Here is a 57,007-nt window from a genome sequence, read left to right as displayed (position 1 = left end):
CCTGGGCCTTGAACTGGCGCAGGGTCATGGCGTCCAGCAGGGCCTGGGTGGGGTGGGCGTGGGTGCCGTCACCGGCGTTGAGCACGGGCACGTCAATCCAGCCGGCTTCAGCCAGACGCTGGGGGGCGCCCGATGCGCTGTGGCGAATCACCACGGCATCGGCGTTGATAGCTGCCAGGGTCTGGGCGGTGTCTTTGAGCGACTCCCCCTTAGACACAGATGAGCCCTTGGCCGAGAAGTTGATGATGTCGGCAGACAGGCGCTTTTCGGCAGCCTCGAAGGACAGGCGGGTGCGGGTCGAGTCTTCAAAGAAGAGGTTGACCACGGTGCGCCCCTGGAGCACGGGGAGTTTCTTGACTTCGCGCTGGCCGACCTCGCCCATGTAGTCGGCGGTATCGAGAATGTTGAGGGCATCGTCAAGGGAGAGATCCTTGGTATCGAGCAGGTGACGCACGGCTACTCCCCTCCTTCCTGGGCTGAGGTAGTGGAGTGGGCGGGCTGAGAAATAATCACTTTGTCGTCCTCACCGTCGATGGACGAAAGTAGCACCTTAACCGATTCATGGGTGCTGGTGGGCAGGTTCTTTCCTACGTGATCTGCACGGATGGGGAGCTGGCGGTGGCCGCGGTCAACCAGCACAGCGAGGCGGACGGCTTCGGGGCGGCCGTAGTCCTTGAGGGCATCGAGGGCGGCGCGGATAGTGCGCCCTGAAAAAAGTACATCGTCAACAAGGACGACGGTGCGCCCCTCAATCCCTGCTGCGGGCAGGCGGGTGGGCTCAGGCGTCCGCCCCGGTTTCGAAAGCAGGTCATCACGGTACATGGTGATGTCGAGCTGCCCCAGAGAAAAAGTGGGATTAAAGCCGGAATCGGTCTGGGCAATTTTATCGGCCAGACGCTGGGCTAAGGGGAAGCCTCGGCGCGGAATACCCAGGAGAACCAGGTTCTCGCTACCCTTGTTGGCTTCAAGAATTTCGTGGGCGATGCGAGTCAGAGCTCGCTCAATGTCGGCTGACTCCAGGATGACCCGGTGGGCTCCTGCAGATACGTCGGTGGGTACACCGGTGGTATCGGTCATGTGCCGGCCTCCTTCCCCGCCTCACAGGACGGACTTAAAGGTTGCTGTCACACCTCAATGTATCACGTCCGCCCTCACGGCGGCTAAATTTGAGACAGATTTCAGTAGGTACCGTTTAAATCAGAAAAACCCACCAATGAGGTGGGTTTTTCTGATTTAAATGGTACCTATAGGCCTAGGCCAGCAGGGTGGGCTTCACCTGGCGCAGGCGGTCGAGCAGGCCATTCACAAACTTGGGTGAATCGTCAGTCGACAGCAGGCGAACCAGGCCGGTAGCCTCCGAGATAGCTACGGCATCGGGAATCTCATCGTTGAAGAGGAGCTCCCAAGCGCCGAGCCGCAGGGCCACGCGATCCACGCTGGGCATGCGGTCCATAGTCCAGTCCTGGGCGTAGGTTTCGATGTACTCGCGAATCTCTTCGTCATGGTCGCGTACGCCACGAACAATCTGCTCGGAGTAGAGCGAAATCTGCGCTGAGGTGTAGGTGCGGCGGCGAATCAGGACGTCAATGACGTCATCGCCGCGCTGATCGGCCTCAAACAGGACTTCGAGGGCGCGAAGTCTAGCTTTGGTTCTTGAATTCACGGTACTTAGTCGTTGACGCGGCCGAGGTAGTCACCGGTGCGGGTGTCGACCTTGACCTTGGTGCCGGTTTCGAGGAAGAGGGGCACCTGAATCTCGGCGCCGGTCTCAACGGTTGCGGGCTTGGTGCCGCCGGTGGAGCGGTCACCCTGCAGGCCGGGCTCGGTGTAGGTGATTTCGAGGACGACTGAGGCGGGAAGCTCGATGTAGAGGGGTGAACCTTCGTGCATGGCGATGGTTGCGGTCTGGTTTTCGAGCATGAACTTGGCGGCGTCGCCAACGGTGACCTCTGATACGTTGATCTGGTCGTAGGTCTTCATATCCATGAAGACGTAGTCGGTGCCGTCCTGGTAGAGGTACTGGTAGTCGGAGCGGTCGACGGTTGCGGTCTCAACCTTGGCGCCGGCGTTGAAGGTCTTATCAACTACCTTGCCTGAGGTGACGTTGCGCAGCTTGGTACGGACGAAAGCGCCACCCTTGCCGGGCTTGACGTGCTGGAATTCGATGACGGACCAGAGGTTGCCGTCAATCTTGAGAACGACACCGTTCTTGATATCTGCGGTAGTAGCCAACAGACTCTCCTCTAAACTGAAATTTTCAATAAGCGTTGCGGGGTAAACCGTAGACCAGTCTACCGTGTGCTCTGCGGGTTTGAGGAGTTTCTTGGTGAGACTCACACGAGATATTAGGGACCAGCTTTATACAGAGGGACCAGATTACTCTCAATGGTATGTCACGGGGTGAAGTACTTTGGGAGGAATCTGGTCCCTACTGGTTAGGCGGCGATTTCCTGGTAGGTCATAAACAGGATCGAGTCGTCGGGTACCTCGTAAATACGGGGCTTGCCCAGGCTTTCCAGAACGACGAAGCGCAGCATGTTGCCGCGGGCCTTCTTGTCGCGGCGCATGGTTTCAAGCAGCTTGGGCCAGCGGTCTGCCGGGTAGGTGGTGGGTAGGTCGAGGGCGGTGCAGATGGCACGGGTTCGCTCGACGGTTGCCTCATCAAGGTAGCCAGCGGCGAGGGACAGTTCTGCAGCGAAGACCATGCCCACAGCTACGGCAGCCCCGTGGCGCCACTGGTAGCGTTCTGCGTGCTCGATGGCATGGCCCAGGGTGTGCCCGTAGTTCAGGAATTCGCGGCGGCCCGACTCCTTCAGGTCTTCAGACACCACCTCAGCCTTAACCCGGATAGAGCGCTCGATGAGCTCTCGCACTACCTCAGACTGGGAGTCCCGAATCTTGCCGGGGTTCGCTTCAATAAGGTCGAGAATCACCGGGTCTGCGATGAAGCCGCACTTAATCACTTCGGCCATACCGGTGAGCAGCTCGTGCTGCGGCAGGGTGCGCAGCACACCCAGTTCACAGAGGACGGCTGCGGGCGGGTGGAAGGCCCCCACCAGGTTCTTGCCCTCTGCGGTGTTGATGCCGGTCTTGCCGCCGACTGCGGCGTCCACCATACCCAGCAGGGTGGTGGGGATGTGGATGACGCGGACGCCGCGCAGCCAGGTCGCTGCCACAAAGCCAGCAAGATCGGTGACGGCGCCGCCACCTACGGAAATAATTGCGTCGGTGCGAGTGAAGTCGTTTTGGCCCAGTACCTGCCAGCAGAAAGCGGCGACCTGGATGTGCTTGCCTTCTTCGGCGTCCGGAATTTCAGCCGAGTAGGCCTCAAAACCCGCTGTGCGCATCTGCTCCATCACCAGCTCACCGGTGGAGCGCAGGGCTCGGGGGTGGATGACGAGAATGCGCTGAGTGCGGTTGCCCAGGATCTCGGGGATGGTACCGAGCAGGTTGTGGCCTACGTAAACGTCGTAGTTTTCTGAAGGCTGGGTGCCGGTGACGGGTATGACGGTGGTGGCCTGGTCGCTCACGCTTGACCCTTTCGGTTCTTAATGATGAAGTTCTGAATTTCTGCTGCCATGTCGGCTATTCCCCGGCCTCCGCAGGCGTCCAGGGTGTAGCTGGCGAGCTCTTCGTAGCGGTCCCGCCGGGCCTCAAATATTTCGGTCCATTTTTGCACCGGGTTGGGCTGGAGCAGGGGCCGGGTTTTGCTGTTTTGGATGCGCGGGGCTACGGTTTCGGCGTCAACCTTGATGTAGATAACGGTTTCGTCTTTGAGGACGTCAGCTACCTCCGGCGTCATCGGTGCTCCCCCGCCCAGGGAGAAGATGGTGTTGCGCCGGGCAGGTGAAGTGAGCACCTCACGGATTACTTCAGCCTCGATACGGCGGAACTCAGCTTCGCCATAGTCGGCAAAGATTTGTGACACCTCACCGTATTTTTCGACGATGAGGTGGTCAGAGTCGAGGAACTCGTAGCCGTAGAAGCGCGCGAGGTGCGTGCCTATATAGGACTTGCCCGCCGCCATGGGGCCGATGATCACGACCGGGCGGGATTTTTCGATATAGGTTTCTTGCACCTCGCGCACCTGGTTGGGTGCGAGCACCTCGGTCATGTCGATCGCGTGGTCACGTGATCGGGGGGTCATGGTTAGGCGTCCCACCCTGCTACATTGGATTCCCAGGCAAGGGATTCGGGTATGGCTGCCAGGTAGGAGTCCATGTTGCGGCGGGTTTCGGTGATGGAGTCGCCGCCGAACTTTTCGAGGGCTGCCTCTGCCAGCACTAGGGCGACCATGGCTTCTGCTACGACGCCGGCTGCGGGCACAGCACAGACGTCTGAGCGCTGGTGGTGGGCGCGGGCAACTTCACCGGTGGAGGTGTCGATGGTGGCCAGGGCCTTGGGCACGGTGGCGATGGGCTTCATGGCGGCGCGTACGCGTAGCAGGTCACCGATGGTCATGCCACCTTCGATACCGCCTGCGCGGTTTGAGACGCGCTGGACGCCGTGCTCACCGGGTACGATTTCGTCGTGGGCGCGGGTGCCGGGGCGCTTTGCGGTTTCGAAGCCGTCGCCTACTTCTACGCCCTTAATGGCCTGAATGCCCATGAGGGCTGCAGCCAGGCGGGCATCGAGGCGGCGATCCCAGTGCACGTAGGAGCCGAGTCCCGGGGGAAGACCGTAGGCCAGAACTTCTACCACGCCGCCCAGGGTCTCGCCGTCCTTGTGGGCCTTATCGACGGTAGCGACCATGGCTTCGGAGGTTGCGGCGTCGAAGCAGCGCAGGGGGTCGGCGTCGAGGGCAGCAACATCGCGAGGGGTAGGACGCGGGGCGTCGGCGGGGGCTGCTACCTCGGCGATAGCGGTGGTGTGGCTGACCAGCTCTACGCCGAGAGTCTTAAGAATCTGAGCTGCAACGACGCCCAGGGCTACGCGGGTTGCGGTTTCGCGGGCGCTGGCACGTTCAAGGACGGGGCGGGACTCGTCGAAGCCGTACTTCTGCATGCCGGCGAAGTCTGCGTGGCCGGGGCGGGGTCGGGTGAGGGCCGCGTTGCGGGCGCGCCCCTCGATCAGGGCGGGGTCAACGGGGTCTGATGACATTACATCAGCCCACTTGGGCCATTCAGTGTTGGCGATTTCAATGGCTACGGGGCCGCCCTGGGTTTTACCGTGGCGCACACCGCCAAGGATGCGCACGCGATCCTCTTCAAACTTCATACGGGCACCACGGCCGTAGCCGAGGCGGCGGCGGGCTAGAGCGTCGCGCACCATCTCGCTGGTGAGTTCAACACCTGCCGGTACGCCTTCAATAATTCCTACCAGGGCTTCGCCGTGGGATTCACCGGCTGTGAGCCAACGCAGCATCTCTAACCTTCTTTACGTTTGCCTGTGGGTCTTGTGTTCTAAGATTTCCAAAAATAGCGGTCGATAGCAAACCGCTACTTCACGATTCGGTACGAATAGTCTCAGCGAGTGAGCCAAGCTGACTCGTTTACCGATTCGGGATCAAAGCCTGTAATGGGTAGCCCTACCGCCTGACGCATGGCGGTGAGCACTTCTTCCTGCCGGGGTAGGGGGCGGCTCCTATCGTGGCCGGTAAAGAGCTTGACCTGGTCTACCGCCTGGTACATCAGCATCTCAAGGCCGCTGGTCACGGCACCCCCGCGAGATTCCCACTCCCCCGCTAGAACCGAGGGCCAGGGGTCATAGGAGACATCCAGCAGGTAACCCGCAGATTCACCCTGTTCTGCGGTAGCCAGCAGTCCGTCGGCTGCTCCTGCAGGAAGGGTACAGACGGTCACATCGAATTCCGCGTAGCTCTTAGCGAAGCTATCGATGGGCAGGAAGTCAAGGTGCAGGCCCAGACGGGTGGCGGCGTCCGCAACCCCCTGAGCCCGGCTAGCGTCGCGCACAAAGACGCGGACGCCCTCCGCCCCCATGGCGCGCAGGGCAGCGAGGGCTGCGGTAGCGGTACCACCGCCACCAATAATCGCAGCACGAGCAGGCTTGCCGACGAAACCGGCCTGGCGCAGGGCATTGACGATACCCGACACATCGGTGTTATCGCCCCAGGAGACCAGCCGGCCATCAGTTTCGTGCTTCCAGTAGGCGGTATTGACCACACCGACCGCTTGGGCAAACGGGGTCAGATAGTCCAGCTGCTCTTTGACCGCTGATTTCAGCGGCATGGTGACAGAAAAGCCGCGGGTGCCCCGCTCAGGAGTGTAGCGGGCAAAAACGTCGGCCAGCTGGTCCTCGCGAGTATCTAGCCGGTCGTAGCCCATCTCAAGCCCCATAGCCCGGTAAGCGGCCAGGTGCAGCAGGGGTGATTTACTGTGCTTAATGGGGTGCCCCAAGACATAAGCCTTGGGGCACTCGGTAACCTGCTTACTCATTAGGAGCAGACACCCTCGTGAGCTTTACAGAATTCATCGTATACTTCAACATTCTTCAGGTGCTCTTCGTAGGTCTTAGCGAAGAGGGTCTCACCGGTGAAGAGATCAACGGTGACCCAGAAGTAGTAATCGTTCTTCTCAGGGTTGGCAGCTGCCTTAATAGCCGCTAGACCGGGTGAACCGATAGGACCTTCGGGTAGGCCCTTGTAGTAGAAAGTGTTGTACTTGTTGCTGGCGTCCTGCTTCTGTTCATTAGAGATATGGTAGCTCTGAATGCCCAGACCGTAGGCTACGGTTGCGTCTGACTGTAGGTAGCCGCTGGTTTCGCCATCTGGGTTATTCAGGCGGTTCTCGATAGCACCGGCAATTGGGTAGTAGTCAGCCTCGCGACCTTCGAACTCCAGGATTGAGGCAACGGTAATCACGTGGAAGATTCGGTCATCGCCAGAAACACCGGCCTCTTCTAGAGCGTTGAAGGTGTTATCAACCATCATCTGCAGGATTTCTTCAGCACCGGCGTCCTTGGGGAAGCGGTATTCGCCCGGGAAGAGGAAGCCCTCAATCGTGGGGAACTGTGAAGGAATACCGAAGCGGGTGGGGTCGGTTGATAATGCCTTGAACTCTTGGGCGCTAATACCGGTGCCCGTAGCAAGAGCTTCAAAGGTCTTATCCATACGCCAGGTACGGGCAACCGCCACGTAGTTGGTGTTGGCTTCGTCAAAACGCAGGAGCTCACCCAGAGCAGCAGCGCTGCTCATTTCTTCCTGCATTGTGTACTCACCGGGTTGGAAGAACTGGTCCTGGCCTTTATCTGAGTACTCCTGCAAGAAACGGTCGGCGTTTGCAATGATGCCCTGCTCTTCCAGAGAGTTAGCGATGCTAATAGCCGATGCGCCCTCGGGAATAGTGAAGGTGACTTCGGTGCCGTTGCCCTCGCCCGCGTAATCCTTACGTTCGAACCAGCCGTACTGGGGGGCCAGAATCGATACGACCAGCACCAGGGCTACCGCAAATACCAGGCCAGCTGATATCACGAAGTTGCGGGAGCGGCGGCGGGTGCGGTCCCGGTCGTCACGCGAATATTCGTCTTCTTCAACGGCGGTGAAGAACCCACCGTTAGCCCCGTCTTCGGTTGAGCCCAGCAGACCATCAAGGTCGGTCTGCTGGTTCTTGGTAGGGCGATGCGGCGGGCGGCTAGAACTCGAGTTCTCAGACATTCGGGTTCTCCGTTTCGTCGTTGGAGGTTCTGGGGGCAGGCTCATCGTGAGGGGGCGTAAGCTCAACGCGGTAGCCAGCCAGGTGTTGGCCGGCTTTGAGGGTGTCAACGGCATGCTGCAGGATGTTGACGGCAGCAACCTGGTCGACCATGGTCTTGAATTCTCTGCTCGATACTCCGGCCTCGTGGAGCGAGCGGTGGGCGCTCACCGTGGTGAGTCGCTCATCGACCAGCCACACGGGCACGGAGGCATCGTCAGCAGCAAGTTCCTGCACCAGAGCCTCGGCATACTCGCGGGCCATGAGGGTTGAGGGGCTCTCTCCCCCGCGCATGGTCTTGGGCAGCCCCACAAAGACTTCGGTAACTTCGTTAACCTCGATGAGTTTACGAAGCACCCGCCGGTCAGAGTTCTTTTTCAGATCGCGGCGGAGGGTTTTAAGGGGAGTTGCGAGTATGCCGTCGGGGTCGCACAGGGCTAGGCCGACGCGGGCGTTGCCCACATCGACTCCCATGCGGCGGCCTCTGGTGAAGGTCACTGGGTTAGGCTCCCAGCTCTGAAATGGTGGATCGGATAGCGGTGAAAGCTTCGTCGATCTTGGTGGCGTCCTGGCCACCGCCCTGGGCGACGTCGTCCTTACCGCCACCGCCACCGCCGAGTACACCGGCAGCGACGCGGACGAGGGCACCCGCCTTGACACCAGCATCGCGGGCAGCCTGGTTGGTAGCAACCAGAACAACGGGACGACCATTGTTTACACCGGCAACAGCTACGGTAGCGGCCTCTTCACCCAGGCGAGAGCGCAGGTCAAGGGCCAGTTCGCGCACGGCGTTGGCGTCAAGCTCCCCTGCGTTGTGCAGAATGGTGCGGATGGAGCCCACCATCTGGGCGGTTTCGGTCAGCTTACCGGCCTCAGCCTGCAGCTTTTCCTTGCGAAGCTTAGCCAGTTCCTTCTCGGTTTCCTTGAGCTTGGTCAGGGTCTGGTTGATCTTCTCGGGCAGTTCGGTGGAGGACTGTACCTTCATCAGACCGGTCAGCTGGTTGACCAGGGTACGCTCGGCAGCCAGGTGGTTGAAGGAGTCTAGGCCGACTAGAGCTTCAACGCGACGGTTACCTGAACCGACAGACTGCTCGGTGAGCAGGGTCAGCGAACCGATCTGAGCGGTTGAACCGACGTGGGTACCACCGCAGAGTTCGCGGGAGAAGTCGCCGCCCATTTCGACCACGCGCACGATGTCGCCGTACTTTTCGCCGAAGAGGCTCATGGCGCCGAGCTTCTTGGCTTCGTCCAGCGGCATTTCGCGGGTAATGGTCTGGAAGTTGTCGCGGATAGCGGTGTTAGCGACCTCTTCAACTTCCTGCTTGGCGGCGTCGGAGAGACCCTCGCTCCAGGCGAAGTCGAAGCGCAGGTAGCCTTCCTTGTTGAAGGAGCCGCGCTGGGTTGCCTCGTTACCGAGTACCTGGTGCAGGGCTGCGTGGATGATGTGGGTACCGGAGTGGGCCTTTTCGCCGTCCCGGCGACGCTGTACGTCAACCTGGGCAACAACGGGGGTACCTGCGACAACTTCACCCTCGCGCACAACCGCGCGGTGCACAGAGAGACCCTTGACGGGCTGCTGGACGTCTGACACGTCAATGGTGAAGCCGTTGCCGGTGATGACACCGGTATCTGCTGCCTGGCCACCGGCCTCAGCGTAGAAGGGGGTTTCGTCGAGCACTACTTCAATCTTCTGGCCAGCGGACGCCGCGGGGACGGAAACACCGTCGACCAGGATAGCGCGCAGGGTGGTTTCGGTGCGCAGCTCGTCGTAGCCGGTGAAGATGGAGCCTCGTTCGTCGGCCAGTTCGCGGAAGACTGAGAGGTCGGCCATGCCGCCCTTCTTGGCCTTAGCGTCGGCCTGGGCGCGGTGGCGCTGTTCTTCCATGAGGGCACGGAACTGGGCTTCGTCCACCTTCACGCCGGCTTCTTCGGCCATTTCGAGGGTCAGGTCGATGGGGAAACCGTAGGTGTCGTGCAGGGCGAAGGCGTCTGCACCTGAGACTTCGCCCTTACCAGAGGCCTTGGCTGAGGCAACAGCCTCTTCCAGGCGGGTGGTGCCTGATTCGATGGTCTTGAGGAAGGCCTTCTCTTCGGCGTAGGCGATGCGGGAGATGCGCTCGAAGTCTTCGGCTACGTAGGGGTAGGCACCAGCCATGGCGTCCTTAGAAGCGGGGAAAAGGACGGGCAGGCAGGGCTCGGTGACGCCCAGCAGGCGCATGGCGCGGATAGCGCGGCGCATCAGGCGGCGCAGGATGTACCCGCGGCCCTCGTTGGAGGGGGTTACACCGTCTGCAATGAGCATGAGAGAAGAGCGGATGTGGTCGGCTACTACGCGCATGCGCACGTCGTCTTCGTAGCCTTCGTCGTTGGCGTTTTCGGAGCCGTGGTACTTCTTGCCGGAGAGCTTGGCTGCGGCATCGAGGACGGGGCGCACCTGGTCGGTTTCGTAGAAGTTCTCTACGCCCTGTAGCAGCATGGCCAGGCGCTCTACGCCCAGGCCGGTGTCGATGTTCTTCTTGGGCAGGTCACCCAGAATCTCGAAGCTGTCCTTGCCGGTACCTTCACCGCGCTGGTACTGCATGAAGACCAGGTTCCAGATTTCGATGTAGCGGTCGTCATCTGCTGCGGGGCCGCCTTCTTTACCGTACTCGGGGCCGCGGTCGTAGAAGATTTCGGAGTCGGGGCCAGCGGGGCCGGGCTGGCCGGTGGACCAGTAGTTCTCTGCCATGCCCATCTTCTGGATGCGCTCAGCGGGGAACTTTACGTCGTTGACCCAGATATCGTAGGCTTCGTCGTCGCCCTCGTAGACGGTAACCCAGAGGCGCTCGGGGTCAAGGCCGTAACCGCCGTCTTCGATGGATGAGGTCAGCAGCTCGTAGGCCCAGGGGATGACTTCTTTCTTGAAGTAGTCACCGAAGGAGAAGTTACCGGCCATCTGGAAGAAGGTACCGTGACGGGCGGTCTTACCCACCTCTTCAATGTCGAGGGTGCGGATGCACTTCTGCACGCTCACTGCACGGGAGAACTTGGGGGTTTCACGGCCCAGGAAGTAGGGAATGAAGGGCACCATGCCCGCGATGGTGAACATTGCACCGGGTTCGTGTGAGACCAGTGACGCAGAGGGTACTACGGTGTGCCCGCGCTTTTCGAAGAATTCGATCCAGCGCTTTGAGATTTCCTGTGAGAGCATCGAGGCTTTCTTCCTTCGGTTGGTAGTAAATCTTGGGGTGGTTCGCTTAGGCGAAGAAGTCTTTGCCGAGTTCGGCATCGCGCTCTAGGCGGCGCCTGATATCGGCTTCTTGTTCTGCCAGGTTTCCGGCCGGGGGCAGGGCAACAGATTCGATGAGCTGGTCGCCCTCTAGATGCTGGGGCTCGCTGTCCTGCTGCCAGGTGTCGAGGGAGCCAGGGCGGTCGTCCTTGGTCTGGGCGTCGAAGCGGTCTTTGAGTTCTGCTTCTTTTTCGTCCATGCCCGCTTTGACGGTCGCGGCGAAGCCGATGGCCTTGAGGGCTGCACCCTTGAAGGGGGCGCCGTATTTTGAGTCAAAGAATTGAGCCATGGTGCTACCTTCTGCTGTGAAGCGCTGCAGGGGATGATTCGCTGAGACTTCAAGGTCGGTGGACGCCGGTGCTGAGGTGCGGGAGCGTGAGGCAAGGTAGCCTGCGGCGGCTCCGCCCGCTATGAGGAGTACGTTTTTGAGCAGTCCCATTTAGTGGCCTTCGGGTGAGGTTCCGGGGCGCTCCTGCCCTGCGGTGGTTGAGGGTGCCGGGCGTGAACCGGTTGCAGCTGCGCCGTCCCCCTTTACAGCCTTGCGGATACCGTGAGAGAAGGCTGCAACCTTAATCAGGGGCTGACCTACTGTGGAAGTAACCAGAGAAGAGAGGGCAGATACGTTAGCTGAGGCATCCGAAACGTTGCTGGTGATGCTATCGACTTTTTCAATCTGGGCGTTAGTGCTGGCCACAGTCTTGGTGACTTCACCAATCAGCGGGGTGGTCTCATTGTTGAGGGACCGAATGGTTGCGGTGAGCTCGTCGAAGACCTTGCCGAGTTTGATGATAGGTAGGGCTAGCAGGGCTACCAGGATGGCGAATACGCCTGCGGCTATGAGGCCCGCGATATCTGCTCCGCTCACGGCTTTCCTGCTTTCTGCCGAGTTACCCGGCTGTTAAAGGACACGATTTGATAACAATCTTACTTTACACGGCATTAAGGAGCCAGCCCGCTCCCCTGTTCCCGTGTGGGTGCAGGTGGGCGGGCTGGTTAAGCTTGGCGTGATTAGGCCAGGCGTGAGTAGTATTCAACCACGAGCTGCTCTTCGCAGGTCACGGGGATTTCTTCACGCTTGGGTGCGCGCTCGAGCTTTGCGTGGAGCTTCTCGATCTCGACGTTCAGGTAGGCAGGGGTGTCGGGCAGGACGTCCTGGTGTGCGCCGGTGGCTGCAACCTGGAAGGGTGCCATCTTCTCTGACTTGGGGTGAACGTGGATGAGCTGGCCGGGCTTGACGCGGAAGGAGGGGCGGTCAACGCGGATGCCGTCTACCATGATGTGGCGGTGGACGACGAGCTGACGTGCCTGTGCGATGGTGCGAGCGAAACCTGAGCGCAGGACGAGGGCGTCCAGGCGGGTTTCGAGGATCTCGACCAGGTTCTTACCGGTCTGGCCTTCGATGCGCTTAGCTTCGAGGTAGGCGCGGCGCATCTGTGCTTCACGGATGTTGTACTGTGCGCGCAGACGCTGCTTCTCGCGCAGCTGTACCGCGTAGTTTGAGTCAGCCTTCTTGCGGCTGCGGCCGTGCTGGCCGGGGCCGTAAGGACGACGCTCGAGGTACTTTTCTGCCTTGGGGGTCAGTGCGATGCCGAGGGCACGTGACTGACGCACGGTACGGCGGGTACGGTTGTGGTTTGCCACAGTTCGTATTCCTTTTCTTTAGCGGTTGGCACGACTCGTAACGCATATACGGTGGTGTGCTGAGCGTTTCCCACGGGTGTGGGTGTGCCATTGTTCTGGTGGTCTGGCCTCCGGTGGGCCGCCCACGGTTTGGGCGGTGGAGAGTAGAGAGCAGCCGCACTCTCGGTACTACGAGCTACCCGGTGATCAGTTTCTGCTCCCTTGCCGGGGCGGACGTTGCGTTTTGGGTAGTCTGCCAGCCAAGTTTTAAGCATACAGGCCTGCCCGCCACTTGTCAGCGGCGGGCAGGCGAGAATGATATGTGCGGTTATGCACATCTCCAGTAACTGACAGGCTTAAAAGATACCGTCCCGGTATTCAAGCTGCTTACCAATAGCGGTATCCCCACCCTGCCACAGGCCACCGGCTCTTGAACGAATAAAGTTAACCATGCTGGTGCCCCCGCCGGCCAGGGCCTTTGCATCACCCTCGATAATAGGGACTGAGGCTGTATTACCAACAATATGGGACCATGCAAAACCGTCTGGTGAGCCCCAGGCAGCGCTACCGCAGGAATAAGGTGTATTCTGCAGAGTGCCAGTTAGACCCCAGTTGGTGAGTGAAATCTGCAGACCAGCTAGACCTCGGCAACCAGTTATCCACAGGTTGTACTGTTCTGCATATGCCTCCTGGAAACATTTTTCATCGATAGCTATTTTCTGGTCTGTTAGAGCTTTCCGAACCTCTTCGATTGACAAGGGCGCATATCCAACAGGCCTAACACCCCATGAGATATATATCCTGCCAGTTCCGCTTGCTCCGCCACGAGCCCCTAGGCGAATTAAATCCTGAATACCGTTGCTTTCAAATTGCCTACGGTAGAAATCATTAGCAGGATCATATGCCGCAAAAACAGAAGCGTAGTAACCCTTTGCTGTAGCTAAGTTTTCACCTGCGACAGTGCCTTCGTTTTTCCAGAGTCCGTCTGCTGAGCGGATATTCATGAAGGACGATGCAATATCTAGATCTCGCCTCTCAGTAGGCATCTGGTCAACATATTTTGCTCCAGAGTCGCCCGGGACCCCAGTGCGACTATCCCATGTACCATTAGCTGCCCAGCGGGTAGGTAGGTAAAAGTTCCCGCCAGCAAAGGAAGCTGCTTTTTCAGTCCAGTTTTGCCCGGCAAAGTTATTATTAACAGCTATCGAGGTATCTACATTTCGGAAACCGACCTCGAAGACGAATTCACGGGTTGAGGGTTTCTTAGCACCCAACCATTCCCCACGAATTCTAGCTTCGTTCGGGGTACCATTCTCAGTCCCATCTGCTGAAAACCAAATTCGCAGGGTTGAACCTGTTAGATCTGGCAGGGTCTTTGCATAATCATCAAACGCTTTTTTAACAGCCTCTTTTACCGGATCGCATTTTGTGCTTGCCGAAGCAGCATAGGCAGGAATAGCGGTAGTTGCAACAACTGCAGGTGCCGCCCAGGCAGCACCCTTAGTCAAGGTACGGCGAGAAACATTGTGAGTCATGGTGTTCTATATCCTCATAGAGAGTGTGAAAAAGACACGACCTCATAGAGCACAAGCACACCCTAGTGCCAGCGACTTGCCCGCTATGAAAGGTCTGAATACCATCATAGAGGCTTATCACGGAAAATTCATCAACAGATTCCATCAAAAGTTAAAGAGCCACGCAATCCTGTGTGTACCCATAACTACCCTCACATCAGCGATAACCCCTAGCATGACTTATCAAATTCATTGATATACCTAATAGCATCACACTTGATCCATTAAAAACATCAGGATGCAACGAGCTAACTTTCCGACCATCATCCAACCATGTGCTTTTTAACACATGTTGCATGTCGCCCTTTCGCCCTACAGCCCATGTGCAGCCTTGGAATCAAATTTCAATCCCAAGGCTGCAATCTATGGATGAGTACGAGGATTTTAGAAGATACCGTTATTGCTGATGCCGGTAGCATTGTTGATGACACCCGGGGGGTAAGTATCGCTGCGGTAGTTACCCGAAACATTAGACCAAACAGAGCTTCCGACAGACCAGGCGGTCGCACCACCGAACAGGGTGTGGGTGGTGCCACCGTTGCCCCAAATCGCAGTCCCTTCGGTAAAGAGGGGCCCAGCAAACGAGATAGTTACAGGAACCACGGTGCTGAGCTTGGACTGGTAGTAGGCGTCACAAGCAGCGAGGTCTAGTCCTGATTTTGCGGCAATGCTTGACAGGGTGGGGTAAATAACGGGGGCCTGAATTAGGGTTGCCCTCACTTTAATCCCGTCGATATTGGTTCCGGTCGAGAAATTAGTATCTGAAACGTTGTCATTACCACGAGCGTTGCCCACCAGATTTTCTCCGGTAGCAGTCCATGTCCAGGTACGAGCAGCCTGGCCATCAACCACAGCTTCAGTCACCCTTGAAGTCTCGCCCCAGGAGGTTGCTGCAGTAAGCGGGCCATTAGGTAAACGCGTATTACCATTGGCGCGCACAGCAGCAAATTCAACGACAAGCCCCTGGCTTCCCGAGAGTTCAACATCGTAGCTGGAGTTGTTAATGATGTTAAACGAGGGCACCTTAGAAAAGCCGTCTGCCAAGCCGACCGACGGCTCTGTCCAGTAGGCGGTAAAAGTGGAGGTCTCCATCTCCTTAAAGGCGGCGTCAATAGAAGCAATCGCAGTAGTTGAGCATGAGGTTGAAGAAGCTGCATAAGCAGGAATAGCGGTTGTGGCTATAACAGCAGGAGCGGCCCAGGCGGCACCCTTGGTTAGGGAACGACGACTAATAGAGGCTTATTCAAAAGTCCCACCCGCAGCCAAAAACACCAACCCCCGCACCACCGCAAACACCCGCCCATACAACCCCAACGGCCGCCTAAACCCCGTATGAAGAATCCGCCAAGTCTTGATGTGAGCGATAACCCGCTCCACCACCGACCGCAGCCGATTCAGCACCCGATTATTCCGCCTCTGCTCCCGACTCAGCCGCTGACCCGGCTTGCGCCTGGCCGGGGTAGCCAACCCCAACCCGATATAGCCCTTATCAGCCACAGTGCTCTCATCAAGATATCTTTCCAAGCCATGATGTTTGAAGGCGTAAGCATCATGCCTGGCCCCGGGCACCGGGTCTGTGATAGCCAGCAACTTTCCATCCAAGGTGCAAATGACTTGGTGGTTGAATCCGGCTCGTTTGTGCTTTCCAGAGAAATTTGTTTTACCAAGTGAACGCCAATTCCACGTGGGTATCAGAGTCCCGTCAACTACTAAGGACCCGGGTGCTTTGAGGCTTTCTTTCAAAGGCTGAGTCAGCGGAGTGAGAATCTTCTCCAGGGCCTTTTCGATGGTGTTGATAGCTCGTGAGACTGTCGATTGAGAGACAGCAAAAAGTTCTGCGAGGAGTTCTTCGGTGAGGTTGTGGCGGTGGTAGAGCAGGGTGATTTTGAGGGCTTGGGTGAGGGTTAGCGCTGGTGGTCTTCCGCCTGGTTTTGACCAGGTGAGGTGATGGGTGAGGGCTGTGTGTAGTGTGGCGAATTGCGTGGCTGTGAGGCCGGTTGTACGCTGGTGTAGCAACGGTCTTGTCCGGTATGGCTTGAGGTTATTTGTAGAGATTTAACGCTCATATTTTTGCCGCGGGTGGGGCCGTTGTCTAGTTGGTGGGTGTGGGGTGCGTGTCTACTTTTGAATAAGCCTCATAGTGTGAGTCATGTGTATACCTTCAGTGCGAGTTATCAAGACGTGTTGTTCAATCTAAAGAAGTACACTTGAACTTCTTTAAGTAACACAACCATAATACACAAAATTACATACGTATTTGCAAGAAGATAGAAAATTGGGTGGAAGTCATACACAATCCCATTAAACTGGGTGTCTAGTCAGGCAACCTGTACTACCTAATGACAGCTGTTGAACCAACTGCGCCTGTACGCTCTAGCTTTTACGTAGCGCACCAATGCGCTTAAGCCTTTCCCCCAGCTCCTTTTCCGCCCCAAAGACTGTTGGTCTGTAATAGGCCTTCCCTACAAGTGCATCGGGGGCATACTGCTGGCGGGCAACCCCGTTCTTTTCATCGTGGGGGTAGATATAGCCCCTGCCGTGCCCCAGGGCAGCAGCTCCCGGGTAATGCCCATCGCGCAGGTGCAGGGGTACCGGCCCTGCCAAGCCGGCGCGGACGTCCGCCAAGGCTCCGTCGATTGCCCGATAGACAGCATTGGATTTAGGGGCAGATGCTAGGTGAATTGTTGCCTGGGCCAGATTCAGTCGAGCCTCGGGCAGCCCCACCAGCTGAACAGCCTGGGCAGCGTTCACCGCTGCAGTCAGGGCTGTAGGGTCGGCCATCCCGATATCCTCACTGGCATGAACGATGAGCCGCCGGGCAATGAAACGGGGATCCTCCCCCGCCTCAATCATGCGAGCTAGATAGTGTAGGGCGGCATCAACATCTGAGCCCCGAATCGACTTAATAAAGGCACTGGTGACGTCGTAGTGCTGATCCCCCTGCTTGTCGTAGCGCACAACCGACCTGTTAACAGCTAAAGCTGCGTGCTCAGCCGTCACCGGCAATGGCTGGTTCACCGAATACTCAACCCCGGCGTCCTCAGCCTCGCCAAAAGCCACAGCAGCAGCCGCCTCTAAAGAGGTTAGAGCCTTACGGGCATCCCCGTTTGCCATCTTGACCAGATGCTCGGATGCCTCATCATCGAGGTCAATCACACCGGCGAAACCACGTGGGTCCGTGACCGCACGCTGGAGCAACTCAGCTATATCGGTATCGGTCAGCCCCTGCAGGGTCAACAGAATAGAGCGCGAAAGCAGGGGCGAAATGACCGAAAAGGAGGGGTTCTCGGTGGTTGCTGCCACCAGAACCACCCAGCGGTTCTCTACCCCCGGCAGCAGGGCGTCCTGCTGGGCCTTCGTAAAACGGTGAATCTCATCCAGAAAAAGCACGGTGGTAAGCCCGCGAAAATCGCGGTCCTCAAGGGCCTGGTCCATGACGGCGCGCACGTCCTTCACCCCGGCAGTAATAGCAGAGAGCTCCACAAACTTGCGCCCGGCTCCCCCGGCAATCACATTTGCCAGGGTAGTCTTACCAGTGCCAGGCGGTCCCCACAGAATCACCGAACTAGGACCTGCCGGCCCACCGCCCTCACCTGCCAGCACTCGCAGGGGTGAACCCGGCCCCAGAAGATGCTTCTGCCCCACCACCTCATCGAGATTTCGGGGGCGCATACGCACCGCCAGCGGAGCCCGCTCCCGGCTGCGCGTCATTTTCTCGCTATCGGTGTCGGGCTGAGAATCGTCAAAAAAGAAGAGGGAGGGTTCCACGGTGGGCTTACCTTAGAGAGAATCGGTGTCGAGAATCAGGGTAACGGGGCCGTCGTTGGTCAGGCTCACCTGCATATCGGCGCCAAACCTGCCGGTCTCAACGGTTACCCCCAGGTTGCGCAGGGCCTGAACGTAGTCATTAAAGAGGGGCTCGCTCGCGGGGCCGGGCGCTGCCGCAGACCAGGACGGACGCCGCCCCTTCTTCGCATCCCCGTAGAGGGTAAACTGGCTTACTGCCAGCACCGGGGCACCCTCATCAAGCACAGACCGCTCCCCCGCTAAAAGCCGCAGGTTGGCGGTCTTTTCTGCGAGCTTGGCAACCTGGGCGGGGCCATCCGTATGTGTTATACCCACTAGAACCAGCAGGCCGGGCCGGTCGATTGCGCCCACCGTTTCGCCATCAACGGTGACGGCCGCTGAGGTAACCCGTTGAAGAACTGCGCGCATGGGGGCTCCTTTGTGTGGAGGGTGGCTGACGGTTCTAGCCTATCAACTGCCCTCGAAAAGACCAGAAAAACCAGAAATACCCACCTAGTTCGTGGGTATTTCTGGTTTAAATGGTACCTACCGGGAAAGGGCGGTTACTTCTCGTCGTCCTTCTTGGGCTTGAAGTCAACGCCGGCTTCCTTACGCTGCTGGGCAGTGATAGGAGCAGGTGCTGCGGTCAGCGGGTCGTAGCCGCCACCGGTCTTGGGGAAGGCAATGACGTCGCGGATAGAGTCGGTGCCACCGATCAGCTGCAGCACGCGGTCCCAACCGAAGGCGATACCGCCCATGGGGGGCGCACCGAAGCTAAAGGCCTCCAGCAGGAAGCCGAACTTCTCAGCAGCCTCTTCCTCGGTAATACCCATAACCTTGAAAACACGCTCCTGCACGTCACGCTGGTGGATACGGATTGAACCGCCACCGATTTCGTTACCGTTGCAGACGATGTCGTAAGCGTAGGCCAGGGCCTCGCCGGGGTTCTCGTCGAAGGAGTCCAGGTACTCGGGCTTGGGTGAGGTGAAGGCGTGGTGCACGGCGGTCCAGGCTGAGTGGCCCAGGGCAACGTCGCCGGACGCGGTTGCATCAGCTGCTGACTCGAACATGGGGGCATCCACCACCCAGACGAAGGACCAGTCGCCGTCCTTAATCAGGCCGGTGCGGTGACCAATCTCAACGCGGGCTGCACCCAGCAGGGCACGAGAGGCCTTGGCCTCACCGGCTGCGAAGAAGATGCAGTCGCCGGGCTTGGCGCCGGTAGCCTCAGCCAGGCCCTCGCGCTCAGCGTCGGTGATGTTCTTAGCAACGGGGCCGGTCAGCTCGCCGTCCTCCTGGATCAGCACGTAGGCAAGACCCTTAGCACCGCGCTGCTTGGCCCATTCCTGCCAGGCGTCCAGGGTGCGGCGGGCCTGGGAGGCGCCACCGGGCATCACAACGGCACCGACGTAGGGTGCCTTGAAGACGCGGAAGGTGGTGTCCTTGAAGTAGTCGGTCAACTCGGTGAGTTCCAGGCCGAAGCGCAGGTCGGGCTTATCCGAACCGTACTTCTCCATGGCGTCCTTGTAGGTAATGCGCTCGATGGGGCGGGGCACCTTGACGTCAATCAGGTTCCAGACGGCCTCAACGATACGCTCGCCCAGATCGATGATGTCTTCCTGGTCGACGAAGGAAGCTTCGATATCCAGCTGGGTGAATTCGGGCTGACGGTCGGCACGGAAGTCCTCGTCACGGTAGCAGCGGGCGATCTGGTAGTACTTCTCGATACCGCCCACCTGCAGCAGCTGCTTGAAGAGCTGGGGTGACTGGGGCAGGGCGTACCAGGAGCCGGGTGCCAGGCGTGCGGGCACCAGGAAGTCGCGGGCACCTTCGGGGGTGGAGCGGGTCAGGGTGGGGGTCTCGACCTCGGTGAAGTTCTGGCCGTGCAGCACCTCGCGGGCGGCGCGGTTTGCTTCTGAGCGCAGGCGCATCAGGCGGGCAGGCTCGGGGCGGCGCAGGTCGAGGTAGCGGTACTTGAGGCGGGCTTCTTCGCCCACTTCAACGTGCTCATCAATCTGGAAGGGCAGGGGGGCTGAGGTGTTGAGCACCTCGGTCTCCTTGACCATAACCTCGATTTCACCGGTGGTGAGGTTGGGGTTTTCGTTGCCCTCGGGGCGGCGGGTTACTTCACCCACGACCTTGAGGACGTACTCGTTGCGCAGGTGCTCGAAGTCGGCTTCGTTGTGGAAGACAACCTGGGTGACGCCTTCGCGGTCACGCAGGTCAACGAAGGCCACGCCACCGTGGTCGCGGCGGCGGGCTACCCAGCCAGAGAGGGTAACGGTTTCTCCGATGTTCTCGGCGGTTAGCTCGCCGAGGGTGTGAGTGCGTAGCACTGAGTTCCTTTCGATGGGGCACGGTACCGGGTGGCACTGTCTTAAGTTCAGTTTGCTCCCGATTTTACCGTGTTGTGGTGCGCCTGGCACCGGTTGGACGGGTGTGAATTAGGCGGTAGGGAGCACGCGCACGTGCAGGTCGTCGGCGGGCGGGGCCCAGGTGCCGGGGTCTGCAGCTACCTGCTCGCCAGTGCGGATGTCTTTCACCTCGTGGGTGAGTTCGCCGTTCTCCCCCGCTGAGGTGAACCAGACGAATGGGATGCCGCGCTTCTCGGCGTACTTAATCTGCTTACCGAACTTTGCGGCGGTGGCTGAGACCTCGCAGGCGATACCGCGGGTGCGCAGGGCGTCGGCGACGTCCTGGGCACCTGACCACATGTCGTCGTTGGTGAGGGCGATGAGGACGGCGGTGGGCACCTTGCGGGTTGCTTCGGCAAAGCCCTGGGACAGGATGCGGGCCACCAGACGGGTGACGCCGATGGACAGGCCCACACCGGGGTAGGTCTTCTTGCCGTTTGAGGCCAGGGACTCGTAGCGGCCACCGGAGCAGATAGAGCCCAGCTGTTCGTGGCCTACCAGCACGGTTTCATAGACGGTGCCGGTGTAGTAGTCCAGACCGCGGGCGATGGAAAGGTCAGCTACTACCTTGCCGGGGGCGCGCTTAGCTGCCTCACCGATAACCTCGGTCAGTTCAGCTAGGCCCTCTTCGAGCAGGTCGTGGGTGACGCCCAGGGCGCGCACCTGATCAGCAAAGGAAGTATCTTCAGCACGGATGCTGGCAAGCTTCAGGGCGGCAGCGGCCTGCTCGTCGGTAGCGCCGACCTCGTCCTTAAGAAGCTGGGCGACGGCGTCCGCACCGATCTTTTCAAGCTTATCGATATTGCGCAGTACCCCGGCGGTGTCGGTCAGGCCCAGACCCAGGTAGAAGCCCTCGGAGAGCTTGCGGTTGTTGACGCGCAGCTTAAAGTCGGGAATCGGCAGCTTGGAGAGCGCATCGACGATGACCAGGGCCAGTTCCACGTCGTAGCGGAAGGGCAGGACACCGTCACCAACGACGTCCACGTCGGCCTGGGTGAACTCGCGGGCACGACCCTCCTGGGGGCGCTCACCGCGCCAGACCTTCTGAATCTGGTAGCGCATGAAGGGGAAGGAAAGGTAACCGGCGTTCTCTACCACGTAGCGGGCAAAGGGCACGGTCAGGTCAAAGTGCAGGGCCAGCTTTTCCTTCTTGCCGCCCCGGGCTTCGTCCGCATCGTCAAGCAGGCGGGAGACCGCGTAGACCTCTTTATCAATATCGCCCTTGCGCAGAAGCTGCTCAATGGTCTCTACCGAACGGGTCTCAATCGACGAAAAACCGTGAAGCTCAAAGGTCTCTCGCAAAGTATCGAGAACAAAATTCTCTACCAGGCGTTCCTCGGGCAGGTGCTCCGGAAAACCAGAAAGCGATTGTTTGCGAGCCATGTGCTCCCCTTTTATCGGTTGAAAACGGTCGAAGTAGGTAACGTGCCCCCGGGAAACAAGCGGTCTCACAGCAGAGCACAGTCCCTTTAATACTAGACCGAAGGCGCACCTGCCGGGTAATTGCACCCGCTTTCGCCCTAAACACGCTATGCTGGTAACTGCGCCACCTGCGCCCGATAGATTATTGCCGCCTCTTCGCGAATCGGCAACCAGCCCTATCGATACGGCCCGGTCTGGTGCACTTTTCATTACTTAAACGGGGGTTCGCCCCCACTACTGATGCGAAAAGAGTTATAGCGGTGACTACCCAATCCGACGACACCACCCTCAACGTAGACCTCGACAAGGCCCGTAAGTTCGGCCGCGTGGACGAGGACGGTCACGTTTTCGTTATCGTTGACGGTGAAGAATACGCAGTAGGCCAGGTACCCGGCGCATCTGCCGACGAAGCCCTTGGCTACTTTGCCCGCAAGTTTGAGAACTTTGAAGCCCAGGTTGCCCTGCTCGAAGAGCGCGTAGAGCGCAAGGCCAAGGCCGCTGACCTGCAGAAGGCAGCTGCCCACCTGGGTCAGCAGGTTGCTGTGCGCAACATGGTGGGCGACTACGCCGCCCTGCAGGAACGCCTGGTTGCCCTGGTTGGCAAAATCAATGAGCGTGAGGAAGCAGAGAAGACCGAGAGCGCCGAAGCTCGCCAGGCAGCCCTTGAAGCCCGTGAAGCTATCGTTTCTGAGGCTGAGGCTATCGTGGCTAAGGACGACTCCGCTATTCACTGGAAGAACTCCCACGCCCGCATGAACGAGCTCTTCGAAGAGTGGAAGAAGACCCAGAAGGAACACCACCTGGCCAAGAGCATCGAGGACGAGCTGTGGAAGCGTTTCCGCGCTGCCCGCACCAGCTTTGACCGCCGCCGCCGTGCCCACTTCTCCCAGCTCGATGAGGCTAATGCCAAGGCTAAGCGCGTGAAGGAAGCCCTCATCGCTGAGGCTGAGGCTCTGCAGAACTCCACCGACTGGGCAGCAACCGCCGCTAAGTACCGCGATCTGATGGACCAGTGGAAGGCAGCCCCCCGCGGCACCCGCAAGGAAGATGACGCCCTGTGGGCCCGCTTCCGTGCAGCCCAGGACGTCTTCTTCGATGCCCGCACCGCGGTGAACGCTGAGCTGGATAAGGAATTTGAGGCGAACCTGAAGGCTAAGGAAGCCCTGCTGGAAGAGGCCCGCGGCATTCTGCCAGTTACCGATATCGCTGCGGCTAAGAAGGCCCTTGAGGGCATTCTGGATCGCTGGGAAGCCATCGGACGCGTGCCCCGCAACTCGGTGCGCCGCGTTGAGCAGGAGCTGCGTAAGGTTCAGGACGAAATCCACCGCGCCGAGAACGCCAAGTGGCAGAAGACCGACCCGGCTAAGCAGGCTCGCGCTAACTCCATGCTGACCCAGCTGGAGGACGCCATCGCCGGTCTTGAAGCAGACCTGGCCAAGGCCGAGGCCAGCGGCAACGCCCAGAAGATCAAGAAGGCCCAGGAAGCCCTGGACGCCCGCAAGCAGTGGCTTGAGACCCTCAAGGCTTCTTCTGCTGAGTTTGGCGCCTAACCCCCAGACTTGTCTGTGACGTCTTTGTGACGCAGAATCCCCCGTCTACCGGCCGGTAGACGGGGGATTTTTGTGGATAAGCCTACCTGGCTAGCCTACTTATCCACAGCCTGACAGATTTTTCTCTTGCACCCGGCGCTGATGTGCTAGAACGTAGTCATGGAACAAATCAACGTAGTCACGGCCCTCTCAGAGCTTCCCTTCCCCTTAGCGCCGGTGCCGCACAAGCCAGCAAGCTCCCTGCACCTCATCGCCCGCGACAACCATTCCTACCTGCCACGAGGGGCAGAAGAGGCGCCGCAGCAGCAGGAGCCACTTGCGCTCGTCCGCCTCTATAGCCAAGAAACCACGCAACTTTCCGCAGATCAGTGGCGAGCCTTCATCAAGGAACGTCAGCTTGTCCACCTCCATCACGGCATCTACCGGGAGCCAGAGGACGAACCCACCCCGCTCATGCGGGCAGCCAGCTTGGGGCTGTTCACCCCGGCAGGCTACCACCATCGCATCCGCTACTCTCGGGCCACCGCAGCCTGGGTTCTGGGCTACCTGCCCGAGCTACCGGAGGGGCGCCTGCACGTTGATTACGACCGGGATAACCGCTTCAATCTGCCCCGCCCCTGCCGAGCGAACTTTGCAAGCCATCAGGCCCAGTTACGCCCCTACGACACCATGACTATCGGGCCCATTCGCCTCACCACGCCCCTCAAGACAGCCCTGGATATCATCACCCATTCTCTCGATGAGAGCGACCTGGCCATCGTCAGGGCCATCCTGCTCGATAGCCACAACAGCGTCACGCCTGAGCTTCTGCTCCAGAGCGCCCGAGAACACATCAACCTGAAAGCTACAGCCCTACTCAGGGCTCAGCATCTGGCCCACCAGCTCATGGCGGGGCCCTTGCGACTGGGACCTAGCCCTGTTGGTTCATGAGCGGACGGGAACCGGTCAGACGGTAGGCGTTATAGATGCCGGGGACGTTGCGAATCTGGTTCAGCAAGTGCTCCAGCATAAAGCGGTCAGAGAGCTCTACGGTGTAACGGTTGACTACAAAACGTTCGTCGCTGGTATGAACCTTGGCGTCCACGATGTTGCAGCCGGCCTCGGAAATGACTCGGATAGTGTCGGAGAGCAAGGACTTACGGTCAATACCCTCCACCTGAATCGATACCCGATAGACGGAGTTACCGTGGGAAGCCCATTCCACCGCGGTCTGGCGGGGGTCGTCAGCCTGGCTTAGTACGTTGGGGCAGTCGGTACGGTGCACCGAGATACCCTGCAAGCGGGTGACGATGCCGACAATGTCGTCGGGCGGTACGGGGGTGCAGCAACGGGCAATCTTAGTCAGAATACCCTCGGCACCGGGTACCACCACACCGTTGTCATCGCCCACCGAGCGGCGGTTAGATACCAGGGAGGCGTCGAAGCTATCGAGTTCAACGGTCTGGTCGACGTCGTCCTCACCGTAGTAGAGGTTGACCAGGGAGGTAATGACGGCCTGGGTCTCCACTTCGTTCTCGCCCACAGCGTGGTAGAGGGTGGCAACATCGTGCTTGTGAAGATCCTGGGCGACCTGCAGCATGAGCTCGGGTGTCATCATCTTGGTCAGGGGCAGCTCGTGCTGACGCATAGCCTTGACCACGCGTTCTTTGCCACGGTTCATGGCCTCGATGCGGCGGCCCTTGGCGTAGTGCTGGCGAATCTTGGTGCGGGCCTTGCTGGTGCGCACGAACTTGAGCCAGTCCTCGCTCGGGGCGTGGTTCTCGTCCTTGGTTGTCTGAATCTCAACCGTTGAGGCGGTCTCGAGCTCGGTGTGCAGGGGAACCAGCTTGCCGTTGACCTTAGCCCCAATGGTGCGGTCCCCCACCTCGGTGTGGATAGCGTAGGCAAAGTCAACCGGGGTTGAGCCCACTGGCAGGCTAATGGGCTTACCCTGCGGAGTCAGCACCACAATCTCATCGGTCTCAAGCCGCTCAGACAGCTGCTGGTAGAACTGCTCAGACTCGGGGTTGGAGTTCGAAATCTCAGAAATCGACTGCAAAATACCGATGTTGAAGGCAGCGGTCTGGGTGCTAGGTTCCTTGGGTGAAAGGTCTACCTTTTCACCGCGGGAGGCAGCCTTATAGCGCCAGTGGGCAGCCACACCGTACTCAGCCTCTTCGTGCATCTTGTAGGTGCGGATCTGGATTTCCAGGGGCAGACCGCCGGGCCCGTGCACCGTCATGTGCAGTGACTGGTAGTGGTTGTGCTTGGGCTGCTTGATGTAGTCCTTGAAGCGCCCAGGAACCGCCATCCACAGGGACATCACGTGCCCCAGGGCGGTGTAGCAATCGTTCTCGTCCTCGACCATGATGCGCACGGCCAGAATATCGTTGATATCGTCGAAGCTCTTACCCTTGGTCTTCATCTTCTGATGAATAGAGTAATAGTGCTTGGGGCGGCCCGTTACAGTGGCCTCAATACCTACCTGGGCCAGGCGATCCTCAATCGTCACGCGGGCCTCGGCCAGGTACTTTTCGAGCTTGGGGGTACGCTCGCCCACCATCCGCACAATCTCGGCGTAGATATCGGGGCTCATAGCGGCAAAGGAGAGGTCTTCCAGCTCCCACTTGATGGTGTTCAAGCCCAGGCGGTGGGCCAGCGGGGCATAAATCTGCAGGGTCTCTTCGGCCTTACGCGCAGCAGAGGCACCGGAGACAAACCGCCAGGTACGGGCATTGTGCAGACGGTCAGCCAGCTTGATGAGCAGCACGCGCACATCCTGCGACATCGAGATAACCAGCTTGCGAATTGTCTCAATGGGGGCGTTATCGCCGTAGCTGACCTTATCAAGCTTGGTCACACCGTCTACCAGGTAGGCGACCTCAGAGCCGAAATCAGCAGTGAGCTGCTCCTGGGTGTACTCGGTATCTTCGACCGTATCGTGCAGCAGACCAGCGACCAGCACGGGGCCGGTAGCACCTATCTCAGCCAGAATGGTCGTCACGGCTACCGGGTGGGTGATGTAGGGGTCCCCGCTCTTGCGCTTCTGCCCCCGGTGGTAGTGGTTCGCGACCTGGAAGGCCCGCTGCAGCACCTCAAGGTCTTCATCGGGGTGGTACTTCTTGACGGTGCGAATCACCGGTGCCAGCACCGGAGAAAAACGAGGGGCGGGGCCCTCTTGCTGCTCACGCCCAAATACCAGGCGGGTTGGCACACGCCCCGAAGCAGACATGACCCGGTGCGACCCGCGAACCGGCCGCTTACCCTCTGCGCGAGAATCCTTCTGGCTGCTCTCTTCTGACCGGCTCATGCCCAATTCCCCCTCAAACTGAAATACTCGTGTGGGACTATCTTAGATTAATTCCACACTGCGCGTAACAAAAACGGGAGCGGACAGTCATCCGCTCCCGTTTCTAGGGCAAAAGGCCTAGCTGTAAGCCCCTCTAGCTTTCAAGGTTAACCGGATGAACTGTCACGCTCACCGGCGCTGACGGCTGAGCGGCGGCGTCCGCATGCTCTTCATCCTCTGTTACCTGACCCTGGCGGGTGCGGCGGACCATATCAGTATGCTCACGCACGCCCTTCTCACCCAGGCGCAGGGCAGCGTAGGCGGGAGCCGCCACAAAGAGCGTTCCCAGGGTGCCGATGATGATACCGACAAAGAGGGCTAGGGAGAGGTCCTTGAGGGTACCGGCCCCCAGGAGCAAGGCGCCGATAAAGAGAATCGAGCCCACCGGCAAAATACCCACAATCGAGGTATTAATAGAGCGCACCAGGGTCTGATTGACCGCCAGATTCACCTGCTCAGCAAAGGTAGTATCGCGACGTTTTTCAAGCCCCTCGGTGTTCTCGCGAATCTTATCGAAGACCACCACCGTGTCATAGAGCGAGTAGCTCAACACGGTCAGGAAGCCGATAATCGCACTGGGGGTAATCTCAAAACCAATGAGAGCGTATAGACCTACCGTGGTCACGATGGTGAAAACCAGACCAGCAATGGCTGAGACCGACATCTTCCAGGTGCGGAAGTAGAGGGCCATACCAATCATCACCAGCAGGATAAACCACACCAGACCCACCAGGGCCTGCTGGGTCACCCCTGCGCCCCAGGTGGGGCCCACGAAGGACGACGTCACCTGATCAGCGCCCACACCGTAGGCGGTCTGCAGGGCCTGGCCCACTGCCAGAGTCTCATCGTCCGTCAGCTCACTCATTTGAGCGCGCACGGTACCCGCAGCGATATTGGTGACGCGCACGTCCGTCGCCTCGGGGGCGGCGTCAGCAATTGCCTGCTGGCCAATCGTAATGTCGGTGTTGGTCACCTGCGACACGGTGAACTCAGAACCACCTCGGAACTCAATGCCCAGATTGAAGCCTCCACGCACCACCGGCACCAGGGCCGCCAACACCACAAGGACCAGGGCAACCGTCAGCCACAGGCGACGCTTAGGCACAAACCCAAACGACCGCTGACCAGAATGCAGTTCATTACCGAACTGAGCGAGTTTATTAGCCACGGCGGGCCTCCTCTGTAGTGGTGGGATCTGCGGCAGGCAGGGGCTCCACATCAGCACTCCCCTGTGCCGCTTCAGCTTCAGCCGCCTCAGCGGCCAGGCGCTCGCGGCGCTTCCGCTCAGCTAGGGATAGGGTGCCTTCAGCTTCTTCGGGAGTGCGGACGCGCCCCGCACCCCGGTAGAGCGGGGTGGAGCCGAGGGCTACCGGGTCCATGCCCGAGAAGCGTCCGCCGTTGCGGAAGTAGTCCTTGCGGCCCAGCAGAACCATGAGCGGGTGGATGAAGAGGAAGGTGATAATCAGGTCTGAAACGGCGGTGAGACCCAGGGTGAAGGCAAAGCCGCGTACGTTACCAACAGAGGCGAAGTAGAGCACTACAGCGGCCAGCAGGTTCACGGCCTTGGAGGCCATGATGGTGCGCTTGGCGCGCAGCCAACCGTGGTCGATAGCGGCAGGAATGGTGCGGCCGGCACGAATCTCATCGCGAATACGTTCAAAGTAGACGATAAAGGAGTCTGCCATCAGACCAATGGACACAATCAGACCGGCCACGCCCGCCAGAGACAGGCGGTAGTTCATCAAGTGGCCCAGCAGCACAATCACCCCGTAGGAGAGCAGACCAGCCACAATAATCGAGGTGATATTGACCAGGCCCACCAGACGGTACTGGAAGAGGGAGTAGACAAACACCAGTAGCAGACCGATTAGACCGGCAATCAGACCCATCTTTAGCTGGTCAGCACCCAGGGTTGCAGAAATCTGCTGTTCTGACTGGATAGTGAAACTAATGGGCAGGGCACCGTACTTGAGCTGCTCAGCCAGGTTTGCGGCGTCCTGCTCGGTGAAGTTACCGGTAATTTGGGGCTGGCCGTTGGTAATGACCGCCTGGGTGACAGGGGATGAGAGCACCTGGCCATCCAGCATGATGGCGAAACGGGCGCGGGGGTCGGACGCGTTAGTGCCGCGAATAGCGTTCAGGCGGGTGGTGACGTCCTTAAAGGTCTGGGTAGCAGCCTCGTTGAAAACGATATTCACACCCCACTGGCCGGTCGCGTAACCGGTTGAGCTAGCCACCTGGGAGTAGGAGGCTGTATCGATATCGGTACCCTCAATTTCGATGGGGCCCAGGATGTACTTTTCACTTCCGTCTGAGGCACAGGCGACAATGGCGGAGTTGGGGTCCTGGTTAGAGGTATCGACGTTGGCTGGCACGGTGCAGTCCAGCTGCTCGTACTGGCGCCAGAGGTCGCCTGTCACCCAGTTGTAGTCGGATCCGTCGGTGGGTTCAGCCGTCGGCGAGGGTAGGGCGTCCTCGGCAGCGGCAGCGTCCGCCGCAACCGCCTGCGGGGTGCCAGCGTTAATAACCGCGCGGAAGCTCATTTGCGCCGAGGTCTGAATCAGATCGCGGGTTTCTGAGCTCAAGGTACCGGGCACAGAAACAACGACGTTCTGGCCCGACTGGGTGGTCACTTCAGCTTCTGCCACGCCCGCGCCGTCGACGCGCTGGCGGATAATTTCAACAGCCTGGTCGAGCTGTTCAGCAGTAATGGCCTCGCCCGAGGAGTCGTTGACCTCGGGTGACAGGATGAGCTGGGTACCGCCAGAGAGGTCTAGGGCCAGCTTGGGCAGCCAGCTGCCCCCGGAAAAGGTGGTGCCGAAGATTCCTCCGGCGAGTAAGAGCAGCACCAGGGCCATTGAGGCGAGTGCCCCTCTGGCTTTGGTAACGTTGGATGGTTGAGCCATCGGTGCCCCTTCAGGTGAGTGGGTTCGTGAAACGTGAAAAAGCGCGCCACCTCTGAATCTAGAGGTAGCGCACCCTAAGCTGTGGTTTAGTTTTTAGGATCGTCTGCGACTTCACCCTGGATGACAGGACGCTCGGCGTCGGCTACCGTCGCGGCAGCGGTGTCTTCCTCGATGCTGGTGACGGTCATGAGGTGAACCTTAGCCACGGTGCCCGGAGCAATTTCCAGGTGGGCGGTATTGGCTTCCTTGTCGATAGAGACAACAGAGCCGTAGAGACCAAAGTTAGTCATGACCTGGGTGCCGGGCACCATGGCGTCCTGACGTTCCTTAATCTGCTGCTGGGCCTTCTTGGCGCGGCGTGCCGGTAGCACGATGAGCACCAGCATCATGATGCCCAGAAGTAGGAGCATAAACAGGGGTGAGCCTGACTGCACGAGAATCCCTCTTAACGTAGTTGGTGGGGGTGAACAAACTAAGTCCCCATTCTATGCCAAGTTCCTTGCAGTTGGCTGGTTACCCCCTGATATTACAGGGGCGGACGGCTAGGGCAGCTCGGGTGCCTCTAGCCCCAGGTGCTCCCAGGCAGCCGGCAGGGCAACTCGCCCGCGGGGGGTTCGCCCGATCAGGCCCTCGCGTACCAGGTAGGGCTCGGCAACGGTCTCAACGGTTTCGGTCTCTTCGCCCACCGCAATAGCTAGGGTGGAGAGGCCCACCGGTCCCCCGCCGAACTTGGTAATCAGAGCTTCAAGCACCGCACGGTCTAGGCGGTCCAGGCCGCGCTCATCGACCTCGTACATGTTGAGGGCTGTTGCTGCCGCTGAGGCCTCGATACGGTCGATGCCGTTGACCAGAGCCCAGTCGCGCACGCGACGCAACAGGCGGTTGGCGATACGGGGTGTGCCCCGGGACCGACCCGCAATCTCTGCAAAACCCTCGGGGCTAATGTTGAGTTCCATCAGGCCAGCAGACCGGCGGATCACGCTCTCTAGCTCGGTGACCGAGTAGAACTCCAGATGGCCAGTAAAGCCGAAGCGGTCACGCAGGGGCCCGGGCAGCAGACCCGCACGGGTGGTTGCCCCCACCAGGGTAAAGGGCGGCAGCTCCAGGGGAATAGAGGTTGCCCCCGCCCCCTTGCCCACCACGATATCCACACGGAAATCTTCCATGGCCATGTAGAGCATCTCTTCAGCCGGGCGGCTCATACGGTGAATTTCATCAAGAAAGAGCACCTCACCAGGAGTAAGAGAGGAAAGAATCGCAGCCAGGTCACCCGAATGCTGAATAGCCGGCCCGGAGGTAATACGCAGGGGCGCATCCATCTCAGCAGCAATAATCATAGCCAGGGTGGTCTTACCCAGGCCGGGAGGGCCCGACAGGAGCACATGGTCGGCCGAGCGTCCGCGCATCTTCGACGCCTCAAGCACCAGCGACAGCTGCTGACGCACGCGCTGCTGCCCCACAAAGTCATCAAGAGACTTGGGGCGCAGAGCCGCCTCAATCATTTTTTCTTCTGGCTCTTCATCCATCGAAACCAGGCGCTGGCCGGGAATCTGGCCATCGGCGTGAGGGAACTGACTCATACTCTACCTATCGCCCCACCGTATTCTGGTTGCCCAGCGAAGCCAGCACCGCCCGTAGCGCTTCGGCAACACCCATGGTTTCAGCCTTCGGGTTGTGCTCGATGAAAGACTCAATGGCGCTCACGGCGTCCCGCTCGTTCCAGCCCAGGCTGGTCAGGGCATCCTGTACCTGGGGCTTCCAGCTCACACCCTGGCCGATAGGCAGCTGGTCGGTAGCGCCGTCCGCCAAAATCAGCTTGCCAGCAAGCTCAAGGACGATGCGGCGCGCCCCCTTAGGGCCAATGCCGGGAACCTTAGTGAAAGCCTTATCGTCACCGGTTGCTACAGCACGCTCAACCTCAGCCGGGGTATGCACGCCCAACACGGCCAGGGCAATGCGCGGGCCGATACCCGACACCGACAGCATCATGTCAAAGACCTCACGCTCAGCAGGCTCAGCAAAGCCGTAGAGGGTCATGGAGTCCTCACGCACAATCATGGTGGTCAGAACCGTAGCCTTCTCCCCCAGGCGCAGCTGCGAAGCTGTACGGGCATTGAGATGCACCAGCATGCCAAAACCGTTAACGTCGATAACAGCGGTCTCCAACCCCAGATGGGTCACGGTACCGGTCAGTGAGCTAATCATGAAACCAATTCTATTCGAATATATGTACTAATACAAGAAGCGTGCGTCTTGTATGTTACGGGCAAGCGGCGGACTCACGCTCGCTGCCGACCCTCTCACGCGACTCGCTGCGCTCGTTCCGCGATTCACGCCAGCCCCGAGCCAGCAGCTTCGCTGTGAGTCCGCCGCTTACCCAACAGCCCTGCCCTATCTTCGTGCCCTTGCCTCCGCCTCTATCCAAGCCCGCTGGGCGGGGGTGAGCTGGGCGCTGCGGCGCGCTGCCGCCGGGTTGGAGCCCTGGTGGGTCTGGGTGGTGGCTGCCATGTTGATGCCGGAGCCAATGCCCCCGCCGCGCCAGCCGTGGCAGATAGCAAGGGCGAGGGCGTCCGCTGCGTCCGCCGGTTTGGGCATGGCGTCAAGCCCCAAAATGCGGGTAACCATGCGCCCCACCGATGCTTTATCGGCGCGTCCGGAGCCCGTCACCGCGGCCTTCACCTCTGAGGGGGTGTGGAAGTGTACCGGCACGCCGCGTGCAGCGGCAGCCGCAATTACCACGCCGGAGGCATGGGCAGTACCAATCACGGTATTGACCTGTTCCTGGGCAAAAACTCGCTCAATTGCCAGGGCGTCGGGCTGGTAGGTGTCGAGCCAGGCCTCGGCAGCGCGCAGAATCTTGAGGATGCGGGCGTCCAGACTCTCCGAAGCGGCGGTACCTGCTACTCCCACGTTGACGAAGTGGGCCTTGCGGTTGGCCGTCATATCGACCAAACCGAAACCGCACCTGGTGAGGCCCGGGTCAACCCCCAGAATGCGGGCAGCGCCCGGAACTCGCGGGGCGGGTTCCGGGCGCTGGTGTGAGGTGCCGTGAGCCGGGGCCACGCGCTCCTCCTTTCCCTGCTGGTTACTCAGCTTCGAGCTCGGCCATGACGGCTTCGCTGATGTCTGCGTTGGAGTAGACGTTCTGTACGTCGTCCAGTTCTTCGATGGCGTCAGCGAGCTTAAGGAACTTCTTAGCACCTTCGGCGTCGAGGTCTACCTGCATGGTGGGGCGGAAGACCGGGTCGTCGTTGTTGTACTCGAGCTCAGCCTCTTCCAGAGCCTTACGGATAGCGGGCAGGTCGGTTGCCTCGGAGACAACGGTGAAGATCTCGCCTTCGTCGATGACTTCCTCTGCGCCGGCGTCGAGCACTGCCATGAGGACGTCGTCCTCGGTCAGACCCTCGGTCTTAGCAACTTCGGCAACGCCCTTGCGCTCGAAAAGGAAGGCTACAGAGCCGGAGTCTGCCATGGTGCCGCCGTTGCGGGTGACGGCGGTGCGAACCTCGGCAGCTGCACGGTTGCGGTTGTCGGTCAGACACTCGATGTAGAGGGCGGTACCCTGGGGGCCACGGGCCTCGTACATGATTTCGGTGTAGTCAACGGCTTCACCAGTCAGGCCGGCGCCGCGCTTGATTGCGCGCTCAACGTTGTCGTTGGGAACCGAGTTCTTCTTGGCCTTTGAGACTGCAAGGTCGAGGGCGGGGTTACCTGCCGGGTCGGGGCCACCCATACGAGCTGCAACTTCAATTGCCTTGATGTACTTAGCGAAGGCCTTGGCGCGCTTGGCGTCAATTGCTGCCTTCTTGTGCTTGGTTGTGGCCCATTTGGAGTGACCTGACATGATTCTCCTTATTCGTCTGGTGCGCCTGCACGCGGGCAGGCGCGATGTACCTCGTACTATTCTAGCGCGGACGGGCGGACGCTGAGGCCCGTGCCTTTTCCACAAGGGTGTCGTCGATGACGACGGGGGTGAATTCGCCGTACTTCTTGATTGCTGCCTGCTTGATGAGGAAGTCCGAGATGGCGGGGTTCTTGGGCAGCAGGGAGCCGTGCAGGTAGGTTCCGATGACGTTGTGGACGCGGGCGCCCTCGCCGGAATCTTCCTTGTTGTTGCCCTCGCCCTTGGTGACGGTGGCCAGGGGCTTGGTGTCGCCGGAGAGATAGGTAAGCCCCGAGTGGTTTTCGAACCCAATGATGGTGCCGAACTCTTCAGATTCCTCAACGATGTTGCCGATCAGGCGTTCTTCGCCGCCGACGGTTTTAGCGTCAAAGACGCGAATACCGTTGAGGGTGACGCCGCCTACGGTTTTGAACTCTCTACCGAAGAGCTGGTAAAGACCACAGATAACCAGCATGGGGGTGCCGTCTTCTGCCAGCATACGCAGGGTTTCAGCGTTGGCGAGCAGGTCGTCCTGAATCACGGACTGGCCTGAATCCTGGCCACCGCCGCCTACAAAGATATCGCCATCGAGCGGGAATTCATCACCGGGGTTGTAGTCAACGATTTCGGTGGTGAAACCGTGGGCCTGGGCCCGGCGGGAGAGCGACAGGGTGTTGCCCCAGTCCCCGTAGATGTTCATGTCTTTGGGGTAGAGCTGCACAATTTTGAGGCTCTTGTTGTTGCCGGTCTGGGTGATAATCTGCTCGCCCACTTCGACCGGTGCGTTCTCAAAATCGCTCATTAGATTTCCTCCACATCGGTGATTTTTGCCAGTTCCTTACGGATTGCCAGCATGGCGGTGTAGGTGCAGAAGATCCGCATGGGGCGTCCGTCTGACTTGACGATAAAGGTGGCCAGGGCTTCTTCTAGGTTCTCGTTGATGTTCTCGACATAGACATCGTCATGCTCCAGGCGCAGAGCCATATCGTAGGCGCGTACGCCCGATACCATGGTGACACCCCCCTGAACCAAGGAGTGGAAGTCTACGTCCCAGAGCCAGGAGACGTCACGGCCGTCGGCGTAGGCGTCGTTGATGGTAATCATGGTGGCGTAGTCTTTGGCGTCGGCAGAGGCCAGCGACAGGCGGAAACCGCTGGGGTTTTTGACCAGCAGCAGCTGGAGGGTTTGGCCGTTAACGGTGAGGGTTTCACCGCGACCGAAAGCCGGCGCGATATGTTCAAGTTCAGCTAGAAGTTTAGTCTCGTTGAGGGCCTCTCCCATGACCTCGCGAGTCAGGGCCATTGCCGCAGCGGCGTTGAAGATGTTGTAGACGCCGTAAAGGTTAATAGTGCCCGCCAGCTCCTTACCGGCAACATCGAAGGTGGCGGCGGTTCCCTTGAAGTCCTTGAGCAGGACGGACGCCGCCGGCAGCTCGGGCGCCAAAAGACCGGCGTCCGCGCGGTCAGCACCCTCGGGGCTGGTGCGCAGGTCGTCATCGGACGGGAACAGGGCACGGAGCTTCTCAGACAGGCCGAAGTAGCTCACCCGGGTGCCGGGCTGAATATTCTCAGCAAGAGAACGAATACGCGGGTCTTCTCGGTTGAGCACCACGGTGCCCGTCGTGGCACCGGCAACCGTAGCCAGCATACGGCGGGTCGTATCAATCTCACCGAAGCGATCTAGCTGATCACGCAGGACGTTGAGCAGCAGCGCGTAATTGGGCTTGACCTTGCGGACAAAGTGCACCGCGTGAGCCTCGTCCAACTCAAGTACCGCGATGTCAGCGTCCAGCTTACCCGTTAGGTTCATCTCACCCAGCAGAGCAGCAGCCACACCCCGCACGAAGTTCGACCCGGTGCGGTTGGTAAAGACCTTCAGGCCCTGGGCTTCCAGCAGCTGCACCACCATCTTGGTAGTGGTCGTCTTACCGTTCGTACCCGAAACAACGACGACACCGCGCGGCAGCTTAGCCAGCTCCTCCGCCACAAAATTAGGGTGCAACTTCTCCATGACCAAGCCCGGGAAGGCAGAGCCGCCCCCGCGCAACTTGGTCGCATAACGAATGCCTTGGCCAACAAGGCGAACAACAGGTCGTGACATGGTGACTATCTTACCGGGTTTGTGTATGCTTCGAACCTGTAATGACTACTTCCATGAACCAGCTTGTACCCTTCCCCGAATTTATCTGGCGTGACATCACCTGGCGCGACAGGGCTCCCTACCTTAAAATTGAGCCTCTTCTTGATGGTCAACCTAGCGGTGAGATTGAAACTATCGCCATAACCCCGGGTAGCTTCCTCGGCCTTAGCGCCATCCCAGCGGACGTCCGCGGCACCGGCACCTACTGCAGCGGTTACTCACAGGCCAACGTCGATAGCGTTGGCTTTCATCTGGAGCCCTGCCCCACCCACACCATCATCACCAAGGGCAAGCAGTGCGACTCCTGTTTCGCCCGCGACGAATTCGCGCCTATTCACCGCATCCACCTGGGTTCTCGAATGAACGAGGCAGCCCTAGCCTACGTCAATCTCGAACACTACCTCTACATCGCAACCTTCCCCGACGGCACTTCCAAGGTTGGCACCGCCTCCCTGCACTCCAACCCCCGCCGTCTCGACGACCAGGCCGTCGCCGCAGCTACTTTCGTTGCCCGGGCAGACACCGGCATCATTGTGCGCCAGCTCGAAGACCTGGTCTCGCACGAGGCCAACCTCACCCAGTTCAAACGGGCCTCCACCAAATACAAGGCCTGGGTCGACCCCGCCAGCACAGAGCGCCTCAAATCTGAACATTACATGGCCGTAGAAAACGCCACCTGGGCGCTCGAAGACGCCCACGACACCATCGACGGTTTCGACATCACCGCAGACCGCTGGGTGCCGTCCGTCGCGATGAGCCGGGCCTACGCGTCCTTACGCGCTGAAAACCCCGAGCCGCTCACCGGCTACCCCACCCTCACCGAAGGCACCCACGGCTTCTACATCACCGGTGGAACCGGGAAGTTCCTCACAGCCCACTTCGGCGACCCCGACCAGACCTTCTTCATCAACACCGCAGAACTCTCCAACAGAGCCTGCCGCCAACACGGGGAACTCACTCCCCCGGCGTCCGTGCAGGAATCGCTGTTCTAGGAAGGCGGTGGGTAAGCCAATAAGCCCGCTGGCACGGGGCTGGCGTGAATGATATCGAGCGCCCCAGCGCGAGATATCAGAGGGTCGGCGGGCGGTTGGCTTACCTACTGCCCTCGACTATCCCAGGCATCGCTGAGCAGTTCCCGGATCTCGTCCAGGGTCTGTGTGACCGTCTTAGTGCCAGCCACGATGGGCAGGAAGTTCGTGTCGCCGCTCCAGCGGGGCACAATGTGCTGATGCAGATGGGCGGCGACCCCTGCCCCGCCGACTTTGCCCTGGTTCATGCCGATATTGAAGCCGGCTGCGTGGCTCACCTCCCGCAGGATTCCCATAGCTTTCTGGGTGAGGGCAGCAATTTCGGCGGTTTCCTCCAGTGTTGCATCGTCATAGTTCGGAATGTGCCGATAGGGGCAAACCAGCAGGTGCCCGGGGTTATAGGGGTAGAGGTTGAGAATGACGTAGGCATGTTCACCGCGGTGCACAATCAGCGATTCAGTGTCGTCATGGTCAGGGGCGTCGCAGAAGGGGCAGGTGTTCTCGGTGTAGTCTTTCTGCCCACCTTTCACATAGGCGCGGCGGTGGGGCGTCCAGAGCCGCTGGAAGGCATCGGGCACACCGGGTAGCTCGAAATCGTCGGTGGTGTAGTCGGGAATTTCTACCATACCCCTCAGTTTATCCCGAGGGGCAGGTAGGACGCCGCCTAGCGCCGGGTACCCCAGGCCCGGAGGTACTGGGCGGGCACGTAGTCGATATCTACCTTAAGCTCATCTGCCCAGTGCAGGGCGAAGGCGGGGTTACGCAGAGCCTCCCGGCCCACCAGCACCACATCAGCCTGCCCCGACCCCACAATAAACTCAGCCAGACGCGGTGAGTTAATCATGCCAACAGCCCCTACCGGCAGGCCGCTCTCGCGCTTGACCTGAGTAGCCATAGGAACCTGGTAGCCCGCATACACCTTAATCTTTGCCGGATAGTTACCGCTGGTGGAGATATCGGCAAAGTCTACGCCGTCCTCGGCGAGCCAGCGCACCACCTGTGAGGTTTCCTCAACAGTAATACCGCCGTCAACGAACTCGGTAGCCGACAGACGCACAATCAGGGGCATCTCGGCGGGCATGACATCGCGCATGGCACGGGCAACTCTGCGCGCGAAGCGGGCCCGGTTTTCCAGGGGACCACCGTAGGAGTCTTCACGCTGATTCGAGAGGGGTGAGAGGAACTGGGTGATCAGGTAGCCGTGTGCCCCGTGAATCTCAATGAAGTCAAAGCCAGCAGCCACCGCGCGGGCGGCAGCCGCGGCAAAGGCCTGAACTAGATCGTCAATTTTCTCTTCGGTCAGCTCCTCGGGTTCTTTCAAGCCGGGGTAGGCAAGAGCGGACGGGGCCAGCGTAACCCAGCCACCCTCGTCCTCGCCCAGTGAACCACCGTCGTGCGGCACCAGCTCGCCGGGGGTCGAAGCCTTTCGTCCTGCGTGAGCAATCTGGATACCTGCCTTGGCTCCCCCGGCGTGAATTGCTTCAACGACCGGCTTGAAAGCCTCGGTGTGTTCGTCGCTCCAAATGCCCAGGCAGTAGGGGCTGATGCGGGCGGCGGGCTCAACACCGGTCATTTCGACGATGACGGCACCCGCCCCACCCCGGGCTAAAGCCCCGTAGTGGGAAACGTGGTAGGCGGTGGGCTTACCGTCCTGCTGCTCGACCGAGTACTGGCACATGGGCGGAACCCAAAGACGGTTACGGGTGGTCATGGAACGCAGGGTGAAGGGTTCAAAGAGGGGCGAAGTCATGTTCATTCGGCCTTTCAGGTGGTGTTGTTCACCTGTTTTAACCAGTTACGGGGCTGGGTTATTCCCGGGGTGCCGAAGCAGTGAGGGGTAAACTTGCAGGTATGCAAGAACTGACCGAAGCTGCCGTCCGCTCATCTTTTATTAACTGCTCTAAGGGCGAGGCTAAACGCCTCAACCTACCCAGCCTCAAGGAGCAGAATTGGGACGACCTGATTTTCCTGTCCTGGCTCGACCCCAAAAGCCCGCTCAAGGGTTGCCTGGTCGTGGAACACGAGGGGCAAGTGCAGGGCGTGCTGCTGCAAAAGTCTAAGGCCCAGAGTAAGGCCGCTCAGATGTGCCAGTTCTGCCTGACTTTGCACCCGGGGTCGGGGATTTCGCTGTATACGGCGGCCCGTCCGGGCGAGTCGGGGCGACGCGGCAACACCATCGGCACCTACCTGTGCTCCAACCTGGCCTGCACCGACTATGTGCGGGGCAAGAAAAAGCCGGCGGGTATTCGCCAGATGGACGAGACCCTGTCCCTCGAAGAGCGCATAGCTCGCTCCCGCGATAATGCGGTCAGGTTTATTGAGCGACTGGTGGAGGGAGCCGCATAATTGGGCAGGCGCGAGGACGCGGGGTGGGCCGGGCCCTGCACGACGCCTACTTGGGTGCGGTTCGGCAGTGCTCAAATATCAGCACCTTACGTTTGGGAATTGTGGTAACAAATGCCGAGGTCGCCGAACCTTTCTGGCGGGTCATAGGCTACACCCCTAGTGGTGAGGTTTAAGGACTTTTCCCAGGGTAATGTGGTTTCAACGGTGGAGGTTTTTACTCGGCCGGCCAAACAAATGAGGGAGTACCCCTATCGGTGATAATGACAGGGCCTACTGAAGCTGCGCGTTTTGCCGCGCTGACATCTTGATTCAGTTGCCTCGAGGTAAGAATTGTTGAGGGTTTGATACCAGTCATAATATCCACCTTTCATGTAGGTACTTAACAACAATCATGACTTGAAGCTGAGCCGTGTCAAGGGATTCTTTCTACTGCAGCCTCTGCCCCTTAGTTCTCTTACACCACCTCTTGCAGCCTAGCTTCCTCAAAACATTCCCGGGCATACTCCCCCGTGCGGGCGAAGCCAGCCCAGATAGACCGAAGAGCCGCGCCCTGCTTCTGCTGGTTCTGCCTACTAGCCCCCGCCCACAGCCGACTACCTTCCCAAATAGGGTTATCAAAGAGCAGGGCAAGGTCAGTGCAGTGGACAGACTCGAAAGGGTCCCCCGCCGCCCCCGTTGCTAGCCGGTAGGCAAGCACCTGTCCACCGGCGTCCTGATGCCGCTGAGCAAAGACCCGCGCCGGGTCTGCGTACAGCCGCTGGGAAAATGAACGAATCTGCTGCTCCAGCAGAGCCCGTTGCGCTCGTCCGGCCCTACCGGTCAGCGGAGGGGTGAAGTAGCCCGACTCCCGTTCCAAGGACCCCACCAGAACCTTGAAATGGGGCGCAACCGCCCGGTAGGCGGCGTCCTCATGCTCTTCGGCAGGCAGGGGGTAGTGCCCGTAGTGGCAGCCGAAGGGCATCATGGCGCGGTCAAGCCCAAACCGGAGAGGGTTAGCCATGACGTGCCGGTGGGACGCCCGCGCCCACACTGCGGCGGGTGCGTCCAGGGGTATCTGGGAGGTGACGGCCAGCAGGTGGCGGGTCATGGCGTCCTTGCCGTGAATCAGATGTAAGGGGGCGCTTTGAATGATGACCTGCTGGAAGAGATTTTCCTCCGCCACACCGTCTGCGATCATGAGGCGGGCAACCAGATCGCCACCCGCTGACTGCCCAAAGGCGGTGACGCGGTCGGGGTCTCCCCCGAAGCTCGCGATATGTCGGCGGACCCAGCGCAGGGCCTGGCGGGCATCGAGCAGCCCGAGATTAGCAGGACGCCCGGATGCCCCACCCATAAAGCCCAGGTAGCCCAGCCGATGCGTCACCTTGACCACGATAAGGCGGTGCTCGGTGACCAGCAGGTAAGGGTCGTAGCGTTGCCCGTCCCCGGAACCGTAGACGTAGGAGCCGCCGTGGAAGTAAACCATGACTGGCAGGCGTTCGCCGGTACGGACGTCCGCTGGGGTGACGATGGTGAGGTTTTGGCAGTCTTCGCTCATGAGTGGGGCCTGCCGCATTCCTTTTTTGCCGGGGCGGACGTGCTGGGGTGCAGCGGGGGCAGGGTCGGTGGCGGTGAAGCTGGCGGGTAGGTCGTCGAGGCTGAGCGGGCGCGGCGCGGCAAACCTGGCCGCCCGCGCGTAGGGAATACCGCGGTAGTAGTGGGCTGCACCGACTCTTTCACCGAGGCTAGCAATGTTCATGGGAGTCCTTGCTGGTAGGAAGGTGGTTATTTCCAACCTAGCACTAAGGACAGCTCTCTTGATTTTAAGAATCTTCTACCGTGGGTGGATTTGAAGCTCTATCGCGGTAGTCTCTCATCATTGCTGCCAGTCCTTCACGGGTTATACCGGATGGCAATTTCATTGGCGTGGTTGAGATGCCGATGGTGGAGTTTTCCGCCCCGTCATGCGTGACTTTGGTGAGGGCGCGACAGCCGGTGAGTATCCAGTTATAGGTGTGGGTATCGGCAATATCAACGTAGATTTTTTGGGCTTGATTATCAGCTCTGATATCACCGATAACTTTCCAATGGATAAGGTGGTTACCGTGGGAGGCAATGCTGCTATGGTCAAAGAACCCTTCTGGAGTGAGGAAGGGCGATCAGGACGCTCTTTCCGCGACTTTTGGGGATGCGGAGGGTTTCTTCAGGGCTTGGCATATGGACGTTTTTGGACATGTGCGGTTTAGAGGTTCTATTGCAGACCTATCGGCTGGTATCTATGGCAGCAACTTTGGCTTCACCATGCGCGGAATCCCGATAGTCCTCGATAGCTTGAATGAGATCGCGCTTTTTCATTCCAGAAGGTAGCGTGAGGTGCTGGGTCATAATGGCCTGGTTCCGCGGGGTTATGTAACGTTCTGCGTCTGCATGGGAGCTGGGGTGAATCTTGATTCCACCTAGCTCGTTGGAGACTCCACCAACAGCTTCCCAGGGAATGAGAGCTGATGACCTTGCTGAGATAGTCGTTCTGTTCAGGATTCCCTCTGCTGTGATGGCGAGGGCCTTACGACCGGTGGCTAGGTAGATTGCTAGTACGATTGCAGCGGTGGCAAAGAAGAGAGCACCTACCCATAGCAGCACCCCAAAGAACCCCGAGCGCTCCATCGCAGATGAAGCAGAAAGAAGCGCAAAGACTAGGCAGAGCACCACATTCAGGCCAACCTTGGCTGGACTTTTCTTGGCGTAAATGTCCTTCATGGTTCCTCCTCATTGAGAGCTACTTGCACCCACAATTTTACCAAGCAGACTTATTTATCTCAAAGCAAGCAGGGCTACTTACCGAATCAAGTTCTAACTGCGAAGGCCTGAGGAATCTCTTCACCAGCCGCCTCGTTAACGCCTTGTTTTGTGATGACCGCTTACCAGGATCCGAGATACTTTAAGCTGTATGCGCCGTAGGGCGATCCTGTCAACTTTGATTATGCAGGCAGAGGCTCAGTCTTCACATTGGGCGTATAGCGCGAAGAACTATCCAGGCTTGTTCCTTTCTGAGCATTTTAGGTGCCATTAAACGCCAGGTGGTGCTAGGAAGATACTGGCCCTGTCTTTGGGGGACTAGTGATCCAACGTGTGGTTATTGGCCCGCACTGGTTTGGCTACGGTTGCTTAGTATTTAGTCGATCGCAAGAATCGCTGTATTTTCATCCTTCATTTAAATGAAGTGGGAGCCCCAAACATGGTTGAGGCTCCCACTCGTCAACAAGATTTGCCTAGGTTCATAGTCATCGACAAATCTTGGTTATTTACTTATTCTGCAGAGAGTGAATGAGGATCCTCATTCACCCGCTCTTCAATATGCTTCACAATCCGCTCCACAGCCTCGTCCACGGGCACGCCGTTTTCCTGGGAGCCGTCGCGGAAGCGGAATGAAACAGCACCGTTCTCAGCATCCTCGCCACCGGCAATCAGGATGAAGGGCACCTTCTCCTTAGAAGCAGTACGAATCTTCTTGGGGAAGCGGTCAGTACCGTAATCCACCTCGACGCGCACGCCGCGAGCCTTGAGCTTGGCAGCAACCTCACCCATGTAATCGTTGAAAGCCTCAGCAACAGGCACACCAATCACCTGAACAGGAGCCAGCCAGGCAGGGAAAGCACCAGCATAGTGCTCAATCAGCACACCCATGAAACGCTCAAAGGAACCAAACTTAGCCGAGTGAATCATGACCGGCTCCTGGCGGGTGCCGTCAGATGCCTGGTACTCCAGGCCGAAGCGGGCAGGCTGGTTGAAGTCATACTGCACGGTCGACATCTGCCAGGTGCGGCCAATCGCGTCCTTAGCCTGCACAGAAATCTTGGGGCCGTAGAAGGCAGCGCCACCCGGGTCAGCCACCAGTTCCAGACCGGTCTCAGCAGCAACCTTTTCCAGCACAGCGGTTGCTTCTTCCCACTGCTCGTCCGTACCGATGAACTTATCCTTCTTATCGCCCTCGGTGTCGCGGGTTGAAAGCTCAAGGTAGAAGTCGGTCATGCCGAAGTCCTCTAGCAGGGACAGCATGAACTTGAGCAGGTGGGCAACCTCAGCAGGTGCCTGCTCCTTGGTGACGTAGGAGTGGGAGTCGTCCTGGGTAATCATACGAACACGGGTCAGGCCAGAAAGCACACCGGACTTCTCATCACGGTAGACCGAACCGAACTCGAACAGACGCAGGGGCAGTTCACGATAGGAGCGGCCACGAGAACGGAAGATCTCGTTGTGCATGGGGCAGTTCATGGCCTTGAGGCGGTAGGCCTGGCCCTCGTCCTCCATAGCCGGGAACATACCGTCCGCGTAGTAGGGCAGATGGCCGGAGGTGTAGAAGAGATCTTCCTTAGAGATATGGGGGGTCTTAACGTACTCGAAGCCCTCTTCAATATGGCGGGCGCGCACGTAGTCTTCCATGGCGCGCAGAATGACGCCACCCTTGGGGTGAATCACGGGCAGGCCGGGGCCGACGGTCTTGGGGAAGGAGAAGAGGTCGAGCTCTTCACCCAGACGGCGGTGGTCGCGGCGCTCAGCCTCAGCAATGCGCTCCTTGTAGGCAACCAACTCTTCCTTAGAAGGCCAGGCGGTGCCGTAAATACGCTGCAGCATGGGGTTCTTCTCAGAACCGCGCCAGTAGGCGCCACCGGAACGCATCAGCGCATAACCGTTAGCAATCAGCTTGGTATTGGGCACGTGGGGGCCGCGGCAGAGATCCTTCCAGACGGTCTCCCCCTTCTTATCAACGTTGTCGTAGATGGTGATTTCGCCGGCACCGACCTCAACGGAGGCACCCTCGGCGGCGTCCGCACCGGAGCCAGGGCCCTGGGAGAGGGTCAGCAGTTCCAGCTTGTAGGGCTCGTTTGCCATCTCGGCCTCAGCCTCAGCCTGGGTGACCACGCGGCGGCGGAAGGTCTGACCGCTCTTGATAATCTTCACCATATCCTTCTCAATCTTCTTCAGATCCTCGGGGGTGAAGGGCTCTTCAACATCGAAGTCGAAGTAGAAACCGTCGGTGATGTAAGGGCCGATGCCGAGCTTGGCGTCCTTACGGTAGTTCTGAACAGCCTGGGCCATGACGTGGGCAGCCGAGTGACGCAGGACGTTCAGGCCGTCTTCTTCATGAACAGAAACGGGCTCGACAGCGTCGCCGTCAGTCAGTTCGGTGGAGAGGTCAACCAGGGTGCCGTTGATACGGGCAACGACGATTTCACGGTCCTCAGCGAACAGGTCGGCTGCGGTGGTACCGGCCTCAACCTGCTGGGCGGCACCTGCGACGGTAATGGAAAGAGCGGACAAATCTGTCTCCTAGGTTTGTGCCCACCCCTACAACGGGTGAGCTATCGTTACATCTGCACGGTACGAGGGTGCAGAACAAACCTAATTTTACCGCTAGCTAGGCTACTTTGTGCCTTTTGCTAGGGCGCGGGAATCGAAGTTTTTACCAGCGAGGTAGGAGCGGACTGTCAGGAAGAGGCAGTAGCCCACCACCAGCACGGGGGCGAAAAGGACGGACGCCTCCCCCAGCACCCCGACCACGGTCAGGTTAATAATTTTGACGGCTAGCACCAGGGCAAGGGTCAGCCCGGCGAAAGAGGGAACCACAGCCTGTGTCTGAGCGTAAAGACGGCGGGCAGAGTATACCCGGGCATCCAGACCTAGGGCCTGCGCAGCGGCCAGCTGGCGCTGCCCCTGCTTACCCGCGTGAGGTGAAAAAGCGTCGTGGGACTGGGCTGAGGCGTCCTTGCTTGCCATACGCCCCATAGCCATGCCACCCCACCAGACCAGTGCAAGAAGGGCGGGAAGGGCGAAGGTCAGCCCGAAAACCGACCAGACACTTTTGCCTACCCAGCCGTCCGCCCGACCCCACAGGCTGTAATGTACCGGTAACTGTTGCGGCAGCGACGGGTAAATCAGGGCCAGATAAATAAGCTCAGCAACTACCAGCCCCAGGGCCACAAGGAACCAGGCGCGGTTGGGTTTAATCGGCGGGTAGGCGGACGTCATGGGCTACTTTTTCGTTTTCTTGATAGCAGCCGTCTTGGGTGTGACCTTGGCCCCCGCCAGCGAAGCCTTAGCGCGGGACTTCTTGAAAGTCACGTCGAGCCCGTCCACGGCCTTCAGGCGCTTGCGCATGACCTTGATAGCCTCGGGGTTCTGGTCAATCATCAGGAAGTTGCGGTCAAGCTGGGCGCAGGCGTGGCCGGTGGTGCCGGAGCCACCGAAGAAGTCCAGCACCCAGTCGCCGGGTGCACTCGAGGCCTGCACAATGCGGCGCAAAATACCCAGGGGCTTCTGCGTGGCATAGCCGGTTTTCTCCTTGCCGCTAGGAGAAACAATGGTGTGCCACCAGACGTCCGTCGGCAGCTTACCAATCTCAGCTTTCTCGGGGGTGACAAGGCCGGGCGCCATGTAGGGCTCGCGGTCAACCGCCTCAGAATTGAAGTAATAATTCTCAGGGTCTTTCACGTAGACCAAAATGTTATCGTGCTTAGCAGGCCACTTCTTCTTGGACTTAGCCCCATAGTCATAAGCCCAAATAATCTCATTCAAGAAAGACTCGCGGCCAAACAGAGCATCGAGAACAACCTTGGCGTAGTGAACCTCGCGGTAATCCAGGTGCAGGTAGAGGGTACCGGTGGGCTTGAGCAGACGCCAGGCCTGCATGAGACGGGGTTCTAGGAACTCCCAGTAGTTCTCAAAGGAGTCAGAATACCCGTAGATATCGCCCTTGATGGTCTCGTAAGTGTGCCCCTTGTAGCCAACCCGGCTACCGCCCTCGGTACGCACGGTCTTGATGCTCTGGCGCTTCTGCACCTTGCCCGTATTGAACGGCGGGTCAATATAAATGAGCTGGAAGCTCTCTGCGGGCAGGTTTTTGAGCACGGCAAGATTATCGCCGTGAATCACCATGCTGGTGCTATCTGCTGACCACAAAGAACGTTTTGACACAAGGTACAGAATACCCCAAGGTCACCGCCTACTGCCCGCGCGGCGGGTGAGGGTTAAGCCACGCAAGGACGCTGGGGCGGGGCGAAGCGCAGGCATGCATGGAGCCGACTGGCTGGGGCTGGCATGAATCGCCCGTGAGCGCTAGCGAACCGGCGAGAAGGTTAGTCGGCAAACGCATGCCTGCGCAGAGCCAAAAATACGGTCGGCACGCGGAGGGTAATCACCACTCCCGTTTCGCCACCCTCACACCTGCTCGCACCGGTTGGTCAGCGTGCCGATGCCCTCGATTGAGGTCACCACGGTCTGCCCGGCGCTCAGCCACTTGCGGGGGCGTAGCGAGAGCCCAACCCCGGCAGGAGTTCCCAGGGCGATCAGGTCGCCGGGTTCCAGCGTCATAAAGGTAGAGATGTAGCTGACTACCTGGGCCGGGGTGAAGACCATGTTGGCGGTGGTGCCCTGCTGGCGCACTTCGCCGTCGACGGTGCAGGTCATGGCAAGGCCGCCCTCGATATCGAGTTCATCGGGGCTGACGATGACCGGGCCAAACGGCGTCGAGCGGTCCCAGTTTTTACCCTGGAACCATTCAGTTGTGCGCCCCTGCCAGTCGCGCACCGATACGTCGTTGAGCACGGTGTAGCCCAGCAGGTAGTCGTCCACCTGTTCTTCGGCAATGTGGCGGCCGCGGCGTCCTACCACCGCGCATAACTCGACTTCCCAGTCAATTTTGGTGCTCTCAGCGGGCAGCTCAATAGGCTCACCCGGCCCAATGAGGGCGTTGCCGAACTTGGTGAAGATGGTGGGGTAGGTAGGCAGCTCTGCCCCCACTTCTGCGGCGTGATCCGTGAAGTTCAGCCCCACGCACAGCACCCGTTGCACCTTGTTCAGCGGGGCAATGAACTCTTCAGGGCTCACCTCAACCGGCTTAGCCCCCAGTTCAGCAGGGCTCACAGACCCTAAATCACTCGACCCCACAAACTTGTGCAGGGGCCGGCCCAGCTCGTACCAGCGTCCGCCGCTTTCAACCACCGCGCGGGCCTTACTAGCCCGCCTGACCTGCGCAAACTTCACCCCGACCGTCCTTTCTGTTACAGCACCTAGTTTCACCCCGAGTGGGCGGTCAACTAGACTTTCTATGACGCAATATTCCGTTGACAAGGTGAATAAACGGTAAAACCGTAGGCAATCATCAGCCAACAGAGTATTCTATACATCACAGTGTAAATCAATACCCGACCCACAAGGAGGCCAACCATGAGCGGCTTGATTACTCTGATTTCGCACACTTCAAAGGCACGTAAGCCCATGACCGTCAACACCCGCCCCGCCCAGCTCGACGACGCTGAAGCGCTGGCACGGCTCTACTTCGCCTCCTACAGCGGCGAACGATTTGCATCCCAGGCCGACGCTGCCGCCGAGATGGAGCGTATTCTCAAGGGTGAGCACGGCGAGTTCTACGCCGAGGCGTCTCCCGTGGTAGTTGATGAGCACGACCGCATTATTGCCGCGTCCCTCTGTCTCAAGCACCGCGTGGTCACCGACCCCAAGGACATCCCCACCATCTACGAGCTCTTCACCGCAGCCTCCCGCCGCCGCGAGGGCCTAGCAGAACAGCTGATTCGCCGCAGCATCGACCAGATGTTCGAGGACGGCTACGAGCAGGTTTCAGTGCGCATCAGCGAGAACAACGCCGCCGCGCTAGCCCTCTACCTGACCCTAGATTTCAACCGCTGGTTCCCCGAAGACGACGACATTCTCTAGACAAGCGGTAAACTAGCTAATAGTTGAGCCCCACCCCTCACCAGCAGCGGGGGTGGGGCTCAGCTGTTTGATTGTAAAAGCTTAAGGTGATGCAGGCTCACGCTCGCTGCCGACCCTCTCGCCGGTTCGCTTCGCTCACTAGCGATTCACGCCAGCCCCGAGCCAACAGCTTCGCCATGAGCCTGCATCACCTATCTCCCGCATCAAGCTTTCTATAGACCACTCAGCAAATCTTCGACAGGCTCCAGCAGGTAGGGGGCGTTGTTGCGCACATTGCCGACATCCTTACTGACCTCGCGTAGGGCCCAGCCTGCGGTCTCGGCGAAAGCCTGCTCGCGAATGAGCTGCAAGGACGCCTGCGCTTGGGCACGGTAAGACCTTTTCTGCTCGGCCGTGGGCTTGGGGGCACCAGCTGGACGGCCTGACCGCAACCAGGCCGTCAGGCTATCACTTTCGTTAATGTCGGTATCAGCTGCCACGTGAAGGGGTATCGGCAGACGATTGTGCAGCTGACCTAGTTGCCGCTCAATCTCGTTTGTGTAGCCAGGGTCGCCACCCAAGTCGGCCATAATTCCGGGGTCGAATTCACCGTTGCCGGGTGAATCCATGGTCACGATAGAACAGGAGAGCAGCCACTCCCCTTCCTTACCTGCAAAAACCCCGCCTGGTTCTGCAAATTCTGCGGGGATTTTCCACCATTCATACAGACCGGCGAAGTAGATAGGTCGCCCGTCGATGCGGTGCACAAAGTAGGGGGTTTTCACCTGCTTGCCCGCTGCGGTAGTTTCAGTTTTCCACTCGTAGTAACCGCTCACGGGTACGGCGCAGTGCCCCGAAACAGCTGCCTCGCGGAAGGTTGGCTTTTCAAAAATAGTCTCGCTCCGGGAGTTGAAGGCACGCGATGAGAAGGCGGGATCCTTAGCCCAGCCCGGTAGCAGCCCCCAGCGGGCCGAATGCAGTTCGCGGGTGAAGATCGGAGCGCTCCCCTGCCCACCACCGGTCGGGGTGGCGGACGCACCCGCCCGCGCGGGCGCGTCCGCCCCGGTGACCTGTTCGGCGGGGCTCACTAGCCGGTCCACCAGAATGGGAACTGTGCTGGTGGGGGCAACGTTGTAGTTTGTGATGGGGTCGGTGATCTCAACCCCTGCCATGTATTGGGGGTGGTCCTGGGCCAGTTCAAGGGCGTAGCGTCCGCACACTAGAACCCCTCGCTTTCATAGGCTTCAATGACGGCGTCTTCAAGGTCGTCGACGGTGATGAGGGGTTCGATGTCGGCTGCTGCGCCCACTGTTGCGGGGTCCAGGGGTAGGCCGAGGGCCTGGTAAACGTCTGTTGTCACCTCGCGCAGGCTATCGGCCCCTGTTACCACGATGCCCGATGAGAACCACCAGGCTCCAGCGACGACCCGCTGGGCGGTGCCAATGAGCTTGACGCGCTGACCGCCGGGCAGTTGGCCCCAGACCGAATACTCACCGGGGCAGTACTCGCCGGGCAGTTCCCCCACCCCGGCAGGAATGCCCAGGCTAGTGAGGGCCTCTGCGAACATGGCCCCGAAGATGCCGTAGCGCTCGTGGTTGCCGCTGACAGCGTCTGATGCTTTCTGGAAATGATCCACCACCAGGCAGCCTGAGTGATAGGCAGCGGCGTGTCCGCCCACGGTACGCACCAGGGGCTCAAACCCGCGGTCCACCGCAGCCGCGCGGGCCTGAGCAAACCGGGGGTTAAGCTCGTCCCTGCGCCCAAAAGCCACCGTTGGTTTGGGCCGATAGAGACGCAGGGTACTGGGGGCCTCTCCCCTACCCACTGCGCGGACGGTCGCCATGGCTGAATCAACCATCTCGGCCATCGTTCCGCCGGTGACGGGGTCAACGCGGTCAAGGTGCAGCATTAGTCCACCGAAATTTCGTTCAAGCTGGTAGAGACGAACTCCCACCAGGCCGGGCGCAGGCCCGCATTCAGAGCCACCTGCTGACTGATGATGTGCGAGGGGCTGGTGCCGTAGAAGGGAACAAACCCTTCTGCGAGAATTGCCTGCGACAGCTCCCGCACCAGGTAGGTGGCCAGCCCATTACCCCTGTGGCCGGCCAGCACGTCAATGCCGATCTGGCGGCACCAATCGGAGTCTTCGCTGGCTCCTGCGAGAGCCACCAGCTGCCCCTCGGCGTAGGCACCCAGCACCTGCACATCAGGGCGGAGCTCCTTAAACCCCAGTGCGTTCTCAAAATCTGGGTTGCCACGATACTGCTCCAGTTCTGAAGGTTCTAACCACCGCACCGTATAGCCCTCGGGCAACAAGCTGGGGCGGGCGTCCGCACCTGGGATAAAGAAATCCCTGCCGGGGGTGAAAAAGAGGGAGGTGCCGCTCATTTGCAGGGCGTAGGGGGTCAAGTAGTCGTTGAGTTTGCGCAGCTCAGAGTAGTCCCCCACCCAGTTGCCATTATCCCCGGCCAGCAGGTTATCGGCGGCCTCGCGCACGCGCGGGTGCTGGGCACAAATGACCGTGAGCCCCCGATAGTTAATCAGGCGTAGCTCCCAGTGGTCGCGGTAGCGGCGGCGGGCCGGGTGCATCTCATCGAGGGGAATTCGACGGGCTGAAAGGTGGGTTGAGCCGTGCTGCTGCGCTATATCAATGGCCTGCTCGGGCAGGCACAGGTCAATGGACAGCTGCGCAGCCAGAATCTTCTCGGCCTGCTGGTAGCTGGTGATAGGCGCGGGCATGGCTCTCTTTCTGCTCGGTAGGCTCTCTATCTAGGGTACTCGCTTTAGCAGGGGCGCGGACGCCGGTGGCCCCTTTGCCTTTCGGGGCAGGCTGGTGAGGCTGGGGGTTTCGCCCCGCATTTATTCTGTTTTACCCGCAACTAGTTGCGGCTTTTTCAGAATAAATGCGGGGTGCCGGTGTTTATGCTGGAGGTATGAAGATTCTTGTTCTGGGTTTGAGCGGCGCCGGTAAGTCCACCTGGGCGCGACGGTTGGCTGCCGGGTACGGGGTGCCGCTGCTGCACCTTGATACCGTTCACTGGTTGCCGGGGTGGGTCGAGCGGGACCTAGCGGACGAACGCTCTCTTGTGGGCGAGTTTCTGGATGAGAATGAAGCCTGGGTGATTGAGGGCGGCTATTCCGATGTGCATTTTGAACGGCGGCTGGCTGAGGCTGACCGCATCTATGTGCTGTTAGCACCGCGCCTGGTGCGCCTGTGGAGGGTAGGACGCCGCTGGCTCACCTACCGCGGTACCAACCGGCCTGATATGACCGAGGGCTGCCCCGAGAAGCTCGACCTCGAATTTGTGAAGTGGATTCTCTGGGACGGCCCCAGCCGCGCCCGCATGAAAGCCCTGGCGGACGTCCGCCGCACCTACCCCGAAAAAACGGTGTGGAGAAGGTGCTGGGGCTAAACCCCCTGCTGCTCCTTTTATGAAAACGGCCCCTCACCGTTCCCACAGAAAGGGGTTCAGCAAGGGGCCATTTTCTAGCTCTGACTAGGGCATTTAGAAGTCCCAGTCCTCATCTTCCGTATTCACAGCCTTACCAATAACGTAGGAGGAGCCGGAGCCGGAGAAGAAGTCGTGGTTCTCGTCGGCGTTGGGTGAGAGGGCTGAGAGAATCGCGGGTGACACGTTGGTGACGGAGGCCGGGAACATGGCCTCATAGCCCAGGTTCATCAGTGCCTTGTTGGCGTTGTAGTGCAGGAACTTTTTGACGTCCTCGCTCAGGCCCACGCCGTCGTAGAGGGAGTGGGTGTAGGCCACTTCGTTCTCATACAGTTCGTAGAGCAGGTCAAAGGTGTAGTCCTTGAGCTCTGCCTGGCGCTCAGCGGTCTCCTTTTCGAGGCCGCGCTGGTACTTGTAGCCAATGTAGTAGCCGTGTACAGCCTCATCGCGAATAATCAGGCGGATAAGGTCTGCGGTGTTGGTGAGCTTGGCGCGGGATGACCAGTACATGGGCAGGTAGAAACCTGAGTAGAAGAGGAAGCTCTCGAGCAGGGTTGAGGCGACCTTCTTCTTCAGGGGGTCATTGCCCTGGTAGTAGTCCATGACGATGCGGGCCTTCTTCTGCAGGTGCTCGTTCTCGGTGGACCAGCGGAAGACCTCGTCAATTTCCTTGGTGGAGGCCAGGGTGGAGAAGATCGATGAGTAGGACTTAGCGTGCACCGACTCCATGAAGGCGATGTTGGTGTACACGGCCTCTTCGTGGGCGGTCACGGCGTCGGGGAGTAGGGAGACAGCACCAACAGTACCTTGGATGGTGTCGAGCAGGGTCAGGCCGGTGAAGACGCGCATGGTCAGCTGCTTTTCTTCCTCGGTCAGGGTCTTCCAGGACTGCACGTCGTTCGACAGCGGCACCTTTTCGGGCAGCCAGAAGTTAGCGGTCAGACGGTCCCAGACCTCAAGGTCTTTTTCGTCTTCGATGCGGTTCCAGTTGATGGCTTCAACGTGGTTGACCAGTTCGACCTTCTCACTCATGGTGATGGGTTCTCCTCATGTCGGGTTGGTGTGGTGCCTGGAATAGGCTTGGTTCTATTCTTTCACCGTTGGGCGGTTTTCGCACCAGCGGCTCGGTTTGCTTAATATCTCAGGGGCGGACGCCCGCACCCGCTTCCTCTTGTAGGGCGGCTAGGCGCTCTGCTTTGGTTTCCCTATCGACGAGGCGGCGTAGCAGCGGCAGGGCTGCAGCAAGCTGCGCAGCCTCGTCCGCGGTGAGTATCTCGTCGGCACGTTCTACTATCCAGCGGTCGCGGCGACTGATGATGGAGTCGATGGTTGCACTCCCCTGCTCTGTCAGATAGAGCTCCTTGCGACGCTTATCGTGCAGGTTCTTGCCCGAGGCAATGTAGCCGCGGCGAAGCAGTGAGGCAACGATCTTGTTCATGGACTGCGGGGTCATACGCTGAAAGCGGGCCAGCTCGGCACAGGTCTGCCGCGGGCCGGCCTGGAGCTGGGCGAGCACGGTTTCCTCTGCAAATGAGAGGGGCGAGTGCGAGTCGGTCTCGTTCCTCAGTCGTCTATGCATCCTAAAGACCGAATACCTTAAGGTACTCGCCTGCTCATACGAAAAATTTTCCAAGGGCGCCAGCCTAAAATAATCAGTTTAACTTATCAGTTATATAGATTATATACCGTGATAAAGAAAGCCCGCCACCCAACACAAGATGACGGGCCCGCTCAGCCGGGGCGGGCGTCCGCGCCCTATCAGCACAACGCCCTACCCCGCCTCAGGCCTTAGAGCATGCAGCTAACGCAGCCCTCAACCTCGGTACCCTCAAGAGCCATCTGACGAATACGTGAGTAGTAGATGGTCTTGATGCCCTTACGCCAGGCGTAAATCTGGGCCTTGTTGACGTCGCGGGTGGTGGCGGTGTCCTTGAAGAAGAGGGTCAGCGACAGGCCCTGGTCGACGTGCTGGGTAGCAACGGCGTAGGTGTCGATAATCTTCTCGTAGCCGATCTCGTAGGAGTCCTGGTAGTAGTCCAGGTTCTCGTTGTCCATGTAGGGAGCCGGGTAGTAGACACGACCCAGCTTGCCTTCCTTACGGATCTCAATCTTCGAGGCAATGGGGTGAATCGACGAGGTGGAGCCGTTGATGTAGGAGATAGAACCGGTCGGCGGAACAGCCTGCAGGTTCTGGTTGTACATACCGTGTTCAGCAACGTCGGCTGCCAGCTGCTTCCAGTCCTCAGCGGTGGGCACAAAGTGACCGGCGAAGAGCTCGCGGGCGCGCTCGGTCTCAAAGTCCCAGGTGCCGTTGATGTACTTCTCGAAGTACTCCCCCGAAGCGTACTTGGACTTCTCAAAGCCTACGAAGGTCTCCTTGCGTTCGCGGGCAATTTCCATAGAGGCGCGAATCGCGTGGTAGGTGACGGTGTAGAAGTACATGTTGGTGAAGTCCAGGGCTTCTTCAGAACCGTAGTAGACGTGCTCGCGGGCCAGGTAGCCGTGCAGGTTCATCTGGCCCAGACCAACGGCATGGCTCATGGAGTTACCGCGCTCGATGGAGGGAACCGAGGCAATATCGGACTGGTCAGACACGGCAGTCAGGGCGCGGATGGCGGTGCCGACGGTCTGGCCCAGGTCGCCGCCGTCCATGGCCAGGGCGATGTTGAGGGAACCCAGGTTGCAGGAGATGTCCTTACCGATGGTCTCGTAGCCAAGGTCAGCGTTGTAGACCGAAGGCTCAGAAACCTGCAGAATCTCGGAGCAGAGGTTAGACATGATGATCTTGCCGTCAATGGGGTTAGCCTTGTTAACGGTGTCTTCAAACATGACGTAGGGGTAGCCCGACTCGAACTGAATCTCAGCCAGGGTCTGGAAGAACTCGCGGGCGTTGATCTTGGTCTTCTTGATGCGGGCATCGTCGACCATCTCGTAGTACTTCTCGGTGACGTTGATGTCTGAGAAGGGCACACCGTAGATACGCTCAACGTCGTAGGGCGAGAAGAGGTACATGTCCTCGTTCTTCTTGGCCAGCTCGAAGGTGATATCGGGAATCACAACACCCAGGGAGAGGGTCTTGATACGAATCTTCTCGTCGGCGTTCTCGCGCTTGGTGTCGAGGAAGGAGTAAATGTCGGGGTGGTGAGCGTGCAGGTAAACTGCACCCGCACCCTGACGAGCACCAAGCTGGTTAGCGTAGGAGAAGGAGTCTTCCAGCAGCTTCATGACGGGAATGACGCCTGAGGACTGGTTCTCAATCTTCTTGATGGGGGCGCCGGCTTCGCGCAGGTTGGTCAGAGCGAAAGCGACGCCGCCGCCGCGCTTGGACAGCTGCAGGGCTGAGTTGATGGAGCGGCCGATGGACTCCATGTTGTCTTCGATACGCAGCAGGAAGCAGGAGACCAGTTCGCCGCGCTGCTTCTTACCGGCATTGAGGAAGGTGGGGGTGGCGGGCTGGAAGCGGCCGGAGATGACCTCTTCAACAATCTTGGTTGCCAGAGCCTCGTCGCCTTCTGCCAACAGCAGGGCGACCATAACCACGCGGTCCTCGAAGCGTTCCAGGTAGCGCTGGCCGTCGAAGGTCTTCAGCGCGTAGGAGGTGTAGAACTTGAAGGCACCCAGGAAGGTGGGGAAGCGGAACTTCTTGGAGTAGGCCAGCTTGGAGAGGGACTTGACGAAGTCAAAGGAGTACTTCTCGAAAACCTCGGGCTCGTAATACTGGTGCTTGACCAGGTAGTCAATCTTTTCTTCCAGGTCGTGGAAGAAGACGGTGTTGTTGTTGACGTGCTGCAGGAAGTACTGGCGGGCAGCCTGACGGTCTGCTTCGAACTGAATCTGGCCGTTCTCATCGTAGAGGTTCAGAAGGGCATTCAGTTCGTGGTACCCCATGCCACGGTATTTCTCGGGGGTGCTCGGATCCTCGTGACCGGGTTCTACGCTGAGGCCGGGTACAGGGAGTTTTGAATCCAAAATTTTTCCAATCCTTCTTGAACGGTTTCTACATCTTCTTCGGTGCCCATGAGCTCAAATTTGTAGAGCACGGGCACGTGGCATTTGGCGGCGACTTTGTCTGCTGCTACGCAGAAGAGGTCACCGAAGTTGGTGTTTCCCGCGCCGATGACTCCTTGCAGGAGTTCCCGGTTGTGGGGGTTGTTGAGGAACTTCACGGCCTGGGGCGGTATGGAGCCCGCTCCCCCGGGTCTCCCGTAGCTGGGGACGCACAGTACGTAGGGCCCGGTGACCTGTGGTGGGTCTTCACTGGTCTTCAGCGGTAGCCGTATGTTTTTTATTCCGGTCTTCTGGACGAACTTGTGGGTGTTCTCTGAGACCGATGAAAAGTAGACGATGGTGGGCTGTCCGGTGGTATCTGTGGTGTCCATGGGGGCTGGTGCCTGGATCTGGTCGTGGTGGGTGTGCGCGTGGCGCGGGTAAGAAAAGGCCCGGGTGCGGACGCCTGTAGCGGCGGGTGCTCCCCGGGCAGGTGGTCAGCGGTTAGGCTGCGGCGCTGGCCAGGGCGTTGATCTTGTCGGGCTGGAAGCCTGACCAGTGGTCCTCACCGGCGATTACAACGGGGGCCTGCAGGTAGCCCATGCCCTTGATGAGTTCGAGGGCTGCGGGGTCCTCAGTGATGTCAACGGTGTTGTACTGGACGCCGAGCTTGTCGAGAGCGCGGTAGGTCATGTTGCACTGGACGCAGGCAGGCTTGGTGTACACCGTAACGGTCATTGGGGTATCTCCTTGGTATCCCGCGTGTTGCGGGAGGTTTCTGGCATAGGGGCTCTCGAAAGAGCTGGTGTGGGGTCTGGCGGCCTTTTCTCTCTAGTCGCCCGAACCGAGATTTAATACTACATCTAGTGTTTGGAGAGCGCATCTAGCCCTACATAGTGTGGTCTGTTACGAAATTTTTTAAATCGGTGCGCTATCCACAGCCCTTCCGCGCGTTTGCGGGCTTTAAGGGAAAGTTATCCACATGAAGGGTTTTTATGTGAGGTTTGGAGTGATGGTGTGACCTTAAGTTCAGGGGCCACTTAGCCCCCTGGGGCTTAAGACCGGACGTCCCGCGTGATATCAGGGCGGGGGCTTTCAACCCTAAATTGAGCCTTGAGTCTTGGGGGGCTGCGCGGGCCTGTTTTTTAAGGTTTTTTGCCGGGGGCGTGTCGCACAGAGGGGCACCCTGTCAGGCTTGACAAGGGTGCCCCTTAAGGTGTTTAAGCGCGGTTGTTTAGACGAGCCCGCGGTCTTTGAGCTGCTCGTAGAGGGCGGTGCCGTCGTTGCCTTCAAGCCAGAGGTCGCCCTTGGTGATATCGCGAGCGCGGTTGTCGCCCCAGACGCGGCCTGATGAGAGGACGGATTCGCCGAAGGTGAGGTTGCGGATGAGGATGGCTTCGACGTTGTGGGGGTAGCGGACGGCGAAGCCGTTGTAGATTTCGGGGTCGCGTTGGCCGTCGTCGCCGATGAGGATCCAGCGGATGTTGGGGAATTCGGTGGCGAGGCGTTTGAGGGTGTTGACTTTGTGTTGGGAGCCGGAGCGGAACCAGCGGTCGGGGGTGGGGCCCCAGTCGGTGAGGAGGAAGGTGCCTTTGGGGTAGCCGTTGCGGTGGAGGAAGCGGCGGAGGGTGGGGGTGACGTTCCAGGCGCCGGTGGAGAGGTACATGAAGGGGGCTGTGGGGTGGGCGCGGTGGAGGCGGTCCATCATGACGGCCATGCCGGGGGTGGCGGAGCGGGCGTGTTCGTTGAGGACGAAGCTGTTCCAGGCTGCGACGAAGGGGCGGGGTAGGGCGGTGTTCATGACGGTGTCGTCGACGTCGCAGATGATTCCGATGGTTTGGTCTTCGGGGACGATGTAGACGCTGGTGATGGCGGGTTGGCTGCCGGGGGTGGTGATGGTGACTTGGTGGGTGCCGGGTTCTAGGGTGATGTTGAGTTTGACGTCTACGACTCCTCCGCGGTCGGCGTGG

At 59.5% G+C, this 57,007-nt stretch carries 55 protein-coding genes (2 of these 55 only partly in view); 7 read left to right on the top strand and 48 right to left on the bottom strand.

Annotation, left to right across the window (positions count from 1 at the left end; all coding sequences use genetic code 11):
• The 21 genes from ACEE43_RS02905 to hisS form a co-directional block, all read right to left on the bottom strand.
• A protein-coding gene (locus ACEE43_RS02905) for an aspartate carbamoyltransferase catalytic subunit (RefSeq protein WP_449106846.1) crosses the window boundary here: on the bottom strand, positions 1-454 show its 5' portion. It extends 530 nt beyond the left edge of the window; 454 of the gene's 984 nt are visible here — the first part of the coding sequence; the start codon lies at positions 452-454; its stop codon lies off the left edge, out of view.
• A gap of 2 nt (positions 455-456) precedes the next feature.
• Entirely contained in the window at positions 457-1,077 is a 621-nt protein-coding gene (pyrR, locus tag ACEE43_RS02900; protein WP_449106845.1) for a bifunctional pyr operon transcriptional regulator/uracil phosphoribosyltransferase PyrR, read from the bottom strand.
• 175 nt (positions 1,078-1,252) lie between these two features.
• Entirely contained in the window at positions 1,253-1,663 is a 411-nt protein-coding gene (gene nusB, locus ACEE43_RS02895) for a transcription antitermination factor NusB (protein ID WP_135012288.1), read from the bottom strand.
• 5 nt (positions 1,664-1,668) lie between these two features.
• The gene (gene efp / locus ACEE43_RS02890) at positions 1,669-2,232 is read right to left on the bottom strand and encodes an elongation factor P (RefSeq protein ID WP_237205265.1); all 564 of its coding nucleotides are present in this window, start codon (positions 2,230-2,232) and stop codon (positions 1,669-1,671) included.
• Between the two features lie 203 nt (positions 2,233-2,435).
• On the bottom strand, positions 2,436-3,530 hold the full coding sequence (aroB, locus tag ACEE43_RS02885) for a 3-dehydroquinate synthase (protein ID WP_449106844.1): 1,095 nt from the start codon (positions 3,528-3,530) through the stop codon (positions 2,436-2,438).
• A complete protein-coding gene (locus ACEE43_RS02880; RefSeq protein ID WP_237199007.1) occupies positions 3,527-4,147 on the bottom strand; it encodes a shikimate kinase in 621 nt (206 codons plus the stop codon). Before ACEE43_RS02880 ends, aroB begins: the two co-directional genes overlap by 4 nt.
• A gap of 2 nt (positions 4,148-4,149) precedes the next feature.
• Positions 4,150-5,364 (bottom strand): chorismate synthase, encoded by a 1,215-nt coding sequence (aroC, locus tag ACEE43_RS02875; RefSeq protein ID WP_449106843.1) that lies wholly within the window; start codon positions 5,362-5,364, stop codon positions 4,150-4,152.
• A gap of 101 nt (positions 5,365-5,465) precedes the next feature.
• On the bottom strand, positions 5,466-6,395 hold the full coding sequence (locus ACEE43_RS02870) for a shikimate dehydrogenase (protein WP_449106842.1): 930 nt from the start codon (positions 6,393-6,395) through the stop codon (positions 5,466-5,468).
• Positions 6,395-7,612 carry an endolytic transglycosylase MltG gene (gene mltG, locus ACEE43_RS02865; RefSeq protein WP_449106841.1) on the bottom strand — a complete coding sequence of 406 codons (1,218 nt, stop codon included), beginning with the start codon at positions 7,610-7,612 and terminating at the stop codon, positions 6,395-6,397. The genes ACEE43_RS02870 and mltG overlap by 1 nt, the downstream gene beginning before the upstream one ends.
• Positions 7,605-8,123, bottom strand: coding sequence for a Holliday junction resolvase RuvX (gene ruvX, locus ACEE43_RS02860; protein WP_185174790.1), 519 nt, complete (start codon positions 8,121-8,123; stop codon positions 7,605-7,607). The genes mltG and ruvX overlap by 8 nt, the downstream gene beginning before the upstream one ends.
• 28 nt (positions 8,124-8,151) lie before the next feature.
• Positions 8,152-10,839, bottom strand: coding sequence for an alanine--tRNA ligase (gene alaS / locus ACEE43_RS02855; protein WP_449106840.1), 2,688 nt, complete (start codon positions 10,837-10,839; stop codon positions 8,152-8,154).
• A gap of 46 nt (positions 10,840-10,885) precedes the next feature.
• Positions 10,886-11,356 carry a peptide chain release factor 4 gene (locus tag ACEE43_RS02850; RefSeq protein ID WP_449106839.1) on the bottom strand — a complete coding sequence of 157 codons (471 nt, stop codon included), beginning with the start codon at positions 11,354-11,356 and terminating at the stop codon, positions 10,886-10,888.
• Entirely contained in the window at positions 11,357-11,782 is a 426-nt protein-coding gene (locus ACEE43_RS02845) for a DUF948 domain-containing protein (RefSeq protein ID WP_449106838.1), read from the bottom strand. It lies immediately after the preceding gene.
• A gap of 143 nt (positions 11,783-11,925) precedes the next feature.
• On the bottom strand, positions 11,926-12,558 hold the full coding sequence (rpsD, locus tag ACEE43_RS02840) for a 30S ribosomal protein S4 (RefSeq protein ID WP_083091092.1): 633 nt from the start codon (positions 12,556-12,558) through the stop codon (positions 11,926-11,928).
• A 335-nt stretch (positions 12,559-12,893) separates the two neighbouring features.
• The gene (locus tag ACEE43_RS02835; RefSeq protein ID WP_449106837.1) at positions 12,894-14,072 is read right to left on the bottom strand and encodes a hypothetical protein; all 1,179 of its coding nucleotides are present in this window, start codon (positions 14,070-14,072) and stop codon (positions 12,894-12,896) included.
• Between the two features lie 423 nt (positions 14,073-14,495).
• On the bottom strand, positions 14,496-15,203 hold the full coding sequence (locus ACEE43_RS02830; protein WP_449106836.1) for a hypothetical protein: 708 nt from the start codon (positions 15,201-15,203) through the stop codon (positions 14,496-14,498).
• A gap of 147 nt (positions 15,204-15,350) precedes the next feature.
• Positions 15,351-16,127 carry a transposase gene (locus ACEE43_RS02825; protein WP_237187077.1) on the bottom strand — a complete coding sequence of 259 codons (777 nt, stop codon included), beginning with the start codon at positions 16,125-16,127 and terminating at the stop codon, positions 15,351-15,353.
• 357 nt (positions 16,128-16,484) lie between these two features.
• Positions 16,485-17,822, bottom strand: a complete 1,338-nt coding sequence (locus ACEE43_RS02820) for a replication-associated recombination protein A (protein ID WP_449107140.1) — start codon at positions 17,820-17,822, stop codon at positions 16,485-16,487.
• Positions 17,823-17,891: 69 nt separating this feature from the next.
• Positions 17,892-18,326, bottom strand: coding sequence for a D-aminoacyl-tRNA deacylase (gene dtd, locus ACEE43_RS02815; protein WP_449107134.1), 435 nt, complete (start codon positions 18,324-18,326; stop codon positions 17,892-17,894).
• Positions 18,327-18,460: 134 nt separating this feature from the next.
• Positions 18,461-20,233: an aspartate--tRNA ligase gene (gene aspS, locus ACEE43_RS02810; RefSeq protein WP_449107133.1), complete on the bottom strand. Its 1,773-nt coding sequence runs from the start codon at positions 20,231-20,233 to the stop codon at positions 18,461-18,463.
• Positions 20,234-20,341: 108 nt separating this feature from the next.
• Positions 20,342-21,694, bottom strand: a complete 1,353-nt coding sequence (hisS, locus tag ACEE43_RS02805; protein ID WP_449107132.1) for a histidine--tRNA ligase — start codon at positions 21,692-21,694, stop codon at positions 20,342-20,344.
• 299 nt (positions 21,695-21,993) lie between these two features.
• On the opposite strand from hisS, the gene ACEE43_RS02800 reads away from it, so the two are divergent.
• Together ACEE43_RS02800 and ACEE43_RS02795 are read left to right on the top strand one after the other, a co-directional pair.
• On the top strand, positions 21,994-23,283 hold the full coding sequence (locus tag ACEE43_RS02800; protein ID WP_237242207.1) for a DUF349 domain-containing protein: 1,290 nt from the start codon (positions 21,994-21,996) through the stop codon (positions 23,281-23,283).
• 159 nt (positions 23,284-23,442) lie between these two features.
• Positions 23,443-24,213 (top strand): hypothetical protein, encoded by a 771-nt coding sequence (locus ACEE43_RS02795; protein ID WP_449107131.1) that lies wholly within the window; start codon positions 23,443-23,445, stop codon positions 24,211-24,213.
• Here ACEE43_RS02795 and ACEE43_RS02790 read toward each other — a convergent pair.
• From ACEE43_RS02790 to ACEE43_RS02745, 10 genes are all read right to left on the bottom strand, one after another.
• Positions 24,194-26,572, bottom strand: a complete 2,379-nt coding sequence (locus ACEE43_RS02790; protein ID WP_449107130.1) for a RelA/SpoT family protein — start codon at positions 26,570-26,572, stop codon at positions 24,194-24,196. The genes ACEE43_RS02795 and ACEE43_RS02790 overlap by 20 nt on opposite strands.
• Before the next feature lie 133 nt (positions 26,573-26,705).
• Positions 26,706-27,779 carry a protein translocase subunit SecF gene (secF, locus tag ACEE43_RS02785; protein ID WP_449107129.1) on the bottom strand — a complete coding sequence of 358 codons (1,074 nt, stop codon included), beginning with the start codon at positions 27,777-27,779 and terminating at the stop codon, positions 26,706-26,708.
• Entirely contained in the window at positions 27,772-29,517 is a 1,746-nt protein-coding gene (secD, locus tag ACEE43_RS02780; protein ID WP_449107128.1) for a protein translocase subunit SecD, read from the bottom strand. Before secD ends, secF begins: the two co-directional genes overlap by 8 nt.
• 86 nt (positions 29,518-29,603) lie before the next feature.
• On the bottom strand, positions 29,604-29,951 hold the full coding sequence (locus ACEE43_RS02775; RefSeq protein WP_449107127.1) for a preprotein translocase subunit YajC: 348 nt from the start codon (positions 29,949-29,951) through the stop codon (positions 29,604-29,606).
• 108 nt (positions 29,952-30,059) lie between these two features.
• Positions 30,060-31,097 (bottom strand): Holliday junction branch migration DNA helicase RuvB, encoded by a 1,038-nt coding sequence (ruvB, locus tag ACEE43_RS02770; protein WP_185174666.1) that lies wholly within the window; start codon positions 31,095-31,097, stop codon positions 30,060-30,062.
• 7 nt (positions 31,098-31,104) lie between these two features.
• Entirely contained in the window at positions 31,105-31,722 is a 618-nt protein-coding gene (gene ruvA / locus ACEE43_RS02765; RefSeq protein WP_449107126.1) for a Holliday junction branch migration protein RuvA, read from the bottom strand.
• 186 nt (positions 31,723-31,908) lie between these two features.
• Complete coding sequence (gene ruvC, locus ACEE43_RS02760; RefSeq protein WP_449107125.1) at positions 31,909-32,580, bottom strand: crossover junction endodeoxyribonuclease RuvC; 672 nt, start codon at positions 32,578-32,580, stop codon at positions 31,909-31,911.
• Positions 32,581-32,602: 22 nt separating this feature from the next.
• On the bottom strand, positions 32,603-33,361 hold the full coding sequence (locus ACEE43_RS02755) for a YebC/PmpR family DNA-binding transcriptional regulator (protein WP_237185748.1): 759 nt from the start codon (positions 33,359-33,361) through the stop codon (positions 32,603-32,605).
• A 61-nt stretch (positions 33,362-33,422) separates the two neighbouring features.
• Entirely contained in the window at positions 33,423-34,202 is a 780-nt protein-coding gene (locus ACEE43_RS02750) for a type 1 glutamine amidotransferase (RefSeq protein ID WP_272878546.1), read from the bottom strand.
• Positions 34,202-35,509, bottom strand: coding sequence for a MurT ligase domain-containing protein (locus ACEE43_RS02745; RefSeq protein ID WP_449107139.1), 1,308 nt, complete (start codon positions 35,507-35,509; stop codon positions 34,202-34,204). Before ACEE43_RS02745 ends, ACEE43_RS02750 begins: the two co-directional genes overlap by 1 nt.
• 44 nt (positions 35,510-35,553) lie before the next feature.
• Between ACEE43_RS02745 and ACEE43_RS02740 the strand changes: the two genes are divergently transcribed.
• On the top strand, positions 35,554-36,531 hold the full coding sequence (locus ACEE43_RS02740; protein ID WP_449107124.1) for a hypothetical protein: 978 nt from the start codon (positions 35,554-35,556) through the stop codon (positions 36,529-36,531).
• A gap of 104 nt (positions 36,532-36,635) precedes the next feature.
• On the opposite strand, the gene ACEE43_RS02735 is transcribed toward ACEE43_RS02740, so the two are convergent.
• Both ACEE43_RS02735 and ACEE43_RS02730 read right to left on the bottom strand, forming a co-directional pair.
• Positions 36,636-37,193: an HIT family protein gene (locus tag ACEE43_RS02735; protein ID WP_449107123.1), complete on the bottom strand. Its 558-nt coding sequence runs from the start codon at positions 37,191-37,193 to the stop codon at positions 36,636-36,638.
• Positions 37,194-37,231: 38 nt separating this feature from the next.
• Positions 37,232-38,317 carry an NADH:flavin oxidoreductase/NADH oxidase gene (locus ACEE43_RS02730; RefSeq protein WP_449107122.1) on the bottom strand — a complete coding sequence of 362 codons (1,086 nt, stop codon included), beginning with the start codon at positions 38,315-38,317 and terminating at the stop codon, positions 37,232-37,234.
• 101 nt (positions 38,318-38,418) lie between these two features.
• On the opposite strand from ACEE43_RS02730, the gene ACEE43_RS02725 reads away from it, so the two are divergent.
• On the top strand, positions 38,419-38,913 hold the full coding sequence (locus ACEE43_RS02725) for an FBP domain-containing protein (protein ID WP_449107121.1): 495 nt from the start codon (positions 38,419-38,421) through the stop codon (positions 38,911-38,913).
• Positions 38,914-39,367: 454 nt separating this feature from the next.
• On the opposite strand, the gene ACEE43_RS02720 is transcribed toward ACEE43_RS02725, so the two are convergent.
• Positions 39,368-40,651: a carboxylesterase family protein gene (locus tag ACEE43_RS02720; protein ID WP_449107120.1), complete on the bottom strand. Its 1,284-nt coding sequence runs from the start codon at positions 40,649-40,651 to the stop codon at positions 39,368-39,370.
• Positions 40,652-40,856: 205 nt separating this feature from the next.
• On the opposite strand from ACEE43_RS02720, the gene ACEE43_RS02715 reads away from it, so the two are divergent.
• The gene (locus ACEE43_RS02715) at positions 40,857-41,138 is read left to right on the top strand and encodes a hypothetical protein (protein ID WP_449107119.1); all 282 of its coding nucleotides are present in this window, start codon (positions 40,857-40,859) and stop codon (positions 41,136-41,138) included.
• A 16-nt stretch (positions 41,139-41,154) separates the two neighbouring features.
• On the opposite strand, the gene ACEE43_RS02710 is transcribed toward ACEE43_RS02715, so the two are convergent.
• The 5 genes from ACEE43_RS02710 to ACEE43_RS02690 form a co-directional block, all read right to left on the bottom strand.
• A complete protein-coding gene (locus tag ACEE43_RS02710) occupies positions 41,155-41,649 on the bottom strand; it encodes a hypothetical protein (protein WP_449107118.1) in 495 nt (164 codons plus the stop codon).
• 549 nt (positions 41,650-42,198) lie between these two features.
• Complete coding sequence (gene thrS / locus ACEE43_RS02705) at positions 42,199-44,211, bottom strand: threonine--tRNA ligase (protein ID WP_449107117.1); 2,013 nt, start codon at positions 44,209-44,211, stop codon at positions 42,199-42,201.
• Positions 44,212-44,313: 102 nt separating this feature from the next.
• Positions 44,314-44,919: a DUF1648 domain-containing protein gene (locus ACEE43_RS02700; protein WP_449107116.1), complete on the bottom strand. Its 606-nt coding sequence runs from the start codon at positions 44,917-44,919 to the stop codon at positions 44,314-44,316.
• Between the two features lie 3 nt (positions 44,920-44,922).
• On the bottom strand, positions 44,923-45,825 hold the full coding sequence (locus ACEE43_RS02695; protein WP_237210504.1) for a DNA-methyltransferase: 903 nt from the start codon (positions 45,823-45,825) through the stop codon (positions 44,923-44,925).
• Between the two features lie 282 nt (positions 45,826-46,107).
• Entirely contained in the window at positions 46,108-46,932 is an 825-nt protein-coding gene (locus ACEE43_RS02690; protein WP_449107115.1) for a fumarylacetoacetate hydrolase family protein, read from the bottom strand.
• 183 nt (positions 46,933-47,115) lie between these two features.
• On the opposite strand from ACEE43_RS02690, the gene ACEE43_RS02685 reads away from it, so the two are divergent.
• The gene (locus ACEE43_RS02685; protein WP_449107114.1) at positions 47,116-47,622 is read left to right on the top strand and encodes a GNAT family N-acetyltransferase; all 507 of its coding nucleotides are present in this window, start codon (positions 47,116-47,118) and stop codon (positions 47,620-47,622) included.
• Between the two features lie 212 nt (positions 47,623-47,834).
• Here the strand turns inward: ACEE43_RS02685 and ACEE43_RS02680 are convergent, their stop codons facing one another.
• Genes ACEE43_RS02680 through ACEE43_RS02670 form a run of 3 tightly spaced genes read right to left on the bottom strand, consistent with a single transcriptional unit; the run spans position 47,835 to position 50,340 of the window.
• The gene (locus ACEE43_RS02680) at positions 47,835-48,821 is read right to left on the bottom strand and encodes an SOS response-associated peptidase (protein WP_449107113.1); all 987 of its coding nucleotides are present in this window, start codon (positions 48,819-48,821) and stop codon (positions 47,835-47,837) included.
• The gene (locus tag ACEE43_RS02675) at positions 48,821-49,510 is read right to left on the bottom strand and encodes a lipoate--protein ligase family protein (RefSeq protein WP_449107112.1); all 690 of its coding nucleotides are present in this window, start codon (positions 49,508-49,510) and stop codon (positions 48,821-48,823) included. Before ACEE43_RS02675 ends, ACEE43_RS02680 begins: the two co-directional genes overlap by 1 nt.
• The gene (locus ACEE43_RS02670) at positions 49,510-50,340 is read right to left on the bottom strand and encodes a GNAT family N-acetyltransferase (protein WP_449107111.1); all 831 of its coding nucleotides are present in this window, start codon (positions 50,338-50,340) and stop codon (positions 49,510-49,512) included. Before ACEE43_RS02670 ends, ACEE43_RS02675 begins: the two co-directional genes overlap by 1 nt.
• Before the next feature lie 194 nt (positions 50,341-50,534).
• On the opposite strand from ACEE43_RS02670, the gene ACEE43_RS02665 reads away from it, so the two are divergent.
• A complete protein-coding gene (locus ACEE43_RS02665) occupies positions 50,535-51,014 on the top strand; it encodes a hypothetical protein (protein WP_449107110.1) in 480 nt (159 codons plus the stop codon).
• A 93-nt stretch (positions 51,015-51,107) separates the two neighbouring features.
• Here ACEE43_RS02665 and nrdF read toward each other — a convergent pair whose 3' ends face one another.
• The 6 genes from nrdF to ACEE43_RS02635 all read right to left on the bottom strand — a co-directional run.
• Positions 51,108-52,082 (bottom strand): class 1b ribonucleoside-diphosphate reductase subunit beta, encoded by a 975-nt coding sequence (gene nrdF / locus ACEE43_RS02660; protein WP_237242228.1) that lies wholly within the window; start codon positions 52,080-52,082, stop codon positions 51,108-51,110.
• 109 nt (positions 52,083-52,191) lie between these two features.
• Positions 52,192-52,566, bottom strand: a complete 375-nt coding sequence (locus ACEE43_RS02655) for a MarR family winged helix-turn-helix transcriptional regulator (protein WP_449107109.1) — start codon at positions 52,564-52,566, stop codon at positions 52,192-52,194.
• Between the two features lie 272 nt (positions 52,567-52,838).
• Positions 52,839-55,019, bottom strand: coding sequence for a class 1b ribonucleoside-diphosphate reductase subunit alpha (gene nrdE, locus ACEE43_RS02650; RefSeq protein WP_449107108.1), 2,181 nt, complete (start codon positions 55,017-55,019; stop codon positions 52,839-52,841).
• The gene (gene nrdI / locus ACEE43_RS02645) at positions 54,983-55,429 is read right to left on the bottom strand and encodes a class Ib ribonucleoside-diphosphate reductase assembly flavoprotein NrdI (RefSeq protein ID WP_185174643.1); all 447 of its coding nucleotides are present in this window, start codon (positions 55,427-55,429) and stop codon (positions 54,983-54,985) included. The genes nrdE and nrdI overlap by 37 nt, the downstream gene beginning before the upstream one ends.
• A 112-nt stretch (positions 55,430-55,541) precedes the next feature.
• Positions 55,542-55,775 carry a glutaredoxin-like protein NrdH gene (gene nrdH / locus ACEE43_RS02640; RefSeq protein WP_135013938.1) on the bottom strand — a complete coding sequence of 78 codons (234 nt, stop codon included), beginning with the start codon at positions 55,773-55,775 and terminating at the stop codon, positions 55,542-55,544.
• 496 nt (positions 55,776-56,271) lie between these two features.
• Positions 56,272-57,007: the 3' portion of an App1 family protein gene (locus tag ACEE43_RS02635; protein ID WP_449107107.1), read on the bottom strand. The gene runs 347 nt beyond the window's last position; only the last 736 of its 1,083 coding nucleotides appear in the window; the start codon falls outside the window, past its right edge; it ends in the stop codon at positions 56,272-56,274.

This window comes from Rothia sp. 11254D007BW, assembly GCF_053548195.1.
The sequence above is the reverse complement of the archived record's forward strand: the minus strand, read 5'-3'. Positions and strand labels throughout refer to the sequence as shown.

What these genes read in the sequence shown, in the direction of transcription:
- ACEE43_RS02730 (WP_449107122.1), bottom strand. Translation starts at nt 38,317, where the DNA reads ATGACTTCGCCCCTCTTTGAACCCTTCACCCTGCGTTCCATGACCACC.
- ACEE43_RS02720 (WP_449107120.1), bottom strand. Translation starts at nt 40,651, where the DNA reads ATGAACATTGCTAGCCTCGGTGAAAGAGTCGGTGCAGCCCACTACTAC.
- nrdH (WP_135013938.1), bottom strand. Translation starts at nt 55,775, where the DNA reads ATGACCGTTACGGTGTACACCAAGCCTGCCTGCGTCCAGTGCAACATG.
- nrdI (WP_185174643.1), bottom strand. Translation starts at nt 55,429, where the DNA reads ATGGACACCACAGATACCACCGGACAGCCCACCATCGTCTACTTTTCA.
- ruvB (WP_185174666.1), bottom strand. Translation starts at nt 31,097, where the DNA reads ATGAGTCAGTTCCCTCACGCCGATGGCCAGATTCCCGGCCAGCGCCTG.
- ACEE43_RS02820 (WP_449107140.1), bottom strand. Translation starts at nt 17,822, where the DNA reads ATGACGCGCAGCCGGGAGCGGGCTCCGCTGGCGGTGCGTATGCGCCCC.
- ACEE43_RS02830 (WP_449106836.1), bottom strand. Translation starts at nt 15,203, where the DNA reads ATGGAGACCTCCACTTTTACCGCCTACTGGACAGAGCCGTCGGTCGGC.
- ACEE43_RS02835 (WP_449106837.1), bottom strand. Translation starts at nt 14,072, where the DNA reads ATGACTCACAATGTTTCTCGCCGTACCTTGACTAAGGGTGCTGCCTGG.
- ACEE43_RS02685 (WP_449107114.1), top strand. Translation starts at nt 47,116, where the DNA reads ATGAGCGGCTTGATTACTCTGATTTCGCACACTTCAAAGGCACGTAAG.
- ACEE43_RS02880 (WP_237199007.1), bottom strand. Translation starts at nt 4,147, where the DNA reads ATGACCCCCCGATCACGTGACCACGCGATCGACATGACCGAGGTGCTC.
- ACEE43_RS02870 (WP_449106842.1), bottom strand. Translation starts at nt 6,395, where the DNA reads ATGAGTAAGCAGGTTACCGAGTGCCCCAAGGCTTATGTCTTGGGGCAC.
- alaS (WP_449106840.1), bottom strand. Translation starts at nt 10,839, where the DNA reads ATGCTCTCACAGGAAATCTCAAAGCGCTGGATCGAATTCTTCGAAAAG.
- secD (WP_449107128.1), bottom strand. Translation starts at nt 29,517, where the DNA reads ATGGCTCAACCATCCAACGTTACCAAAGCCAGAGGGGCACTCGCCTCA.
- ACEE43_RS02735 (WP_449107123.1), bottom strand. Translation starts at nt 37,193, where the DNA reads ATGGTAGAAATTCCCGACTACACCACCGACGATTTCGAGCTACCCGGT.
- ACEE43_RS02710 (WP_449107118.1), bottom strand. Translation starts at nt 41,649, where the DNA reads ATGAAGGACATTTACGCCAAGAAAAGTCCAGCCAAGGTTGGCCTGAAT.
- ACEE43_RS02700 (WP_449107116.1), bottom strand. Translation starts at nt 44,919, where the DNA reads ATGACGTCCGCCTACCCGCCGATTAAACCCAACCGCGCCTGGTTCCTT.
- nrdF (WP_237242228.1), bottom strand. Translation starts at nt 52,082, where the DNA reads ATGAGTGAGAAGGTCGAACTGGTCAACCACGTTGAAGCCATCAACTGG.
- pyrR (WP_449106845.1), bottom strand. Translation starts at nt 1,077, where the DNA reads ATGACCGATACCACCGGTGTACCCACCGACGTATCTGCAGGAGCCCAC.
- ACEE43_RS02665 (WP_449107110.1), top strand. Translation starts at nt 50,535, where the DNA reads ATGAAGATTCTTGTTCTGGGTTTGAGCGGCGCCGGTAAGTCCACCTGG.
- mltG (WP_449106841.1), bottom strand. Translation starts at nt 7,612, where the DNA reads ATGTCTGAGAACTCGAGTTCTAGCCGCCCGCCGCATCGCCCTACCAAG.
- ACEE43_RS02795 (WP_449107131.1), top strand. Translation starts at nt 23,443, where the DNA reads ATGGAACAAATCAACGTAGTCACGGCCCTCTCAGAGCTTCCCTTCCCC.
- hisS (WP_449107132.1), bottom strand. Translation starts at nt 21,694, where the DNA reads ATGGCTCGCAAACAATCGCTTTCTGGTTTTCCGGAGCACCTGCCCGAG.
- ACEE43_RS02675 (WP_449107112.1), bottom strand. Translation starts at nt 49,510, where the DNA reads ATGCTGCACCTTGACCGCGTTGACCCCGTCACCGGCGGAACGATGGCC.
- ruvX (WP_185174790.1), bottom strand. Translation starts at nt 8,123, where the DNA reads ATGGGAGTCGATGTGGGCAACGCCCGCGTCGGCCTAGCCCTGTGCGAC.
- ACEE43_RS02670 (WP_449107111.1), bottom strand. Translation starts at nt 50,340, where the DNA reads ATGCCCGCGCCTATCACCAGCTACCAGCAGGCCGAGAAGATTCTGGCT.
- aroC (WP_449106843.1), bottom strand. Translation starts at nt 5,364, where the DNA reads ATGCTGCGTTGGCTCACAGCCGGTGAATCCCACGGCGAAGCCCTGGTA.
- ACEE43_RS02850 (WP_449106839.1), bottom strand. Translation starts at nt 11,356, where the DNA reads ATGGGACTGCTCAAAAACGTACTCCTCATAGCGGGCGGAGCCGCCGCA.
- ruvA (WP_449107126.1), bottom strand. Translation starts at nt 31,722, where the DNA reads ATGATTAGCTCACTGACCGGTACCGTGACCCATCTGGGGTTGGAGACC.
- ACEE43_RS02755 (WP_237185748.1), bottom strand. Translation starts at nt 33,361, where the DNA reads ATGTCAGGTCACTCCAAATGGGCCACAACCAAGCACAAGAAGGCAGCA.
- ACEE43_RS02790 (WP_449107130.1), bottom strand. Translation starts at nt 26,572, where the DNA reads ATGAGCCGGTCAGAAGAGAGCAGCCAGAAGGATTCTCGCGCAGAGGGT.
- ACEE43_RS02715 (WP_449107119.1), top strand. Translation starts at nt 40,857, where the DNA reads ATGCGTGACTTTGGTGAGGGCGCGACAGCCGGTGAGTATCCAGTTATA.
- ACEE43_RS02725 (WP_449107121.1), top strand. Translation starts at nt 38,419, where the DNA reads ATGCAAGAACTGACCGAAGCTGCCGTCCGCTCATCTTTTATTAACTGC.
- ACEE43_RS02695 (WP_237210504.1), bottom strand. Translation starts at nt 45,825, where the DNA reads ATGGTGATTCACGGCGATAATCTTGCCGTGCTCAAAAACCTGCCCGCA.
- dtd (WP_449107134.1), bottom strand. Translation starts at nt 18,326, where the DNA reads ATGCGCGCAGTTCTTCAACGGGTTACCTCAGCGGCCGTCACCGTTGAT.
- ACEE43_RS02750 (WP_272878546.1), bottom strand. Translation starts at nt 34,202, where the DNA reads ATGAGCGATTTTGAGAACGCACCGGTCGAAGTGGGCGAGCAGATTATC.
- ACEE43_RS02740 (WP_449107124.1), top strand. Translation starts at nt 35,554, where the DNA reads ATGAACCAGCTTGTACCCTTCCCCGAATTTATCTGGCGTGACATCACC.